43 protein-coding genes and 1 tRNA gene (1 of these 44 cut by a window edge) are annotated in these 45,258 nt (G+C 62.2%); 21 read left to right on the top strand and 23 right to left on the bottom strand.

Features of this window, described 5'->3' with window-relative positions; all coding sequences use genetic code 11:
• The first annotated feature begins 141 nt into the window (after positions 1 to 141).
• Positions 142 to 345 (top strand): hypothetical protein, encoded by a 204-nt coding sequence (locus ACP7BV_RS17575; RefSeq protein ID WP_426105643.1) that lies wholly within the window; start codon positions 142 to 144, stop codon positions 343 to 345.
• 539 nt (positions 346 to 884) lie between these two features.
• Here the strand turns inward: ACP7BV_RS17575 and ACP7BV_RS17570 are convergent.
• The 11 genes from ACP7BV_RS17570 to ispB all read right to left on the bottom strand — a co-directional run bounded on the left by ACP7BV_RS17570 (position 885) and on the right by ispB (position 12,272).
• Positions 885 to 1,400 (bottom strand): hypothetical protein, encoded by a 516-nt coding sequence (locus ACP7BV_RS17570; protein WP_426105641.1) that lies wholly within the window; start codon positions 1,398 to 1,400, stop codon positions 885 to 887.
• Positions 1,397 to 2,023 (bottom strand): hypothetical protein, encoded by a 627-nt coding sequence (locus ACP7BV_RS17565; RefSeq protein ID WP_426105639.1) that lies wholly within the window; start codon positions 2,021 to 2,023, stop codon positions 1,397 to 1,399. The genes ACP7BV_RS17570 and ACP7BV_RS17565 overlap by 4 nt, the downstream gene beginning before the upstream one ends.
• A complete protein-coding gene (locus ACP7BV_RS17560) occupies positions 2,020 to 2,604 on the bottom strand; it encodes a PAAR domain-containing protein (RefSeq protein WP_426105638.1) in 585 nt (194 codons plus the stop codon). Before ACP7BV_RS17560 ends, ACP7BV_RS17565 begins: the two co-directional genes overlap by 4 nt.
• Before the next feature lie 270 nt (positions 2,605 to 2,874).
• A tRNA-Pro gene (locus ACP7BV_RS17555) sits at positions 2,875 to 2,951 on the bottom strand.
• 232 nt (positions 2,952 to 3,183) lie between these two features.
• Positions 3,184 to 3,327: a hypothetical protein gene (locus ACP7BV_RS17550; protein ID WP_426105637.1), complete on the bottom strand. Its 144-nt coding sequence runs from the start codon at positions 3,325 to 3,327 to the stop codon at positions 3,184 to 3,186.
• A gap of 6 nt (positions 3,328 to 3,333) precedes the next feature.
• On the bottom strand, positions 3,334 to 4,413 hold the full coding sequence (locus tag ACP7BV_RS17545) for an MBOAT family O-acyltransferase (RefSeq protein WP_426105635.1): 1,080 nt from the start codon (positions 4,411 to 4,413) through the stop codon (positions 3,334 to 3,336).
• Between the two features lie 32 nt (positions 4,414 to 4,445).
• A complete protein-coding gene (locus ACP7BV_RS17540; protein ID WP_426105634.1) occupies positions 4,446 to 5,330 on the bottom strand; it encodes a hypothetical protein in 885 nt (294 codons plus the stop codon).
• Between the two features lie 25 nt (positions 5,331 to 5,355).
• Complete coding sequence (locus ACP7BV_RS17535; RefSeq protein WP_426105632.1) at positions 5,356 to 7,134, bottom strand: AMP-binding protein; 1,779 nt, start codon at positions 7,132 to 7,134, stop codon at positions 5,356 to 5,358.
• Between the two features lie 13 nt (positions 7,135 to 7,147).
• Positions 7,148 to 9,964, bottom strand: a complete 2,817-nt coding sequence (locus ACP7BV_RS17530; RefSeq protein ID WP_426105631.1) for an AMP-binding protein — start codon at positions 9,962 to 9,964, stop codon at positions 7,148 to 7,150.
• 328 nt (positions 9,965 to 10,292) lie between these two features.
• Positions 10,293 to 11,204 carry a hypothetical protein gene (locus ACP7BV_RS17525; protein WP_426105629.1) on the bottom strand — a complete coding sequence of 304 codons (912 nt, stop codon included), beginning with the start codon at positions 11,202 to 11,204 and terminating at the stop codon, positions 10,293 to 10,295.
• Positions 11,205 to 11,282: 78 nt separating this feature from the next.
• Positions 11,283 to 12,272, bottom strand: a complete 990-nt coding sequence (gene ispB, locus ACP7BV_RS17520; RefSeq protein ID WP_426105628.1) for an octaprenyl diphosphate synthase — start codon at positions 12,270 to 12,272, stop codon at positions 11,283 to 11,285.
• Positions 12,273 to 12,471: 199 nt separating this feature from the next.
• On the opposite strand from ispB, the gene ACP7BV_RS17515 reads away from it, so the two are divergent.
• From ACP7BV_RS17515 to ACP7BV_RS17475, 9 genes are all read left to right on the top strand, one after another.
• Positions 12,472 to 13,257: a substrate-binding periplasmic protein gene (locus ACP7BV_RS17515; protein WP_426105627.1), complete on the top strand. Its 786-nt coding sequence runs from the start codon at positions 12,472 to 12,474 to the stop codon at positions 13,255 to 13,257.
• A gap of 134 nt (positions 13,258 to 13,391) precedes the next feature.
• Positions 13,392 to 13,703 carry a 50S ribosomal protein L21 gene (gene rplU / locus ACP7BV_RS17510; RefSeq protein WP_038500602.1) on the top strand — a complete coding sequence of 104 codons (312 nt, stop codon included), beginning with the start codon at positions 13,392 to 13,394 and terminating at the stop codon, positions 13,701 to 13,703.
• A 52-nt stretch (positions 13,704 to 13,755) separates the two neighbouring features.
• Entirely contained in the window at positions 13,756 to 14,043 is a 288-nt protein-coding gene (gene rpmA, locus ACP7BV_RS17505) for a 50S ribosomal protein L27 (protein ID WP_426105625.1), read from the top strand.
• Between the two features lie 114 nt (positions 14,044 to 14,157).
• Positions 14,158 to 15,267: a GTPase ObgE gene (gene obgE / locus ACP7BV_RS17500; RefSeq protein WP_426105623.1), complete on the top strand. Its 1,110-nt coding sequence runs from the start codon at positions 14,158 to 14,160 to the stop codon at positions 15,265 to 15,267.
• Positions 15,268 to 15,681, top strand: a complete 414-nt coding sequence (locus ACP7BV_RS17495; RefSeq protein ID WP_426105622.1) for a DUF4345 family protein — start codon at positions 15,268 to 15,270, stop codon at positions 15,679 to 15,681.
• Positions 15,678 to 16,796: a glutamate 5-kinase gene (gene proB / locus ACP7BV_RS17490; protein ID WP_426105621.1), complete on the top strand. Its 1,119-nt coding sequence runs from the start codon at positions 15,678 to 15,680 to the stop codon at positions 16,794 to 16,796. Before ACP7BV_RS17495 ends, proB begins: the two co-directional genes overlap by 4 nt.
• Before the next feature lie 5 nt (positions 16,797 to 16,801).
• Positions 16,802 to 17,884 carry a DUF4272 domain-containing protein gene (locus tag ACP7BV_RS17485; RefSeq protein ID WP_426105620.1) on the top strand — a complete coding sequence of 361 codons (1,083 nt, stop codon included), beginning with the start codon at positions 16,802 to 16,804 and terminating at the stop codon, positions 17,882 to 17,884.
• A 119-nt stretch (positions 17,885 to 18,003) separates the two neighbouring features.
• A complete protein-coding gene (locus ACP7BV_RS17480; protein ID WP_426105619.1) occupies positions 18,004 to 18,702 on the top strand; it encodes a nuclear transport factor 2 family protein in 699 nt (232 codons plus the stop codon).
• Positions 18,703 to 19,081: 379 nt separating this feature from the next.
• On the top strand, positions 19,082 to 19,777 hold the full coding sequence (locus ACP7BV_RS17475) for a hypothetical protein (RefSeq protein WP_426105618.1): 696 nt from the start codon (positions 19,082 to 19,084) through the stop codon (positions 19,775 to 19,777).
• A gap of 23 nt (positions 19,778 to 19,800) precedes the next feature.
• Here the strand turns inward: ACP7BV_RS17475 and nth are convergent, their stop codons facing one another.
• The 7 genes from nth to ACP7BV_RS17440 all read right to left on the bottom strand — a co-directional run bounded on the left by nth (position 19,801) and on the right by ACP7BV_RS17440 (position 27,331).
• Complete coding sequence (gene nth, locus ACP7BV_RS17470; protein WP_426105616.1) at positions 19,801 to 20,448, bottom strand: endonuclease III; 648 nt, start codon at positions 20,446 to 20,448, stop codon at positions 19,801 to 19,803.
• A complete protein-coding gene (gene rsxB, locus ACP7BV_RS17465) occupies positions 20,445 to 21,110 on the bottom strand; it encodes an electron transport complex subunit RsxB (protein ID WP_426105615.1) in 666 nt (221 codons plus the stop codon). The genes nth and rsxB overlap by 4 nt, the downstream gene beginning before the upstream one ends.
• Positions 21,111 to 21,317: 207 nt before the next feature.
• On the bottom strand, positions 21,318 to 22,553 hold the full coding sequence (locus ACP7BV_RS17460; protein ID WP_426105614.1) for a polyhydroxyalkanoate depolymerase: 1,236 nt from the start codon (positions 22,551 to 22,553) through the stop codon (positions 21,318 to 21,320).
• Positions 22,554 to 22,810: 257 nt separating this feature from the next.
• Positions 22,811 to 23,902 (bottom strand): NAD(P)/FAD-dependent oxidoreductase, encoded by a 1,092-nt coding sequence (locus ACP7BV_RS17455; protein ID WP_426105612.1) that lies wholly within the window; start codon positions 23,900 to 23,902, stop codon positions 22,811 to 22,813.
• 87 nt (positions 23,903 to 23,989) lie between these two features.
• On the bottom strand, positions 23,990 to 24,313 hold the full coding sequence (fdxA, locus tag ACP7BV_RS17450) for a ferredoxin FdxA (protein WP_426105610.1): 324 nt from the start codon (positions 24,311 to 24,313) through the stop codon (positions 23,990 to 23,992).
• 212 nt (positions 24,314 to 24,525) lie between these two features.
• The gene (locus tag ACP7BV_RS17445) at positions 24,526 to 25,980 is read right to left on the bottom strand and encodes a hypothetical protein (protein WP_426105609.1); all 1,455 of its coding nucleotides are present in this window, start codon (positions 25,978 to 25,980) and stop codon (positions 24,526 to 24,528) included.
• 97 nt (positions 25,981 to 26,077) lie between these two features.
• The gene (locus ACP7BV_RS17440; RefSeq protein ID WP_426105608.1) at positions 26,078 to 27,331 is read right to left on the bottom strand and encodes a putative Na+/H+ antiporter; all 1,254 of its coding nucleotides are present in this window, start codon (positions 27,329 to 27,331) and stop codon (positions 26,078 to 26,080) included.
• Positions 27,332 to 27,424: 93 nt separating this feature from the next.
• Here ACP7BV_RS17440 and ACP7BV_RS17435 point away from each other — a divergent pair, with 93 nt between their 5' ends.
• Complete coding sequence (locus ACP7BV_RS17435) at positions 27,425 to 27,706, top strand: polyhydroxyalkanoic acid system family protein (RefSeq protein WP_426105606.1); 282 nt, start codon at positions 27,425 to 27,427, stop codon at positions 27,704 to 27,706.
• 115 nt (positions 27,707 to 27,821) lie between these two features.
• Here ACP7BV_RS17435 and ACP7BV_RS17430 read toward each other — a convergent pair whose 3' ends face one another.
• The gene (locus ACP7BV_RS17430) at positions 27,822 to 28,076 is read right to left on the bottom strand and encodes an acyl-CoA-binding protein (RefSeq protein WP_426105605.1); all 255 of its coding nucleotides are present in this window, start codon (positions 28,074 to 28,076) and stop codon (positions 27,822 to 27,824) included.
• Between the two features lie 145 nt (positions 28,077 to 28,221).
• On the opposite strand from ACP7BV_RS17430, the gene ACP7BV_RS17425 reads away from it, so the two are divergent.
• On the top strand, positions 28,222 to 29,694 hold the full coding sequence (locus tag ACP7BV_RS17425; protein WP_426105604.1) for a wax ester/triacylglycerol synthase family O-acyltransferase: 1,473 nt from the start codon (positions 28,222 to 28,224) through the stop codon (positions 29,692 to 29,694).
• 126 nt (positions 29,695 to 29,820) lie between these two features.
• Here ACP7BV_RS17425 and ACP7BV_RS17420 read toward each other — a convergent pair whose 3' ends face one another.
• Both ACP7BV_RS17420 and ACP7BV_RS17415 read right to left on the bottom strand, forming a co-directional pair.
• Entirely contained in the window at positions 29,821 to 30,054 is a 234-nt protein-coding gene (locus tag ACP7BV_RS17420) for a hypothetical protein (protein WP_426105603.1), read from the bottom strand.
• A gap of 2 nt (positions 30,055 to 30,056) precedes the next feature.
• The gene (locus ACP7BV_RS17415; protein WP_426105602.1) at positions 30,057 to 30,413 is read right to left on the bottom strand and encodes an FKBP-type peptidyl-prolyl cis-trans isomerase; all 357 of its coding nucleotides are present in this window, start codon (positions 30,411 to 30,413) and stop codon (positions 30,057 to 30,059) included.
• 125 nt (positions 30,414 to 30,538) lie between these two features.
• On the opposite strand from ACP7BV_RS17415, the gene ACP7BV_RS17410 reads away from it, so the two are divergent.
• From ACP7BV_RS17410 to ACP7BV_RS17395, 4 genes are all read left to right on the top strand, one after another.
• Positions 30,539 to 31,357: an EI24 domain-containing protein gene (locus ACP7BV_RS17410; RefSeq protein WP_426105600.1), complete on the top strand. Its 819-nt coding sequence runs from the start codon at positions 30,539 to 30,541 to the stop codon at positions 31,355 to 31,357.
• Positions 31,358 to 31,417: 60 nt separating this feature from the next.
• Positions 31,418 to 32,209, top strand: coding sequence for a competence/damage-inducible protein A (locus tag ACP7BV_RS17405; RefSeq protein WP_426105599.1), 792 nt, complete (start codon positions 31,418 to 31,420; stop codon positions 32,207 to 32,209).
• A 479-nt stretch (positions 32,210 to 32,688) separates the two neighbouring features.
• A complete protein-coding gene (locus ACP7BV_RS17400) occupies positions 32,689 to 35,772 on the top strand; it encodes a transglycosylase domain-containing protein (protein WP_426105648.1) in 3,084 nt (1,027 codons plus the stop codon).
• A gap of 185 nt (positions 35,773 to 35,957) precedes the next feature.
• Positions 35,958 to 37,277: a TAXI family TRAP transporter solute-binding subunit gene (locus ACP7BV_RS17395; protein WP_426105647.1), complete on the top strand. Its 1,320-nt coding sequence runs from the start codon at positions 35,958 to 35,960 to the stop codon at positions 37,275 to 37,277.
• A 99-nt stretch (positions 37,278 to 37,376) separates the two neighbouring features.
• On the opposite strand, the gene ACP7BV_RS17390 is transcribed toward ACP7BV_RS17395, so the two are convergent.
• Positions 37,377 to 37,835, bottom strand: coding sequence for a rhodanese-like domain-containing protein (locus ACP7BV_RS17390; protein WP_426105598.1), 459 nt, complete (start codon positions 37,833 to 37,835; stop codon positions 37,377 to 37,379).
• A 314-nt stretch (positions 37,836 to 38,149) separates the two neighbouring features.
• On the opposite strand from ACP7BV_RS17390, the gene glnA reads away from it, so the two are divergent.
• The 5 genes from glnA to corA all read left to right on the top strand — a co-directional run bounded on the left by glnA (position 38,150) and on the right by corA (position 44,076).
• On the top strand, positions 38,150 to 39,565 hold the full coding sequence (gene glnA, locus ACP7BV_RS17385; protein WP_426105597.1) for a type I glutamate--ammonia ligase: 1,416 nt from the start codon (positions 38,150 to 38,152) through the stop codon (positions 39,563 to 39,565).
• Between the two features lie 191 nt (positions 39,566 to 39,756).
• Positions 39,757 to 40,272 carry a DUF4124 domain-containing protein gene (locus ACP7BV_RS17380; protein WP_426105596.1) on the top strand — a complete coding sequence of 172 codons (516 nt, stop codon included), beginning with the start codon at positions 39,757 to 39,759 and terminating at the stop codon, positions 40,270 to 40,272.
• Entirely contained in the window at positions 40,269 to 41,378 is a 1,110-nt protein-coding gene (glnL, locus tag ACP7BV_RS17375; protein WP_426105595.1) for a nitrogen regulation protein NR(II), read from the top strand. Before ACP7BV_RS17380 ends, glnL begins: the two co-directional genes overlap by 4 nt.
• Before the next feature lie 80 nt (positions 41,379 to 41,458).
• Positions 41,459 to 42,946 (top strand): nitrogen regulation protein NR(I), encoded by a 1,488-nt coding sequence (ntrC, locus tag ACP7BV_RS17370; RefSeq protein WP_426105593.1) that lies wholly within the window; start codon positions 41,459 to 41,461, stop codon positions 42,944 to 42,946.
• A gap of 164 nt (positions 42,947 to 43,110) precedes the next feature.
• Positions 43,111 to 44,076 carry a magnesium/cobalt transporter CorA gene (corA, locus tag ACP7BV_RS17365; RefSeq protein WP_426105592.1) on the top strand — a complete coding sequence of 322 codons (966 nt, stop codon included), beginning with the start codon at positions 43,111 to 43,113 and terminating at the stop codon, positions 44,074 to 44,076.
• Between the two features lie 74 nt (positions 44,077 to 44,150).
• Here corA and ACP7BV_RS17360 read toward each other — a convergent pair whose 3' ends face one another.
• On the bottom strand, positions 44,151 to 45,258 hold the 3' portion of the coding sequence (locus ACP7BV_RS17360; protein ID WP_426105591.1) for an NAD(P)/FAD-dependent oxidoreductase. Its footprint extends 536 nt past the window's final position; the window shows 1,108 of its 1,644 coding nt (coding positions 537–1,644); its start codon lies off the right edge, out of view; the stop codon is at positions 44,151 to 44,153.

The following is a 45,258-nucleotide window of genomic DNA, read 5'->3' as shown; positions in this document are numbered from 1 at the left end:
AAATTCCACCACAACAACCAAGATCAGGACATAATTTTTTCAAAAAACACACCCGACAAGTAGTCTGACACAGGGGGGACGCTAGACGAAATCAAGGTTGCCGACAGCGGCGGCACGCGCGTTGCACCGAAGGTGTCGGACATGATTAGCCGCTACATTATTCTGGAAGGCATGGTCTCCTACGCTTGCCAGAACGGCGTCAAGGGCGCTTTCACGGACCGTTACCCCTTCTACCCTTTGGACGTCAAGGGCCAGATCCCGGCTGCGGCGTGCACGGACGTCGCCCGTCGCATGGCGGACTTTCAAGCGCGCATGCTTGCCAACAGCAGCCGTAACCTGAAGTGAACCGGCCCCGGAGGCTGCGCCGCTTTACTTGATGCCGGACCAGCGGCCAGAGTGTCTTCGCACACTCTGAACAACCGTTTTCTTTCCTGGAATGTGGAGCCGGCGCACACTCAACAGCGGTAACGCTATTCTGACGCCTTGCCGCGATTCCCCGAGCGCCTGTTGGGCCGTGCGAAACGCTCCACTTGGTCGGGGTGAGAGGATTCGAACCTCCGGCCTCTGCGTCCCGAATAATGAGTACGAATTTCTAAGCCCTGTACCAAAGCGATTCTTCGCATGTTTTTCCGTGCAGTACTACACTCGGTACTACATTACTGACGAGTGAAAAAGCAACGAAAACCCCGTGTGCGGGCAGTGTCTATCTACAACCTCGCTGACAAGAGGGGGCAGTAGATAGCTGAACTGTTGCTTAAACCGACTTTCTATGAAGAGCGTCCGGAACGCAGCGGTCCACGAGGCGTGATTCACGCCCCAGCGGGCGTGGTCCTGTCGCGCCGGCAACGGCCTCGCGTGCTGTATACAACACCAGAGGACACTGCTTACTTTTCGTTCACCGTTATATTGCCCGACGTATAGAACGCAGACTTGGCGCGGGCACTGCGCTCGATCAGGTACAGCCCGCGCACGTTCTGGAAACTGCCGCTCTTTCCCAAGCCGTCGAAGTTGAAGGTAGCGCAAATGTATGACTTGTTGCCTTCGCGCGCCTCGCCCCATATTGCTTCATAGGGATTGAACACTGCAGGCGCCTTGCGCTTGTCAAGGCGAGTGACTCGTGCCAGCGGTGTTTCCTTCCCATTGAAAACCAACCCGAACGCGCGCGTTTTTGTCACCTCCCAGGTCCCGACCGTATCTGGTCCGTGACGGAGCGTGATATCGGTTTTTCCCGCTTCTTCATCCTCGGTTACCTGGAACGCGTCTGCCGGTATCGGCGTGTAATGCACCTTGGGCGAATCGCTTGTAGTGCGAAGGCAGGCGTCCACTACGGCAGGGCTCGGCTTAGCGTCTGCCTGCGCGCAGAGGGCGCCCAGAAGTAGTCCAGCAAGCAGTATCTTCACTTGTATTCCTTCGCGCCGGTGGCTTCCATATATGCCGGGTTGTGCTTCCAGAAAATCGTACCGCCATACGCGGCGGTGGAAATATAGATGTGGTCGTACCTGGCCACTTCCACGGTTTCCGAACTGATCACCTTTCCCTTCTTTTTCTTTACAACGGTCTTGGTGATGATGACCAGCTTCGTCGATTCCTCAATTTCATAGATGTTATGCGATGGATCGGAAAACTGGATCCCATGTTTCACTTTGAAATGATTTTTGTAATTGGACTTGATATCGGCACCGTCCCAAAAATAGCCGCCGTTGGACCAGTCCTTGCCATCGTTCGCGAGCGCCTGTTTGGCCGCGTTAAGCGCGGCCGTCATGCCTGCGTCCTTGGCGATGGCCGCCTCGCTGGCTTTCGTGAATTTCTTGTAGCGCGCGTTGCCGTCCTTGACCACGAACGAAAAAGTTTTGTCGGACGTAACGAACGTGTTCATGTCCAAATACCCGCGCGCCTTTCGCTGGCGCACCAGCACATTCGCGATGGCGCCGATTTCTTCGGCCACATCCTTGGGCGAGGCTTCACCATAGGACATGGCAGCCAGAATACGCACTTCCTTACTAATCTTGTCGGTGTCACTCATGCCCGCGATCCGCCATCCCTGTTAAGCCACGTGACAAGGCGGCTCGGTTCGATCCCCCTGATCGTGACGGTTTCTCCATTTGTGTAGGCGCCCGCTTTGGTATGCAGCACATCGGCCATGCGCAGGTCGTAACGGTAGGCATCGACTGGCTTGCCGTCTTCGCCGACAAGGCTGTAAAAATACTCGATTTCGATTTCGTCATCATTTTCACTGCTGGTCTGCGCGCCATTGCCGGAGGGTGCAGCGTGCGTTGCTGCCGTTGCCATTGCCTCTGCCGCGCCGGTGCTGGCCTTGGCCGCGCTGCCCGAACCCGAGCTCCATTCGACAATGTCGGTGGACTGGCCGGCCAACAGTACTGCACCGCAGGCCGTCTTCATGCCGGCCACCGCCACGCCTTTACCGTAAAACGTGGTGGTCAGCACGCCTTCTATGATCGGATAGGTTCCCTTGCACTTGGGGCAATGGGTCTGGTGGCCGATGAATGCAATCGGCTTGCCCATGCAGATATCAGTTGGCGATCCCTCCAACACGGTGCCGCCGTGGCTCGTCTTGTCGCCCATTCGAATGATTTCGCCTGCCATGCGTATCCCTTTTTAACCAGACCTGCCCGCCAGCCTCCTCATGATTATGATGCTCTTATGAGTAAAGTGCAATAAAAGCAAAATGGCTGACATGGCAATGGTGGTGCCAGCACTGCGGGCGGTGGTCGGGCAAGCAGTACGGGGCGGGGCGCTGCGGAAGCGGTTTGACGAACTCTCTCCCCCAGTGGGCAATGCCGCGACGGAAGTAAGTGGCTGGTGGCCAGGGCTCGCGCGAGGCGATGCGTTCGATCGGCGGCCAATCCCTACACTTGGTCGGGGTGAGAGGATTCGAACCTCCGGCCTCTGCGTCCCGAACGCAGCGCTCTACCAGGCTGAGCCAAACCCCGCCGACAGAATCATTACAGCAGAATTTTTCGCACCCTTCAACGGTCGCGCATCACGGAGCTTGGATCTGCTCAACGCTGCGCCGAATTTTCTACGAAGGGGGCCACAGTGAAATTTTCGGCGAAAAGCACGCTATTGGACGCCCGCTTTTTACCGGCCAACCTGCCCGATACCGCGGCGCTCAACGACGGGGCAAACAGGACACGCGAAAGATGGACGACGGTGTGTCAACCGCTATATTTGCCCGTAGCGAAACCCCAAACCGACCGCGGGCGCCAGCCAGAGTGCGAGCAGCAAGGCGCCATACCACAGCACCATCACCAGATTGGCAAGCGGCGCGGGCAGCCACCGTAGAAGCATTGCGTAAATGCGCATCATGTTCCTTTAAAGTCCCGCCAGGATGCGGATTTGCCCGAAAGCGTCAGCCAGCGAGTCGGTGGAGGTGAAGGCAAAGCTGACGATCACAAATTGCAGCGTTAACCACCAGCACGTAATGCGCCATGCCTTGTAATCGCGTAACTTTGCCGCGAAAGGGGCGTGCTTGGACCACAGGTGGGCGATGCCCAGGCCGAGCCCGTGAAAGGCGCCCCACAGCAGGTAGCGCGGCGACAGTTCGTGCCACAGGCCGAGCACCATCATGCCGCACAGGCTCGCCAGCAAATATTGATGGCTGCGCGCAAACACCGGCCGGAACACGAAATCGCGGCACCATTCGGACACCGTGATATGCCAGCGCCGCCAAAAGTCGGGCAGGCTGCGCGCCGCGAACGGGAAGCGGAAGTTTTCCGGCACCCGTATGCCCAGCAAGGCTGCAAACCCGATCGCGATATCGCAATAGCCGGAAAATTGCCAGTACAGGTCCAGGCCATAGGCCACCAGCCCCAGGTAAGTTTCGCACCAGGGGTCGCCGGTGAATCCTTGCAGAGCGTTGAGATTGCGGGCCAGCAGGTAGTTGGCGAGCAAAACCACCTTGCAATAGCCATACAGCATGCGTTCCAATGCGCGCGATGCGTCCTGGCTGGCCCATCGCGCGCGCATCAATTCGAGTCTGAAAGCGTCAAAACGCTGCACCGGGCCGACCGCGATCGTGGCCGGGAAGAGCAGGTAGGCCAGCGAACTTGGCATGCGCCCCTGGCTGGATGCGCCCTCGCCGTGCTCGGCAAGCATATGCCAGGCCTTCAGACTGACGAATGCGAACCCCAGGTAGGCAGCCATCCCGTGCCAAGCCTTGGCATACTGATATAGTCCGAACCCGAGCAGCAAGCCGGCCAGGCCGATGTTTTTGACCAGGGCGGCGCGCTGCCAGCGCGGGCCGCACAGCACGGCCAGCCACGCGACCAGCGCGCTCCAGGCGAGCAGGCTGGACCAGCCGTCGTGTGCCACCAGCGCCGCGCCGGCAGCACTCAGTACAGCGGGCCGCCAAGCAGCCGCTACACTCCAGTACAGCAAGATGGTACCCGCCATGAAGAGCAATCCAAAGCTGGTCAGCCAGACCATCAGGGTGCATCTTTCATGCTGGTAGCCAGTTCGTCCAGCCACCAGCGGCCGAACAAGCGACTGCCGGCGGCACTCAGGTGTGCGCCGTCGCAATACAAATCGGTTTGCCGGTGCGAGGGTGCCGTGTGATAGCTCAGCGCGGGGCCGGGCGGCAGGGCTTGGCGAAGGCGGGCAAACCAGTGTTCTTTTACGCTGGCCGTGCTCTGCTCCAGATCTGCATGGCGCGGAATGTCCAGAATCATGATACGGACGCCACGCCGCGCCAGGCGCAGCAGGCCGGCGACCAATGCTGGGTCGATCTGCGCCTGGGCGTAGGCGAGCTGCGAGCCGCGGAAATACTGGGCGCGCTGTAGCGGGCTAAGCGGCGCAGGCTGCGGCGCGCATGGCAGCGCATAATGCTGCGCTGCCATTGGCAACGCCTCTTGCTGCTGCACCGGTTGCGGCGGCAATACTCCGGGAACCAGTTTGGCCAAGCCGGCTTTGAGCGTTCCCTTGATTTCGATCGTCACCTCGTCGTTGCGTGTCCTGCCCGGATCCAGAAAAAACAAATTTTTTTCGATCACCAGAATGTCCGGCGGTGCGTGTTCGATTTCCGTCAAACTTGGCCCCAGTGCGCCAAGGCCAACATCTGTCTTGATCAGGCGCATCCAGTGCAACCCTCTTTGCTTGTATTGCTGGTCGAATTGCCCCGGCGGTGTGGCTGCCCATAGCAGCGAGGAGCCCAGCCCCAATACCCGGATTTCCCCGGCCGCGCGTGGCGCCGTTAACAGCTGCCTTGCCAAGGCGGCGCTCGCCAATGGATCGTGCGGGACGTTTAGCGAGGCGTGACGCAGGAACGCGATGGCGATAATGCCCAGCGCCAGCGCGCCGGCGGCGACCCACACGTACAAAGGAGGGGCCTGTCGCATCTCAGGCGCGCAGCCGCTTGACCAGCGCCACGGTCGCATCCATGCTTTCCATGCGCACCACATCGGACGGCTGCAGGCGGATGTCGAACATGCTTTCCAGGCCAATGACAAAATTGATGTGCGCCAGCGAATCCCAGCCGGGCGTATTGGACGGTCCCGAATCGGGCCGCAGCTGACCCGGCGCCAGGTTGAACAAGCCGGCGGCCAGCGCGAAAATTTGCGCCTGCAGGTCGCCGCCCGCGTCCGGCCGGCTTTCCTGGTGCAGCGCCTGCTGAAGCTGCCCCAGCATCACCTTGCCCGACGGCGTGCGCGGCAACTGGCTGACGAACTGTATTTTTTTCGGCAATTCATGCACGCCCAGGTGCAGCGCGCAATGGGCCAGCAGCTGCACGCTGTCGGCATGCATGCCGGGGCGCAAGACGACGCACGCGACCGGAATTTCGCCCCACAGCGCATCGGGCACACCAAGCGCGGCCGCTTCGATCACTGCCGGATGCAGCATCAGCACGCTGTTGATCGCTTCCGGCGACAAGTTGTAGCCACCGCAAATGATCAAGTCCTTGATCCGTCCCACGATCCAGTAAATACCGTCGGCGTCGCGCCGGGCCTGGTCGCCCGTGTGCAGCCAGCCGTCAATCAGCACTTTCGCGCTCGCTTGCGGATCGTCCAGATAGCCCTGCATCAGATTGGCGCCTTGCAGGCACAGTTCGCCATCCTCGTCACTGCCCGCTTCGCTGCCATCGCTGCGCAGGATCTTCGCGGCCATGTCACGCGGCATGCCCACGCTGCCGATCTTGTGGCTGGCCTCATCCGGGCCCGCGTACAGGCCGCAGCTCCCCGTTTCGCTCAATCCATAGGTGTTGATCAGCTTGACCTTGAAGGTGTCGCTAAAGCCATTCCAGACGGCGCTGCTCAGGGGCGCGCTGCAGGAAATGGCGAAGCGAAAATGCTCGGTCGCAAAATTTTCCGCCAGATGGCTGCCGTAGTGCTGCAGCAGCGCCAGCGCGGTTGGCGCCGCCACCAGGTGGCTGACCCGATCACGGTACAGGGCGATCAGGATGCGTTCAATTGCCGGGATGGAAAACGGCGCCGGGCGCACCAGCGTGATGCCGCGCCGGTAGCACAGCAGCAAGCCTTGCACCAGGCCGTCGGCATGCGACAGCGGCATCAGGTTCATCAGGCGGGCATCATCGTGCAGCGCGTACTGGCGCTCGATCGTATCGAGGTGGCTGTGCAGGGCCGCCCAGCTCATCTCGACCCCCTTCGGGCGCGCCGTGCTGCCGGACGTGAACACGACATAGGCGCTGCCATGCTGTTGCGGCGGCGGCAACACCGGTTCCTTGGGCCCGGCCAGCAAGCCAGGCCAACTGTCCAGGTCGGCCGGTGCGCGCCGTCCCAGCAGCTTGTTGAGCAGCATGCCCTTGCCGGCGCCGGCGGTCACGCGCAGTTGCTTTGCGGGCAGAGGCTGGCCGGCCCAGCGTTCGATCAGGGCGGCGTCGGCGATCATGCCGTCGATGGCGTGCGCGGCCAGGATGGCACCTACTTGCAGGGCCGGCGTGCCGGGATCGAGCAACAGCGGCAGCGCCCCCGCGCGCATGCAGCCGAGCAGCAGCGGCGCCGCATGGTGGTCGTCGGCCACCGCGAACAGGACCCGCTTGCCACCCAGTTCGCGCGCCAGCAAGTGGGCGGCAACCTGGGCAATTGCCTGTTCCAGCGCGGCGTAGGTCAGCGGGTGGGGGCCGCACAGAAATTGCAAGGCTGTCGGGCGTGGTTGAAACATGAGATTCCTGTTGTTAAAGAAGTGCTGCCAAGCCGCGCCGGTCCAGTTTTCCTGCGGCCGTTTGTGGCAACGCCGCGACCTGGACCACGACGCGCGGCAGGTAGGTGCCGGCGCTGCGGCTGCGGCACCAGTTGGCAAAGTCGGGCAGGTCGAACCCGGCGTCGGTGACGAGCAGGCTGACCAGCCCGTGCGGCCCCTGCACCAGCGCGGCGTCGCGCACGTGCGGGTGGCCGGCCAGCAGGCGCTCGAGCGGGGCCGGGTGGACCACTTCGCCAAATTCGTTTTTCAGCTGGTCGTCGCGCCTCCCCAGCAGCGTGATCCGGCCTTGGCCATCGTGGCTGGCGATGTCGCCCGTGTAAAACCAGCCGCCGCGCAGGGCGCTGCCGGCCTGGTCGCCCCAATAGGCGCTCAGTAACTGATTGCTGTGCACCCGTAATTGCCCGGCGATGCCAGGGGCGACCGGTTGATCGTCGTAGTCGCAAATTTGCAGCAGCGCGCCAGCGGGTCGGCCGCGCGCCGCTGCACCGCCGTCGTGCTCGAACACGAGGCACAGGCCGCCGGTTTCGGTGAGCCCGAAATAATCGACGATCTGCACCCGCATGCGCGCGCAGACCGCAGCGTGCAGCGCCGACGGCAAGGTGGCGCCGGTCGTGACGATCTGGCGCAGCGCGCTTGGATGGCAAGTCAGGTGCGGCGCCAGCCGGTCCAGCAGCGCCAGCCAGGCCGGGCCGGCAGCGAGCAGCGTGACGCCGTGTTCGGCGGCTGCCTGCAAGGTCGCGCCCGGATGGGCGCGCTGGGCCGCGCTCGGCAGGTAGACGGTGGCGCCTGCAAACAGGGCCGCCAGCGCCGGGTTGCGCAAGCCGCTCATGGTGTGCTGCTCGCCCAGGGACAGCAGGACGTCCTTGTCGTGCCAGCCAAATTCGGTAGCGGCCAGTTGGCCACTAAGCAGCAGCGCCCGCTGGCTCAGCACTACCCCTTTCGGCCGGCCCGTGCTGCCGGACGTGAACAGAATGACGGCAGGAGCGTCCGGGGCAACGGCCGGGGTGGCGGCGGCCGGCAGGTCCAGCCAGTCGGGCAGCAAGTGAGCCAGTTGCGGCTCGCCGGGCAGCGCGTCGCCGGCGTCGCCGGCACAATCGTCGAGCAGCAGTATCGGAGCGGCGGACAAGGCGGCAGCGGCGGCGCGCGGACGGTCCAGTATCACCAAGGCCGGCGCGATGCGTTGCAGCAGTTCGGTCAGCTCGGTCGGGTTCTCGGCCAGTTCTTTGCGCAGCGGCACCAGCACGCTGCCATTGCGCCAGATTGCCCAGGTCAGCAGAATGGCTTCCGGATGCGGCGCGCTCAGCATGGCCACCCGATCGCCCGCTTTGACGCCGAGCGCGAGCAAGCCGCGCTGCAGCGCCGGCACCAGCAGCTGGACCTCGTCCCAGCCGAACGCGCTGTCGTCAGCACCGGAAACGAGCAACGGCTTGTCGCCGTACAAGTCCGGCAGCAAGCGCCACAGATATTCAAAATTGCTTTCGCGCGGCAGGGGCCGCACGATCTGGTCGCTGTAGTACGACTGCAGCTGATGCATCGCGCCGCTCAGCGGCGCCACTTGCAGCATTTCCTGGGTCACCATGCGCCCGACCAGCAGCGCCACGGTCTCGAACGGCATAGCGAGGCGCTGCGCGGTTTCTTCCAGCGTCAGCAGCTGGCTCAACTGGAACAGGATGCGCAGTTGCGTAGCGTCGAGCCGCTGCATCCCCAGTGCGGCCAGGCGCTGGGCGTAGCAGGGGTGGCGCAGCAACAACTCTTCTGTCAGGCCGCCGAACGCATGCGGATCGGGCGCCGCGCTGCCATCAAGGCTATCGACGCGCAGCAAGGGATTGAAGACCGCCCGCGCGTGCGGCAGGCACAGATCCAGATTGGCGCTGCGCAGCGGCGCGCCGTCGAAGGCGGGCGGCACCAGCGCCACCAGCGCGTTGTAGTGGGGCGTCTCGGGGTCCGAGCGCAGACGCTCGCCGCCGGCAAACAGCACCGCTTCGGCCATCACCACCACGCTGCGCCCGGCCCGTGCGGCGGCCTGCTCAAAGCGTTGCTGGTAGCTGCGGCCAGGCACGATATTGCCGCCGCGTTCGAAAAAAGGTGTCGGCTCGCTGTTCGACAAATGCACATGAGGGAACACGATCACGCCGTCCGCGCGCGTCACGCGCAAGACTTCGCCGGCGAACATCGACGCCGCATAGCGGTGCAGCGAGTCCAGGCCGTGCACCAGCGCAAATGCGTGATCGAGGAAAGGCAAGCCGCCGCCCGGCGCGACGAAGATGACGTCGTGATTGGGCGCGCGGCGCGCGGCCGGCAGCCAGTGGGCATAGCCCGCATAGCCCAGCACGTCAAAATTGCCCTCCCAAATGGAAACGATGTGTTGCTCTGGAAACGCCGCCGCCAGCATTTCGCCGCTCCATCCGGTGCGGCCCCAGGTGTCGAGGATCGCGTCGCCGGGCTTCAAGCGCGGACGAATCAGGTCGAGCAGGGCGTAAAAGGCGCGCGTCGACTCGTTAAACGGCTGGAACGCGGCGTAGCGGTCGGGCAGGCGCCGCGTGTGGCGCTGGTGCACGAAGGACCGGTAGGCGGCCGACGCACCGAGTTGTTCCTTGGCTGATTCCGGGAGCGTGCCTGGCGCCGTGCAAGTGAACAAGGCGAAGCCTTCTGTCACGGGGACCTGGAGCGCACAATGCGGGCACGACAGCACGCCCGACATCAGGCGGCTGCCGGAATGCTGCGCCGATCCCGTGTGCAGGGCAACCCGGCAGGCAGGACAGGCAAGTAGCTCTAGCGTGGATTTCAACATGAAGGTGGGGAGCGGCGCGGCGTATGCCGATCGGTAATTGTGCCAAGGAGGTTGTGCATGATACGGCCTAATTTATTTCTGTCCAGTCGCGTGGTCCCGGTGAGGGCGGCTGGATCCAGGGCTTGGGTGGTCCGCGTTCGGTGGCCGTCCGTCACAAGCTTCGATGGCTGAGGAAAGCGCAAGTTGCTTATGCGCCGGAATGGCGGAAACCATGCTTGTTTGGAAGCGGACTAATGTCCGGTTGTGCCTTGACCGCGTGAACCGCCTGTGTATCGCTGCGCGGTCAGCCGCCACAGCCGCCTGTTTTGAGGCGCTGCAGCTAGCGGCACTATGACGGCTGCTCGTAGGTCGCCAGCTTCGCATCGACGAAGTCCGACATCAGGGCGCAATAGGCGGCGCATTCACCCTCCGGCATGCCGGCGAAATGCAGCGCCCGAATGCCGAGCAGCTCCGGGGATAAACATAATGCCAGGAACTGCGCCGAATAGCGCCGCTGCGCCGCGCGAAAGACGGCGGTGCTCTGTTCCATTACCTCGTTCAAACTGGCACCCTGCTCGTCGCTCCGGTAATCGTAGTCGCCGTTCTCCATGACGGCTATGAACATTGCGCGAAAGACCAGGAAGCTTTCCTGCGAGAGCGTAAGCTCGCGATCGCCATCCTCAATGGCCTGGGCCAGGGTATGGATTTGCGCGCCATCGATTTGCGCCACGTGGCCTGGAAGTTCCCCCGCGTAGCGCCGCAGCGCGGGCGCATCGCGGCTGTGCACTGCCAGATAAAAATCGCGCAATTGCGGATGGGGCGCCATGCGCTCAAGATGATCCCGGTGAATCAGGCGCCGCAGTCGCGCCTTCGCCAATTCCCAGGCATCGATCGCGGCGCGTTCTTGCCCGGTCCAGGCGTTGTCGGCCATCAGCCGGTGTGCATCCCACGCTTTCATCAGGCGCGGCCACATCACCACGCTCATAAAGCCGGCAAGGCCGTCAATTGGCACGCGCAGGATCGAATACGGCCCCCTGTCGTGTTCTATCCGCTGCCAAAACACAATGCCGTTCCCCGAGACCGTGACGATACCGTTCCTGCCATAGTCATCGTCGCCAACGGCATCCTTACCTGCCACGACCTGCAAGGGGCCAATGTCGTGGAGCCCGCGCGCACCATAGTCGCGCGCGATAATGGTGCGCAGTGCCGCAGCGATGGCGTCAACTTTGTCCGTAGTGAGCATCAGGTGAAACCCGGTCATCGCGATTGCGGCCGTGCTTCAATGAAGTTTGGAATCGTCGCCAGCGCGGCCGAGATTGGGCGGCGCGAAGGGTGTCTGTTAATGGTTGCGGTCGACCGCAAACGTGCACAGCTGCAGCAAGCTTTGTTTGTATACGCTGTCCGGCAAGCCGGCGATGGCGTCCGAGGCCCGCTTGGCGGCCACTTCGGCCGCGCGCCGCGTAAAGTCGAGCGCGCCGCTGCTGGTAATGGCCGCCAGGATGGCGTCGAAATGCTGCTCGTCGCCCTGCTCGATGCAGTCGCGCACCAGCTCGCGCTGTTCCGGCGTGCCGTTTTCCATTAGGTAGATCAGGGGCAACGTCGGCTTGCCTTCGCGCAGGTCGTCGCCCACGTTCTTGCCGATTTCAGTGGCGTCGCCCGCATAGTCGAGCACGTCGTCGATCAACTGGAACGCCGTACCCAGCGAACGGCCATATTCGCCAGCGGCCAAAATGTCGGCGTCGCTGGCGCCGGAAATGAGCGCGCCCAGTTCAGCGGCCGCTTCGAACAGCTTGGCCGTCTTGGAGCGGATCACCTGCAAATAACTTTCCTGGCTGACGTCCGGATCGTGCATGTTCAGTAACTGCAGCACTTCGCCTTCGGCGATCACGTTGGTGGCGTCCGACAGAATTTGCATAACGCGCATATTGTTCAAACCCACCATCATCTGGAAGGCGCGCGAATATAAAAAGTCGCCCACCAGCACCGAGGCGGCATTGCCGAACAGCGCGTTGGCCGTCTGGCGCCCGCGCCGCATCGACGATTCGTCCACGACGTCGTCGTGCAGCAGCGTGGCGGTGTGGATGAATTCAACCACCGCCGCCAGCTCATGGTGCGCCGTGCCTTGGTAGCCATACGCGTTGGCCACCAGCAGCACCAAGACCGGACGAATCCGCTTGCCGCCGGCACTGATGATGTACTCGGCGATCTGGTTCACAAGGCTGACCTCGGAATGCAGGCGCTCGCGGATCACCGTGTTGACCGCAGCCATGTCGGCGGCGATCGAGTGGGCGATATTATTTTGTGGGGCGGTAAGGATGGCGGCGGACAAGGCGAACCTGCAATAGACGTTGGGTGCGGGGATTATACGACATGGCCCGCGACGCCGCCGTGTTTGCAACTTGCAAGGCGTATAAACGTTGCAATCGCGACAATCCGGCCATGCAACAAAAGCGCCCTTGGGGCCGGATGGGCGCTCGTGCCGGCCGATTGTCCTATATGCTGGCAGGATGCATAGTGCAATGGTGCGGATGAGGCGACGATGCAAGGAGTTGGGCCTGGTCCTGGCGGCGCTGGCCCTTGCGTGGCCCGCCGTGGCGCAGGCGCAATCTTGCAGCCGCTCGATCAGCATGGCTACCGGGCGCTGGGAACCGTATGCGTATTACGATGCCGCCATGCATTTCACCGGAATCGATGCCGACATGGTGCGCGCCATCTTCAAGGAGGCTGACTGCCAGTTGATCGAGCTGGACTACAAGCCCGCCACGCGCAACATGACCCTGTTCGAACAAGGTGACATCGACCTGATGTCGGGCGCCTCGCGCACGCCAGAGCGGCTGAAACTGGCCCATTTCAGTCAACCCTACCGGGACGAGACGATCGGCCTGTTTGCGCTGGCCCGGCAGGCCGAGCGCTTTCGCGCCATTCGCAGCTTTCCCGACTTTTTGGCCGCGCCCGTATCGCTGGTGGCGCCGCGCGCCGGCTGGTACGGCCCGGTGTTCGAGCGCGAGGCCGCTGCCTTGCGCGGCGCCGGGCGCCTGTCGCGCTTTGGCGACTTTGCGCAGGGCATCCACATGCTCGCTGCCGGTCGCGTCAGTTTCATGCTGGGCGACGCTGCCGCAGCCGAGCACGCCGCTGTGCGCGCGGGCGTCCAGGTCCAGCCGCTCCCGTTCTGGGTGGTGCAGGCCCCCGTGCATTTGATGTTCAACCGTGCCACCGTGCCCCAGGCCTACGTCGAGCGGATTGACGCCGCCATTGTCTGCCTGCAGCGGCGCGGCGTGCTCGAGCGCATCCGCCGCTCTTACGGCGGCCAGTGAGTCAAGTTGTCGACATACCACGAACCAGCGGCGCTGTGCTTACCTTTTGACGAAAAAAAACAATCCATGTATAATCTGCGGTTCCCCCGGCTTAGGCCAGGGAAATCTTTTAACATTTGATGAGGTTTCATATCATGTATGCGGTCATAAAAACCGGTGGCAAGCAGTATAAAGTTGTCGCTGGCGAAAAACTTAAAGTAGAACAGATACCGGCAGACATTGGTTCCGAAATCACCATCGATCAAGTACTCGCAGTAGGAGCGGGCGACACCATTAAGTTTGGTGCGCCATTGGTCGAAGGTGCAACGGTACTGGTCACTGTTGTGGCACACGGTCGTCACGATAAAGTGAAGATTTTCAAGATGCGTCGTCGTAAGCACTACCAGAAACACCAAGGCCATCGTCAGAATTTCACCGAAATCCAAATCGTATCGATTAACGGCTAATTGCCGTTGCCCGACGTATCTCGTCCGGTTAACCAGCTATCAGGAGTAACAAATGGCACACAAAAAAGGCGGCGGCACAACGCGCAACGGCCGCGACTCAGAATCAAAGCGCCTTGGCGTTAAGGTCTACGGCGGCCAGGCGATCAATGCCGGCGGCATCATCATCCGTCAGCGCGGCACTCCGGTGCGCGCAGGCGAAAACGTCGGCCTGGGCAAGGATCACACCTTGTTCGCGCTGGTCGACGGCAAGGTCAAGTTCGTTGTCAAGGGTGCCGGTTCGAAGCAATTCGTCACCGTGATCCCGAACGAAGCGCCAGCAGCAGTGGTAGCAGCAGCGTAAGTTGGCAGTTCAGTTGTAAAGCGCGCCGTCATGGCGCGCATTTGTAAGGCGCGAGCCTTCAATCGAAAGGCTCTCCCCAAGGTAGAGCCTTTTTAGTTTTATGGCGGCAAAAATATGAAGTTTATCGACGAAGCAAAAATCGAAGTCATCGCCGGCGACGGCGGCAATGGCTGCGCCTCGTTCTGTCGCGAGAAGTTCCGCCCATTTGGCGGACCGGACGGTGGCGATGGCGGCAAGGGCGCGTCCATCTGGGCAGTTGCAGACCGCAACATCAATACGCTGGTGGATTTCCGCTACTCCAAAATGCACAAGGGCAAAGACGGCGAACCTGGCCGCGGCGCTGATTGCTATGGCAAGGGCGCGGACGACATTTTCATGCGCATGCCGGTGGGAACGCTGATCGTCGATAACAACAACGGCGAGATCATCGCCGACCTGACCGAACACGGCCAGACCGAACTGCTGGCCAAGGGCGGCGAGGGCGGCTGGGGCAACATCCACTTCAAGTCCTCGACCAACCGCGCACCGCGCCAAAAGGGCGAGGGCAAGGAAGGCGAGCGGCGCGAACTGCGTTTGGAGCTCAAAGTGCTCGCCGACGTTGGCCTGTTGGGCATGCCCAACGCCGGCAAGTCGACATTTATTACGGCCGTGTCGAACGCCAAGCCGAAGATCGCCGACTACCCGTTCACCACGCTGCACCCGAACCTGGGCGTGGTGCGCGTTTCGCACGAAAAAAGCTTTGTGATCGCCGACATTCCCGGCCTGATCGAAGGCGCCTCCGAAGGCGCGGGCCTCGGGCACCAGTTCCTGCGCCACCTGCAGCGCACCGGCCTGCTGCTGCACATCGTCGACATGGCGCCGTTCGAGACCAACGTCGATCCGGTCAAGGAAGCCAAGGCGCTCATCAAGGAGCTGGAAAAGTACGACGAGTCGCTGGTCGACAAGCCGCGCTGGTTCGTGCTCAACAAGCTCGACGTGGTGCCGGAAGAAGACCGCAAAAAGCTGGTCAAGGATTTCGTCAAGCGCATGGCCTGGAAGGGTCCCGTGTTCGAGATCTCGGCGCTGAACCACCAGGGTTGTCCTGAACTGGTCAACGCGATTTACCAGCACCTCGAGGCCAAGAAGCAAAGCGAACACCGCGCCGAAGAAACGCAGATGACCGAAGAAGCACGCGGCATTGCGTCGATCGATCCGGACGATCCGCGCTTCAAGATCCTCGATTAAGTGTTGTTTGTTTCAAAGTCCAGGACCGTAGAGCGCGCCACGCTGCTCAAGGTCGTTGCGCTCGTCTGTTCGCTGGCCGCCCTGTGGGCTCTGCTGGACCCGGACCGCATCGCGACGGGCCTGGGCATGTTACTCGTTGGCGTAAACGGCTACAGCCAGTTTTACGCCATGTACGTCGGCGTCAGGCTCGCTACCGCGGCCCTGGCGCTGTTGGCGGCAAGGCACGGCGACCAGCCACTGCTCGGCGATATCACAGCTTTGTTCGTCCTGGCGCAGCCGGTCGGCCGCTTCATCGCGGCCTTTGCCATCGGTCTGCCACAGGGATTTTTACTCGTCCTTTGCGGGCTCGAAGTGCTGTGCGGCGTCGCGCTGCTCGCCTTGCGCCCGCCCACGCCGACTCCGACCCGCCGATGAAATCCGTCATACAAACAGCCAACCGCATCATCATCAAAGTAGGCTCCTCGCTCGTCACCAACGACGGGCGCGGGCTCGATCACGGCGCCATCGCGCGCTGGGCATGCCAGATCGCCGCGCTGCGCGCGCTCGGCAAGGAAGTGGTGCTGGTCAGCTCCGGCGCGATTGCCGAAGGCATGCTGCGCCTGGGCTTTGAAAAACGCCCCACGGACATCCACGAACTGCAGGCCTGCGCCGCAGTCGGGCAGATGGGGCTGGCGCAAATTTACGAGTCGAGCTTTCGCGCGCATGGCCTGGGCACGGCGCAAGTGCTGCTCACGCACGCCGACCTGGCCGACCGCGAACGCTACCTGAACGCGCGCTCGACGCTGACCACGCTGCTGCGCCTGAAAGTGGTCCCCATCATCAACGAGAACGATACCGTCGTCACCGATGAAATCAAGTTCGGTGACAATGACACGCTCGGCGCGCTGGTGGCCAACCTGATTGAGGCCGATGCCCTGATCATCCTGACCGACCAGCACGGCCTGTTTTCGGCCGACCCGCGCAAGGATCCGAACGCGGTGCTGATCGCCCAGGGCAAGGCGGGCGACCCGGCGCTCGAAGCGATGGCCGGCGGCGCCGGCAGCAGCATCGGGCGCGGCGGTATGCTGACCAAGATCCTGGCGGCGCGCCGCGCGGCCGGTTCCGGCGCGCACACCATCATCGCCTGGGGCCGCGACAGCGATGTGCTCACGCGCCTGGCCGCCGGCGAAGCGATCGGCACCCAGCTCCTTGCGCAAACCGGGCGCCTGACGGCACGCAAGCAGTGGATGTCGGATCACCTGCATACCGCCGGCAAGGTGGTGCTTGATGCGGGCGCCGTGGCCAAGCTCACGCGCGAAGGCAAGTCGCTGCTGCCGATCGGCGTGATCGAAGTGAAGGGTGAATTCGGGCGCGGCGCCGTCATCACCTGCCTGGCCGAAGACGGCAGCGCCATTGCGCGCGGCATCAGCAACTACACCAGCACGGAGGCGCGCCGCATCATGCGCCGGCCTTCGTCCGAGATCGAAGCATTGCTCGGTTTCCTGGAGGGTCCTGAGCTGATCCATCGTGATAATCTGGTCCTGGTGTGAGCAACATGATCGAGCGATTCAAGGCGCTGTTCGCGCGCAAGGGCAGCTCGCCGGCGCCAGTCCCGGCGCCGGTGGGCGAGACGATCCTGTTCAATGCATACTGCACGCGGCTCGAGATCGCGCAGCCTGTTTTTGCGCACACGCTGCACGAGCGCTTCGATTTGTCCGATCCGGCGCTGCTGGCCGACCTGAACGATTTTTGCGGCTATGTATTGAGCCGCGGCGACGGCGAGATGTCACGCGACAAATACCACGTGATTTTGCACCTGCAGCGGGTGCAGCATCACCTGAGCATCAGCGTGAGCGTTGATGGTCTGGCGGCGTTTTATGCATGGGCCGCGCAAGCCAATGCGCTGCTGATCGGGCCGGACGGCAGCGTCACCGACCCGCAAGGGCGCGTGCTGGTCGGCGTGGACGACGGCAAGGCCGATCCGCAGGCTCGGCTGCCGTATCCCGAGCAGGCGCTGGCGCGCAAGGACGCCACCGTTGCCATGCTCGCCGCGCGCGGCGTTGACGTGCCCGTCACGCTGCCGCCCCTTGTGTGCGAAGCCGAACTGGCATTGCGCAGCCGGGACGAGACAGTCGAGCGTGCGCGCGCCTTGCTGCTCGTTGCGCTGCGCGCCGAGTCGGTCGCCTCTGGCGAGGCGATGCCGGTCGAGACGCTGCTTGCCAAAATGCCCCTGGCGGACGACGCGCTCTCGCCCCAGGAGCAGGCCTTCCTGGACCAGGAAGCGCCAGCGCAGGCCGATTGCGCCCAGTTCATCTGGCGTTACGAAAGCCTGTACCTGCTGGAATGGGCGCTTGGCCTGGTCGCTGAGCTGCCATATCCAACTGCGCCGGCCGATCCCGCCAACGTGGTGGCAACGCTGATCGAGATGCGCGGGCCGCGCCTGCGCCCGGCCGCCGAGATCCTCGATGCGCTCGACCTGCATTACCGCCTGCACTGGCATATCCGCCAGTCGCGCCTGAAAAACGGCGTTGCCCCCGCCGGACTCGATGCGGACGTCGTCATGGAACGGCACCGCGCGCTCAACTGGCTGGTGCGCTTCCAGCACGCACCCTGGGACCAGGTCGACACGCCGACCTGACCGTTCGTCGCCGCCAATTGCCGTTCAAGCTGTCCGCACTGCCGCCAGTCCCTTCGCCCGTGCCATTGCGCCGCGCCTCGTGTATTGTCCCGTTTCGATCAATCCACCCCGGGCCCCACATGAAAAAGCACGCTAGCGCTGCCGTCCTGTCCCTGCTTGTCTTGCCGTGCGCGGCCTTCGCCCAGCAGTCGAACGCGTGGGAAGTCGACGTGCGCCAGTTCGACACCCAGTACTGGAAGGCATTCAACGAGTGCGAGATTGAAAAGCTGACCGCCATGAACACCGACGACCTCGAGTTTTACCATGATGTGGGCGGCATCTCGAAGGGAAAGGCCATCTTTTCCGAATCGGTCGGGAAGAACATTTGCGGGCGCCCCGGCGTGCGCGTGCGGCGTGAAGCGGTCCCCGAGAGCATGCGTTTTTTTCCGATGCGCGACGGCGCCAGGCTGTACGGCGCGGTCGTCTCGGGCGAGCACCGCTTTTACGAAATACCCAAGGGCGGCAAGGAAGTGCTGACCGGCCAGGCGCGGTTCACCCACATGCTGTTGCTGGAGGGCGGCCAATGGAAAGTGTCGCGCGTGCTCAGTTTTGACCATGGGCCTGCGCGCCAGGAGTCGCCGCGCCAGGAGTCGCTGCGGGCCGAAGCGAGCATCAGCGCGGCGCAACTGGACCAGCTGGCCTGGCACTATGTCGAAAAAGACGGCGCCTTCATGGACGTTCGGCGCGACGGAAAGCGCCTGTCGGTTGCCAGCGGGCCGTCGGTGTTCGTGCTCAAGGCAGCGGACAAGAACGAATTTTTGTCAGCGATCGCTCGCTGACGATGACGTTCGGGCGCGACCCGGCCGGCCGCGGGCGCTCGCTTACGGTGCGCGAGGAAGGCAAGGTCGTGGCCGAGGCAGTGCGCCGCTAAGCTCACCAAAGCGCAGCCGTCGCGCTTCCAGGAGGTAGCGACGCTGCGTCCAAAAATGCCTGCGATGCGGATAGTGACGCGGACGCACAAGGAGATGTGAAACCGTTTGTGTGCTTGCGATAAGTTCCATTATTAAATCATGGCATGGTTCAGTGTCTACGCCGCAGAACCTCTCCCTTTGATTCAACCGCATACGCCGCTTGCCAGCGCCCGTACGCTGGATAGCGGTATCACGTGTCCGGGACGACGACGCAGTTTGACGCCTCACTGAATCTAAGGAGAATGAAATGATGAATTCCATGAACACCATGCTAATGCCCTTCTCGTCCGGCAGCCGCGCTTGCGATTGCAAGAGTCCGAAGGTTCACAAGGTTCCACGCATGCCAGTCATGATCGATCAGCAAAACGCCGACCCAACCGATGTGCGTGACCTGACCGGCACAGCGTTGCACACGGTCGTCGATCATGACGCGATTGACGGCAAGATGTTGAATTTATTTACGAGCAAAATCCAGGCGGAAGAGTTTGCTCGATCCACACCGCAGAGAAAACCATCCGCGTATGCGCTCAGCCGCCGTGAGCAACAGCGAAGCAAGCTAGCAGCGACGAGCGCTGAAGCGGTGAAAACAGCGAAATCAGCAGAAACAGCAGTTCCACCCGACGGCGGCTACATGGAACTGTATGAACATATCGATTTTGACGGGTGCAGCTGGCGGCTGTTAGAGCAGGACAACCATACAGTGGGAGACTATAGCAATCTATGGGCTTGCGGATTTCTGTGGTGGGGTTGGAAGAACGCGAACGACGTCGTCTCGAGCATGGATATTACGGTCAGCGCCCGTTTTGTTGTCTTCTTTGATGCGCCCAATCTGGATTACGGCGATTTCACCAATACGCTCTGGGTACCAGGCAATTCCTGGGTGCCAAATCTGGTGCCTCACGGCTGGAACGACCGGATCACGTCGCACATGCTCTGGTATTGAGTGGCCGCCGGCAAGGCGATCGACTATACGCCGTCTGGTGCCGGCGTCTTGTCCTTGTACTCGCACAGGTCGGCGATGATGCAGTTCCAGCACAGCGGCTTGCGCGCAATGCAGGTGTAGCGGCCGTGTAGGATCAGCCAGTGATGCGCGTCCAGCAAAAACGCTTTGGGCACGAACTTCATCAGCTTGTTTTCAACTTCGATCACGTCTTTGCCGGGCGCGATCCGGGTCCGGTTCGAGACGCGGAAGATGTGCGTATCGACCGCCATCGCCAGTTCGCCAAAGGCGGTATTGAGCACCACGTTGGCCGTCTTGCGGCCCACGCCGGGCAGTGATTCGAGCGCCTCGCGCGTGCGCGGCACTTCGCCGCCGTACTGCTCGACCAGAATCTGACAAGTGGCCATCACGTTCTTGGCCTTGGTCGGGTACAGGCCGATGGTCTGGATGAACGACTTGAGTTCGTCGATGCCCAGTGCCAAAATAGCCGCCGGCGTATTGGCCACCGGGTACAGCTTGCGTGTGGCCTTGTTGACGCCCACATCGGTGGCTTGCGCCGACAGCAGCACGGCAATTAACAGTTCGAACGGCGTGCTGTATTCGAGTTCGGTTTTTGGATTCGGGTTCGCTGCGCGCAGGCGCTCGAAGATGGCTTGCCGTTTTGCGGGATTCATTGGCCTGCCGCTTTCTGGCGCGCGCGTTCCATGGCCGCTGCGATGATGGCGCGCTTGCGTTCTTTTTCGGCCAGTTGTTCCGGCGTGTTCGCTTCCGAGGCGGTGACTTCCTTCATCTTGGCGACGGCTTTGGCGGCCAGGCGCGCATCGTTTTCGTCGCGTTCGCGCTGCAGGCGCAGCGTGCGGAAGTCATGCCGCGCGCGGGCCGCGTCGGCCTGCGGCTGGGTCCAGGCGTCCCAGCCGGTGCGCTCGCCCGTGACCGGCATCATCGAGATGCAGTCGACCGGGCAGGGCGCCACGCACAGGTCGCAGCCGGTGCACAGGCTGGGCAAAATCGTGTGCATTTGCTTGGCCGCGCCCAGGATGGCGTCCACCGGGCAGGCCTGGATGCACAGCGTGCAGCCGATGCACAGCGCTTCGTCGATAAAGGCGACCGGACGCGGGCGTTCAATGCCGTTGACCGGGTTGATCGGAATGGTCGTTCTGCCCAGCAGGCCAGCCAGGCTGGCCACGCCTTCCAGGCCGCCCGGGGGGCACTGGTTGATGTCGGCCGTGCCGTCGGCAATCGCTTGCGCATAGGGGCGGCAGCCCGCGTACCCGCACTTGGTGCACTGGGTTTGCGGGAGGAGGTCTTCGACCTGGTCGGCGAGGGTTTTGGTCACGGCGCGCGAGTGGGTAGCAAAGCGTCATTATAGTCGTCTGGGCGCCGGCGTACATGTAGGGCCGATAAGCGACGGCGCAATCCGCCACGCGCCGCCGTCGGCCCATGGCAGATTGCGCTATCGCTTATCCGCCCTACGGTTTTGCCCATGCGTATGGGCGAAAAAAATGCCGCGTCGCGGCGGCATTTTCTTTCAAGCGAATGACGATCAGCCATGTTCCTTGATGAAGGCGCCAATTTTTGGGCAAATCACATCGCGCCAGCGGCGGCCGGAAAAAATGCCGTAGTGGCCGCAGCCAGGCGCCACAAAATCCTGCTGCATGTTGGCTGGAATGCCCGAACACAAATCATGCGCCGCCTGGGTCTGGCCGGCGCCCGAAATATCATCGAGTTCGCCTTCGACCGTAAACAGCGCGACCGTGGTGATGTCTTGCGGACGCACCAGGTTGCCGCCCACGACCCAGGTGCCCATCGGCAGGCTGAATTCCTGGAACACGGTCTTGATGGTGTCGAGGTAGTACTCGGCCGGCATGTCGAGCACGGCGTTGTACTCGTCGTAGAAGCGGCGATGGCCTTCCGCAGGATCGTCGTCGCCCGTCACCAGGTGCATGTAGAACTCGCGGTGGCTTTGCGCGTGCCGCCCCGGATTCATGGCAATGAAACCGGCGTGCTGCAAAAAGCCCGGATAGACGCGCCGTCCGTAGGCCGGATAGTTCGACGGCACCGCGTAGATGACGGTGTTTTCGAACCACGAAAACGGCTTTTCAATGGCCAGGTCGTTGACTGCGGTCGGCGACTTGCGCGGGTCGATCGGGCCGCCCATCATCGTCATCGTCTTGGGCAGTTGCGGATCCTTGGCCGTGGCCATCAGCGAGATCGCGGCCAGTACCGGCACCGTCGGCTGGCACACGGAAATGACATGCAGATCGGGTGCCAGCAGGCGAATGAAATCCTGCACGTAGTAGATATAGTCGTCCAGGTGGAAAGCGCCTTCTGACAGCGGCACCATGCGCGCATCGGTCCAGTCGGTGATGTACACGTCATGGTCGGTCAGCAGCGAGCGCACCGTGTCGCGCAGCAGCGTCGAGTGGTGGCCCGACAGCGGCGCCACCAACAGCACTTTTGGTTGCTGCAGCTTGGCATACTGCTTGTCGGTCAAGTCTTTTTTAAAGTGCAGCAGCCGGCAAAAAGCGCGTTCGACAACCACTTGTTCCAGGATGCCGACGGTGTCGCCGTTGATCGTGGTGTCGCGGATGTCAAAGGCTGGCTTTTCGTAATCCTTGCCCAGGCGGTACATCAGTTCGTATCCGGCGGCGATGCGCTGCGCAAAGGGCGTGTGTGCCAGCGGCGAGACCGGATTCGTGAATAATTTGGATGAAGCGTCAGCCCACTGCATCAGCGGCGTTAGGAATGAGCGTTGCATCTCGTGCAGTTGGTAAAGCATACATATTCCTTCAAGATAATCGACACGTCTGCAATCGTTTGCAGGGTACGCAGATTAATTATAGGCTATTTGGGCGGCGGGTTTGCAATTCTGGGTGCTTGAGAGAAATTGAACATTCTGTAAATTTCGCGTAAGCAAACCGTGATCGATATCCAGTTTTAACACAAAATGGTGCAGTGCGTTTATGAGCTACCTAACGCAAATTGAAAATGCCCCGGCTGGACGGGGCATTGTTGCGTGCGAGTTACTGAACGATATCAGTCAAATACGGGACTCTCGACACCGAGGATCTTGTGCAGTTTTGGCGACGTGGTGGTGTACTGCATGTGGATCTTTTTATCCGGGAAGATGTACGGCGCCGCGCCGAAAGCGGCCAGCGCCGCCTCGTGAAAGCCCGACAGAATCAGTTTCTTCTTGCCCGGATAGGTGTTGATGTCGCCCACGGCAAAAATGCCCGGCACGTTGGTCTCGAACTTTTCCGTGTTCTGCACCTTGAGCTGGCGCCGCTCGATATCGAGGCCCCAGTCGGCGATCGGGCCCAGTTTCGGCGACAGGCCAAAGAACACCAGCAGCATGTCGAGCGGCACGCGGCGCGTGACGCCGTCCGCACCGGTGACTTTTACTTCCGTCAACTTGTCATCCTTGGTATCGAAACCGGTGACTTGGCCGATGATCAATTGCATTTCGTAAGCGTCGCACATTGCCTTCATCTTGGCGACCGAGGCCGGCGCGGCGCGGAAATCTTCGCGGCGGTGCAGCAAAACAACAGATTCGGCCTTGCCGACGAAATTGAGGGCCCAGTCGAGGGCCGAATCGCCGCCGCCGCAGATGATCAGGTTCTTGCCCTCGAACTGGGACGGATCCTTGACGCGGTAATGCAGCTGCGAGCCTTCGAATACGTCGATGCCGTCGACCTTGATGGTGCGCGCCTGGAACGAACCGACGCCGGCGGCAATGAAGATGGTCTTGGTGATGAAGCGCGTGCCGGCCGAGGTTTCGACATTGAAGCGGCTGTCTTCGCGGCGCTGCACGAGCGTCACTTCCTGGTTCAGGTGGAAGGTCGGCTCGAACGGCTCGATCTGCTTGAGCAGGTTGTCGGTCAATTCCTGGCCGGTGCATACGGGCACGGCGGGGATGTCGTAGATCGGCTTGTCAGGATACAGTTCCACGCACTGGCCGCCAACGGCCGGCAGCGAGTCGATGATGTGGGCCTTGATCTCGAGCAGGCCGAGTTCGAACACCTGGAACAGGCCGACGGGGCCTGCGCCAATGATCACGGCATCGGTATCGATGGCGCCGGCAAAAGAACTGTTGGCAGCGATGCTGCCCGCTTCGTGGGTGGTTGACATGCGCACTTCCTGTAGGTGTTAAACGGTAATACGGGCACGGTTGCCCCAAGCGCCCGCAGGCGCGCCGGGCGGCGGCGCCGGGAGAATCTAGCGGACCAGCTGGCCGAGCTTGTCCTTGACGTCTTTCCACTGCTCGGCGTCAGGCAAGGCCGCCTTGGTCTTGGTGATCGACGGCCAGTTGCGCGCCAGTTCAACGTTGATCTTGATGAAAGCTTGCTGGTCGGCCGGCACATCTTCCTCGGCGAAGATGGCGTTGACGGGGCATTCGGCCACGCAGACGGCGCAATCGATGCACTCGTCCGGGTCGATGGTCAGGAAATTTGGGCCTTCCCGGAAACAATCGACCGGGCATACATCGACGCAATCGGTGTAACGACAGCTGATGCACGATTCGGTGACAACGTGGGTCATAACAGTCCTATCAAATGAGGGGTGCTGCGCGTCGACGTGCGTACCGCCGCCGTCTGCTAAAGCAAAGCACTGTATTTTAAGGCAATTCGCCTGTTCCCACAAATTAGGCTTAGACACAATACACATAAGCAAATGCGCGCGCCCCCACCGATGTTGTCGATACTTTAACGGCAAAAGCCGCACAAGTGCGGCTTTTGCAGCGTGGGCATGCTCTATAGGCCGGGGTCGTCCGGGGCCGGTTCGGGCAGCAGCGGCGGCGCGCTCGCGCCGCGCCCGTGCGTGGCGCACCACTGCGCCAGCGCGTCCAGTTCGGCCGCCAGCAGCCGTTCAACGTCATGGTATTCGGCCAGGTTCATGGTCCCGCAGCAGGCGCTCCTGTCCTGCACTGCGTCCGGCGCGTCCTGCACCGCCGGCAACAGGTCGGTCCCGGCCACATGGTCTTCGGTCAGCGGCACGGGCGAGCGCACCACCTCGCGCAGCACGAAGCGGTTGCGGATCGCATTGCGGTAGTCGACCGGCTTGCCATCCTCGGCCACGGTGCGCAGCATGGCGTTGACCACGTCCGCATAGGTGGCGGCGTGATCGGGCGCGGCGATCAATGCGCGCAGCAGCGCCGAGCGCAGGTAGGCGGCCACCTCGTGCAGGACCGCGGCGCAGTCGCGCAGGGCCGGATTGCGCTCAAAGGCGAACAGGTCGGCCAGGATGTCGTAGACGGCCCCGGTGAACACTTGCGAAATGGCATGCACTTCGTTGCCGGCCTGCGACAGCGTGATGTCGTTGTCGGCGTTGCGCAAACCGTTCGAGCGGCCAAGCGCCAGGCCGAACTCCTCGGCGATATCGGCGAGGAAGGTTTTGTCATGCAGGCGCGCCTTGGTCTGGGCCACGATTGCCTCGCACTGGTCAAGCTGGGACAGGCACAGGAAAATGGCGGTTAGGTCGCCAAAAGCTTCGTGCAGGCCGCCGGTCTGGGGCGGATTGTCGGCCAGCAGCCACTCGGGCTTCAAGCCGTCGAGCACGGCGTGGCCGGTTTCGTGCGAGACGATGTCGAACGAGCGGCAGGTAAATACCCGTTCGGCCTGGCCGCCGGGAATGAAGTCGCCAAATTTCAGGCAGCATTGCGAGCGGCTGTAGAACGCGTTCATCACGTTGGGCAGCCCATACGGAAAAATGTCAATCGGCGCCACGTCGGCGCTGCTGTTCCATTGCCACGGCAGCGGCGTGTCGTCGCTGCCGTCGGCCAGCGCGCGCTGGTACATGGTAAGCGTCTGGCGCACCACGGCGTAGGTGTGCACGGCATCAAACTGGGGCGTGTCGGGCATCGTGACAAAGTCGCCGAACGCATTCGGGCTGACCGGCGTGATGCCCGGCTGGCCGAACATGATGCGCGCGTCGCGCGGGCCGTCGAGCACCAGGCCGGGCAAAAACACTTTGCGGGTGCCGATTTCGCTGACCGACGGGTCCTGCTTCCACATCAGCACGCGCGCCCCGATGCCGAACGGGGAGGGCGGCTCCGCGCCCAGGCCCACGCGCGGGCGACCGGGTTCGAGGATCAGCGCTGCGGCCTTGCGGTGCTGGCGATATTGCGCGCTGGGGGTGGGGATATAGCTGACCGGCGCAGCAGTGCGCTCCGGATGCTCGGCATCGACCAGGGTGACGCGACTTTCCATACAACCTCCGCTAGTGTTCGGCCGAATCCTACGGCCCTAGCGGAAATAGTGCAGCCCCAGGCAGGCTCATCCTTTGATCCTGATCAATAGATTGTCGTTATAGAAAGAAAAGCGCGGCCATCGCCACCAAGGTCGGCGGCAGCGCCCCGGCCAGCAGGCCGGCCACGCCGATCGACTCGTCGGCAAAGCCGTCGCGCAGCAGCGAGACGCCGGCCGGGTTGGGGGCGTTGGCGATCACGGTCAGCCCGCCGCCGGCCACGGCGCCGGCCACCAGCATGTATTTGGCCTCATCGCTCATGCCCGCGATGAGCGAACCGAGGTAGGTCAGCGCGGCATTGTCGGTCACCGCCGTCAAGGCGGTGGCGCCAAGGAACAGGGCGCCCGGTTCCAGGCTTGAGACGATCGGCTGCAGCCACCATTGCTGCATTCCGCCCAGCACCACTAGCCCGGCCAGGAAAAAGCCCACCAGCAAACCTTGCTTGAGGATCAGCGGATTCTGATACTGCTCGTAGGCGGTGGTAAAGCCCAAAAAAAACATGAACAGGCCCATGAAAATGACCGGGTGATGTGCGAACCCCACCACGGCCGCGAGGAACAGCAGGTGAATGGCCGAGACCAGCAGCGGGATGGGCGCGGCGGGGGCCGCGTGCGGGTCGTCGGCCCCGACGTGGCGGCGCAGCAGGATGGTGACGGCGGTGGCGTTGATGACGACCGCCAGCGCCGCCTTCCAGCCGAAAGTGGCAGCCATGAAGGCGCTGTCCCAGTGCCAGGCGGCGGCCACCATCAACACCGGCGGCGCGGCAAACGAGGTCAGCGTGCCGCCGATTGAAATGTTCACGAACAGCACGCCGAGCGCGGCGTACTTGATCCACTCCGGCATGCCGCGATCCTGGCGAAAGATTTGCGGCCCCAGCATCAGGGCGGCCAGCGTCATGGCGGCCGGTTCCGTGATCAGGGAGCCCAGCAGCGGGACCATTGCCAGGCACAGCCAGACCCGCACCAGCGGCGTGCGCAGCGGCACCAGGCTGGCGAGAGCGGCAATGGCCGCGCGTATGCTTTCGAGCACCGGCTTGGATGCGGCCACGACCATGATGACGAATACGAACAGCGGCTCGGTGTAGGTGCGGCTTTCGGCATAGGCGATGGCTTGCTCGCCACCCGAGACAAAGGCGATGGCGATGATGAGGATGAAGGCCCACAGCCCGAACACCACCTCGACCTCGCCGAAAAAATGCCACAGGCCCGCGTGGCGCGGGAAGCGGTCGGCCAGGCGCTCGAACGACTTGGTGGCGAAGGTATGCGCCAGGGCGAGTGCGAACAGGATGGCGGCGATCAGCTGGAGGTCGGTCATGGGCGCTGGTGATGGACGGTGATTGACGTGATCGCATTATAGAGTGCGGGGCGCCGGTGGTATCATTGCCGAAATTGACACGGGAAGATTTACATGGCAGACATCAGCATCGTACAAGAACACAAACTGACGCACAAAAAAGCACGCGAGGCGGCGCAGAAGGTAGCCGACGTGATCGCCGACGAATACGGCCTGGAATGCGAATGGGAAGGCGACGTGCTGCGGTTCGAGCGCAGCGGCGTGCAGGGGCAATTGACGCTGGAAAAGAAGAAGGCCGAGATGTTTATCCGGCTGGGTTTTTTGATGAGCGCATTCGCGCCGACCATTCAGGCCAAGGTGGAAGAGAACATGAAAAAGGTGTTCGGGGCGGCGTAGAAGCGCAACGGCACGTAGGCACGTAGGGCGGAAAAGCGCAGCGCATTGCGCCACGCGCCGCCAACGGCTCACGGCGCAATGCGCTGACGCTTTTGCGCCCTACCGATAGAAAAATTTAGCCCTTCAAATCCTCGATCAGGTCGATGTACTGCTGCATCGCTTCATCCTTGCTGGTGCCCTTGAGCGCCTCCCATGCATCGAACTTGGCACGCCCGACCATGTCGGTAAAGCCGGGGCGCTTGCCTTCTGCGTCGCCCGTTGCCGCCTGCTTGTAGAGCGCATAAATCTTCAGCAGCGTCATGTTGTCCGGACGCTCAGACAGATTCTTCGAATCGAGCTGGGCCTGGTCGAACTGTTCTTGCAAACTCATAAAGTCTCCTGGTGGCTAGTGATATTGATGTAATACTGGCGGCTGGAAAATTGTCGCTAGAGTAATGTGCCTACAATCTTATCGCAACAATAAACATATTGCGCTACATAATAGAACTACCGCTGTTTATTAGAGGAGATGCTCCATGTTGTCGAAAGCTCTGTCCGCATTTAGCCGCAAAAAGATGTCTACTGTCGATACCGCCTGGCTAAGGATGGATTCTGATGGCAACCTGATGATGATCGTGGGCGTGTCCATGCTCAGCAAACCGGTCAGCGTGGAAGGCCTCAAGCACGCGCTCGCGTTGCGCTTTCTGGTCTATAGCCGCTTTCGCAGCCGGGTCGTGACGGACCTGTCGGGCTCCTGGTGGCTGGAGCAGGAAGTGGACCTGGATAACCATGTAGTGCACACCGCGCTGGCCTCGAACAAGGACAAGTCGAGCAACAAGCCGGCCCTGCAGCAACTGGTGGGCAAGCTCTCGCAGCAGCCGCTCGACCCGGAAAAGCCGCTGTGGCAGATGCACCTGGTCGACAATTGCCTCGGCGAAGACGGCAAGCTGCGCCAGGCCTTGATCATCCGCATCCACCACTGCATCGCCGACGGCGTGGCGCTGGTGGGCGTGTTTATGTCGATGTTCGACGAATCGAAGGACGAGCCCGAGCACCAAGTGCCAACGCCGCGCGCGGCGGCCGCCTCGTCGGCCGCGGCCGAAGAAAATCCGTGGGAGCAGATCATGCTGCCGGTGACGGCCGCCTCGATCAAGGCGATCGATTTGTCGTCGAACGTGTTGCTCAAAACGCTGGGCATGGTGACCGACATGGACAAGCTGCCCGGGCAGATTTCCGCGCTCGGGCACACCGCCGGCCAGTTGGCGATCGACGCCATCAAGCTAACCACGATGGAAGAAGACAGCCGCACGCGATTGAAGGGCAAACCCAACGGCATCAAGCACGTGTCGTGGAGCGAGCCGCTGCCGCTGGCGGAAGTGAAAGCCATCGGCAAGGCCTTTGGCTGCTCGATCAATGACGTGCTGATGGCCAGCGTGGCCGGGGCCCTGCGCGCTTACCTGCGCGAGAAGGGCGACAGCATCGAGCATGATTGCGACGTGCGCGTGATGGTGCCGGTGAACTTGCGCAAGCCGAGCCGGCGCCAAAAGCTGGGCAACGCCTTCGGGCTGGTGCCGCTGGTGCTGCCGGTCGGCCTGGAAGACCCGGTCGCGCGCCTGTTCGAGGTGCGCCACCGGATGAATGAACTCAAGGGCAGCTATACGGCGCTGGTGGCCATGTCGGTGCTCGGTGTGCTGGGCGCGACGCCCAAGCAGGTACAAAACGAAATCCAGAATTATTTTACGCGCAAGGCGACGGCCGTGATGAGCAACGTGCCCGGCCCGCAGCAGCCGCTGTACCTGGCCGGCAGCCAGCTTGACCAGTGCATGTTCTGGGTGCCGCAGTCGGGCGACATTGGCATTGGCGTATCGATTTTGAGCTACAACGGCGGCGTGCAGTTCGGCATCGTCACCGACGACGCGCTGGTCAAGGACCCCGACAACATCATCCACCGCTTCGCCCCCGAATTCGAAAAACTCGTCATGCTGGCATTGATGGGTGAGTGGGAATAAAACGCTTATCCAGCCTGGTAAACCACCCCCGGGGTCAGTTCCCCCATTACGACACAACCTCGTCTGTAATGCAGCTTACAGACGAGGCCGTGTCGTAATGGGGGAACTAACCCCGGGGGCGATGTTTTACCTGGGTTGCGCGGCGTTCGCTTCTTTTTCTGCATGTTTTTCTGCTTCACTGTCGCGAAACGGGTAGGTGGCCACGGCCACCGCTCCCTTGCCGACCATGACGCCGCCCTTGACCGCCGCCGAGCCGAGCGCGACGCCGGTGCCGACGACCGCCCCGGTCACCGCGATGACCGTGCAGCCGCCCAGCGCTGCCAGCGCTATCGCCAGCAGCGCGGCGCGGGCGGCGTGCATGCTTATACCGCCAGCAGTTCGACGTCGAAAATCAAGGTCGCGTTCGGTGGAATCGCGCCGCCCGCGCCGCGCGCGCCGTAGCCCAGCGCCGCCGGGATCGTCAGCGTGCGCGCGCCGCCAACCTTCATGCCTTGCACGCCTTCATCCCAGCCCTTGATGACCTGGCCGGCGCCCAGCGAAAACTGGAATGGGTCGTTGCGGTCTTTGCTCGAGTCGAATTTGGCGCCCTTGGTGCCGTCGTCGTTGCGCAGCCAGCCGGTGTAATGCACGGTCACGTGCTGGCCCGCTGCAGCTTGGGCGCCGTCGCCGACGGTGGTGTCTTCGTATTGCAGGCCGGAGTCGTTAGTGATGATGGACATGATATTCCTTGCGTGTTGGATGATTGGCGATTGTAGACGATGGCGTTCCAAAGCGCTATTCACGCCTCGCGCGCGCGAATTTCGATTATGCTTCGGTCTCATTGTCTTTTTTGAACGATTTTTCCATGAGCCAGCCTACGCTTCGCCCCGTCGTCACCGCCTACCGCCGCGCCTTGAGTTCGCAATTCAGTTTCAAGATCCTGCGCATGTCGTTCGTGCCGCTGCTGCTGTCGCTGGTGATCGGTTTTACGATCCTGTATTTCGCGGCCAATCCCCTGATGGACGTGATCCAGTCGATTTTCTCGCGCTACAACCTGAACGACTATACGGGCGCCAGCATGTTCAAGATGATCGTGGTGCCGCTGATCCTGATGGTGCTGCTGCTGCCGCTCACGCTCGTCATCGTCACCCTGATCATGAACGTGGCGGCCATGCCGGCCATCGTCAAGCACGTGGCCGCGCGCCAGTATGCCGGCCTGGAAGAAAAAAAGGGTGGCACCATGACCGGCGGCCTGTGGCTTAATCTGGTCACCATGCTCAAGTTCGTGCCAATCTGGCTGGTCACGCTGCCGCTGTATATTTTTCCGCCGCTGGCCATTGCGGTGCAAGTGATCCTGTTCGGGCGCCTGAACGCGCGCGTGATGGCCTACGATGCGCTGGCCGACCATGCCAGCGCCGAGGAGTTTGCCGCCATCGTCAAGCTGCATGCGCGCGACCTGACCACCATCGGCGTCATCTCCGGCGCCTGTGGCGCCATTCCCGGCCTGGTGTGGCTGGGCGGCGCCATCACGCTGATGTTCCCGGTCCTGGCGCCGCTGTCGATCTGGCTGTTCATCATGGTGTTCATTTTCACGGCGCTGTGGTTCCAGTACTACTGCATGCAGGCGCTGGAAGAACTGCGCGCGGCGCGGCGCGGCAAGGACGCGGTAGCGGTCCATGACTGAGCCGGCAGTTTTCGGCCCACATCGCCGGCAACTGAATCACCTCAACTGAAGGAAACGCGCATGGCAATCGGTTTGATCATCATCGGCGACGAAATCATGTCGGGCAAGCGCCAGGATGCGCACTTTTCGGCCGTGCTCAAGCTGCTCGCCGAGCGCGGCCTGCAGCTGGCCTGGGCCGAATATCTGGGCGACGATCCGCAGCGCTTGAGCGCTACCTTCGAGCGCACCATGGCTACTGGCGACATTGTCTTTTCATGCGGCGGGATTGGCTCGACGCCCGACGACCATACGCGCCAGTGCGCCGCGCGCGCGCTCGGCCGCCCTTTGGTGCTGCATCCGGAAGGGCGCCGCAATATCGAAGAGCGCATCATCGAGATGTCCGAAAAAGCGGGCGTTGTGCCGGCGCTCGATTCGCCGGAAAACCAGCAGCGCCTGCAAATGGCCGTGTTCGCGCAGGGCGCCACGCTGATCCCGAATCCCTTCAACAAGATCGCCGGCTTCACGCTCGGTACCCACCATTTCGTGCCGGGCTTTCCCGTGATGGCCACACCGATGATCGCCTGGGTGCTCGACAATCTGTATGCGCACCTGTTCAACCAGGCGCCGCGCAGCGAGCGCTCGGTGATCGTGTTCGCCAAGGCCGAGTCGGCGCTGGTGCCGCTGATGGAATATATCGAGGCCACCTGGCCGCAGGTCAAGGCGTTCAGCCTGCCAAGCGTGGGCGATGCCGACACGCGCGCGCACATCGAACTGGGGGTGAAGGGCGAGCCGGCGCAAACGGCGGCCGCGTTCGCGCACCTGCGCGCCGCGCTCGACCAGATGCAGGCCGAATACCGCGATGTCGGAACGTGAAGAGTTTATGACAACGGCGTTACCGCATTTCGGCGCGTGCATTTCGCCCGGTATACTCAGCCGTTGTTTTTTTGCGAAAAACAAACCACTGCGCCAACATTTCTTGAACACTGCTGCGTGCCGGTCGTCCCGATGTGGTGGAATGGTAGTCCTGCGTACACTGGAAGTAAGATGACATTCCAGTGACATTTTAAGTAAAACAAAGCGACAAGATTGACCACTCGATCCTACCGACAGGCCTGTAGCAGATGGCAAGGGTGGTGCGGTGATTGCAGGTACGATTGATTCAGACCGGTTGAGCCATCATGGAAAGTAATCGTCGAATTCGACGACCCCGCATTGTGGTGCACGCGGTGCGCAAATTGCGCGCCCGGTCTGCATCGATGACTGCCAACGGCGAGCCCGGCCAGGCCGAGCTCCCGACCCCGCATCCCCACCTGTCGCTGGTGCCCGAGGGACCGCAATTGGAAGGTGAAGGCATGCTGGAACAGACACACATCCCCGAGGTCGCGACGACGCCGACCCCGCCCGCGCCGCCTAAAAGGCGCAGCCGCATCAAGCCGGCGCTGATTCTGCTGCTGTTGATGCTGCTCTCGATCGCCTCGGTCTGGGCCTGGCGCGAATCGCGCACCTCGTCGATGCAGGCCAAGGTGTTCGCCAAGATGGCGAAAAAAATCAGCTACAAGGTCGAGAAGGGACCGAGCAATGCGATCCGCTTCCCGCACGACAGCCCGTACGACGAGCGGCTCGGCTACGCCAATTTGCCCGACTACCTGGGCAAACTGAAAACGCGCGATTATGAAATTGCCGCCCAGGCCCGCATCTCGCCCAAGATGGTGGAGCTGGCCGACCGCGGCCTGTTCGCCACTTACCGCGAAAAGACCAAGGTCGGCCTGACCATCCTCGACTGCAAGAGCCAGCCGCTGTTTACCAGCCTGTTCCCGGAGCGTTACTACGCCGGCTTTACCGACGCGCCCACGCTGCTGGTGCAAAGCCTGCTGTTCATTGAAAACCGCGAACTGCTCGACACCACCTACCCCAAGCGCAATCCGGCGGTGGAGTGGGACCGCTTCTCAAAGGCGGTGTTCGACAAGGTGCTGCAAATGTTCATCCCGGGCGACGACAAGCGCTCGGCCGGCGGCAGCACGCTGGCCACCCAGATCGAAAAATACCGCCACTCGCCGGACGGGCGTACCAGCTCGCTGTCCGAAAAGTTCATCCAGATGGGATCGGCCACGCTGCGCGCCTACCAGTACGGCGAAGACACCACGCTGGCGCGGCGCCAGATCGTCATCGATTACTTGAATACCGTGCCGCTGTCGGCCAAGCCCGGTTACGGCGAAGTGAACGGCATCGGCGACGGCATGTGGGTCTGGTACGGGCGCGATTTCGCCACCGTCAACAAAACCCTCAAGGGCAGGATCGACAGCCCGGACGCGGCCCTCACCTACAAGCAGGCGCTCTCGCTGATGATCGCCCAGCGCCGCCCCGCCCACTACCTTGGCGCCGGCGACAAGGACCTGGAAGAACTGACCAACACGCACCTGCGGGTGCTGGCCCAGGCCGGCGTGATCCCGCCCGCGCTGCGCGACGCCGCGCTCAAGGTCAAGCTGGCGCCGTCCACCGGTTCGGGCGTCACGCCCCCGGCGGCCAATACCTTTGTCTCGCGCAAGGCCACCAACGCCGTGCGCACCCACCTGGGCAACCTGCTGGGCGACGGCCGCCTGTACAACGTCGACCGGCTCGACCTGTCGGTAATCAGCACGCTGGACTCGGACGCGCAGCAGGCCGTGACAGCCACGCTGCGCGAATTGCGCGACGCCGTCTCGGCCGAAGCTGCCGGCCTGACCGGCAAGGGCATGCTCGGCAATGGGGACCCGGCCGCGGTGGTCTACAGCTTTACGCTGATGGAGCGCGGCGAGAACGTCAACTACCTGCGCGTGCAGACCGATAACTACGACCAGCCGCTCGACATCAACGAAGGCGCCAAGCTCGACCTCGGTTCCACGGCCAAGCTGCGCACGCTGGTTACCTATCTTGACATCGTCGACCAGCTGCACCAGCGCTACGGCAACATGGACGCGGCGGGGCTGAGAAAAGTCGTCGTCGATCCCAAGGACATGCTGTCCCAGTGGGCGGTTGCCTACTTCCTGGCGCTGCCCTCGAACGACGAGCGCACGCTGCCGCCAATGCTGCAGGCAGCGCTCGACCGCAAGTATTCGGCCAACCCGGGCGAGAGCTTTTTTACCGGCGGCGGCCTGCACACCTTCGGCAACTTCAACAAGAACGACAACGGCAAAATCATGATGGTGCGCGACGGGCTGAAAACGTCGAACAACCTGGTGTTCGTGCGCCTGATGCGCGACGTGGTGCGCTACTACATGTTCCAGCTGCCCGGTTCGTCCGCGGCGCTGCTGCACGATGCGGACGACCCGCGCCGCGCCGAATACCTGGCCCGCTTCGCCGACCGCGAAGGGCGCGAGTTCATGAACAGGTTTTACGCCAAGTACCGCGGCAAGACGGCGGCCGAAGCCGAGAAGGTCTTGCTGGCCAGCTTGCGCCCGACCCCTTCGCGCCTGGCCACGGTGCACCGCACGATCGCGCCGAATGCGTCGCTGCAGGATTTTGGCGCCTTCATCAAGGCCAACCTGCCGTCGGCCAATGAAGTGCCCGACGAGCGCATTGCCAAGATGTACGACCAGTACTCGGTGGCCACTATGTCGCTGGCCGACCGCGGCTACGTCGCCACCATCCACCCGCTTGAATTGTGGATGGTCGGCTACATGCGCGCGCACGACAAGGCCACCTTTGCCGACATCGTCGCTGCCAGCGTCAAGGAACGCCAGCTAGTTTATTCGTGGCTGTTCAGCACGCACCGCAAGCATGCCCAGGACAGCCGCATCGCCGGCCTGCTGGAAGTCGAAGCGTTCCTCAAGATCCACGCGCAATGGAAGAAGATGGGTTATCCCTTCGATTCGCTGGTCCCGTCCTACGCCACCACGCTGGGCGCGTCGGCCGACCGCCCGGCTGCGCTGGCCGAACTGATGGGCGTGATCGTCAACAACGGCATGCGCAAACCGGTGCAGCGCATCGACTCACTGCATTTCGCTATGGGCACGCCCTACGAAACGCTGGTGCGCCACGCGCAGGCGCCCAAGGGGGAACAGATCCTCAATCCTTTCGTCGCGCGCGCGGCTGCCGACGCGGTCCGCGCGGTAGTCTCGGAAGGCACTGCCAAGCGCGTCAAGAACGCCTTCAAAATGCGCGACGGCTCGATCATCGCCGTGGGCGGCAAGACCGGTACCGGCGACCAGCGCTTTGAAGTCTATGGCGCCGGCGGGCGGCTGATCGAATCGCGCTTCGTGAACCGTTCGGCGACCTTTGTCTTTAATATCGGCGAGCGTTTTTTCGGCAGCATGACGGCCTATGTGCACGGCCCCCAGGCCGGCAAGTACGACTTCACCAGCGCCTTGCCGGTGCAGTTGCTCACGGCGCTCGCGCCTTCGCTGATGCCGCTGATCGAGCCGCCGGTGGAGAGCGGCGCCAAGGAATGCATCCGCTGACCTGACATGTCGTAGGGCGCAAAAGCGCAAGCGCATTGCGCCAAAGGCGAGTGTCAACGCGACGCACGCCTCTGGCGCAATGCGCTTTTGCTTTTGCGTCCTGCTTTTGCACCCTGCTCATGAGCACTTGCATGTTTCGACAAATGTTGGCATTGTCCAGTCCCATGAAACCACTGCAACGCGCCATGTCAAAAATTCGCAAGTTCACCCAGTTCTCGTTTCGGGACCTGGTGGCGGCGGCCGGTCCCACCGTGCTGGTCATCGCGGGCCTGTGCCTGCTGGCCTACTTCCTGGTCGACCCGACGCCGCCGCGCAGCGTCACGCTCGCTACCGGCCAGGAAAACAGCGCCTACGAGGAGCTGGGCAAAAAATACGCGGTCCTGCTGGCCAAGCAGGGCATCAAGGTCACGCTGGTGCGCACCCTCGGCTCGCAGGAAAACCTGCGGCGCTTGGATGACGGCAAGGTCGATATCGCCTTTGTGCAAAGCGGCTCGACCGACCAGCGAGCCGCCTCCAAGACGGGCCTGGTGTCGCTTGGCAGCCTGTTCACCGAGCCAGTGTGGCTGTTTTTGCGCGAGCCGACCAAGGTCACCCAGATCAATCAATTAAAAGGCTTGAAAATCAATGTCGGGCCCGAAGGCACGGGCGTGCCCAAGCTGTTTCGCCAGGTGCTGGAATTGAACGGCGTCGCTCCCACCGACTTGACCCTGGGAGCACTTGAAAACACGCCCGGCACGGTGGAGCTGCTCGAAGGGCGCATCGACGGCCTGGTGTTTTCGTCCGGGCCGGATGCGCTGATGGTGCAGATGCTGCTGCAAACGCCGGGCATCAAGCTGTTCGACTTTGCCCAGGCCGAGGCTTACACGCGGCGCCTGCCGTTCATGTCGCACGTGGTGCTGCCGCGCGGGATCGTGGACGTGGGGCGCGACTTGCCGTCCCAGGATTACCACTTGATCGCGCCCACCGCCACGCTGGTCGCGCGTCACGACTTGCATCCGGCGCTGATCGATTTGTTCGTGCAGGCGGCCAGCCAGATCCACGGCGGCACCGGCTGGTTCCAGCAACAGGGGCAGTTTCCGTCGGAGCGCTATACGGAAATTCCCGTCTCGCGCGAAGCGGCCAAGTTCTACAAGGATGGCCCGCCGCTGCTGCAGCGTTACATGACGTTCTGGCTGGCCAATTTCTTCGACCGCATGTGGGTGGTCGTGGTGGCGCTCGCCGCGCTGCTGCTGCCGCTGTCGAAAATTGTCCCGCCGCTGTACGTGTGGCGCATCCGCTCGCGCGTGTATCGCTGGTACGGGCAGTTGCGCACGGTGGAGCAGGAGCTGGAAGCGGGGCACGGCAAGGAAGAGGTGTGCGCGGGATTGCTCAAGCGACTCGATGAGATTGAAGAGCTGGTGAACCAGATTTCGATTCCGCTGGCCTTTGCCGATGGCTTGTATGGACTGCGCAGCCATATCAATTTTGTGCGCAACCGGGTCAAGAGCGCGATGGCGCCAGCGTAGTCGCAAGCACAATGTAGGGCGGAAAAGCTCCGGGCTCTGAGTTCCCCTCGCATTCCGCCAATGCATGCGTTACGTTACCGCGTGCATTGGCGGAACTGCTCAGGCGCCCATCCACGGCAAACCGGCGTGGCACCATCCGCCCACGGTCTTGCGGTGCCCCTCGCCATCCTTGTCGCCTTCGAAGCCTTCCAGAATGTCATAGCTGTTGGCAAACCCGTGCTGCGTAGCCAGCGTGGCCGCATGGCGCGACCTGACCCCCGAACGGCACAAAAACAGCAGTACATCGTCTTTGCGCGCCACCGCCTCCAGCTGCTGCACAAAATCGGGATTGGGCACGCCGCCCGGCCAGGTGCTCCACTGCACGGCGCCTTGCTGGTTCTCGGGCAGCATTACCCGTCCCACCCAGTCGCGCTCGGCATTGGTACGCACGTCGACCAGCACCACGCGCGTGTCGGCTTGCACCAGCTCATAGGCTTCGTGCGGCGTGACCGCACCCGCGTACCCTGGGCCTGGCGCGCGCGCATGCGCGGCGGCTAAAAGTTGTTCAACGGTACTCATGGCGTTGCTCCAAAGTGAGAAAACATGTTTAATACAAGCAGCCTTGCACCAACAGGACGCATTTTCGCCATTGTTGTGCGACGCGCCCGATTTCGGTGCAGTTTTCGTATTTCGCACCAAAAAAGTGCGGTGTTGGTGATGCGCAATGACGGTGTCATAACGGGAACATGCAATTTTAAGATCAATTGCCAGCAGATTCAACGACGCAATGTGCAAAAGCCCCGCCGCATGTGACTGGCATGGTTTCTGCTATGATCCCCTTGAGTTTTGTCGCAGCTTCGACAAGCCCCTTATTTCAATCAGGAGAGTTACGCATGGCAATGACCGCCGCAGAAGTCTTGAAAATGGTAAAAGACAACGAAGTCAAATTCGTTGATTTCCGCTTCGCCGACACCCGTGGTAAAGAGCAGCACGTGACCGTGCCTGTTTCCCACTTCGACCTCGACAAGTTCGAGTCGGGCCATGCGTTCGACGGTTCGTCGATCGCCGGCTGGAAGGGTATCGAAGCGTCGGACATGATCCTGATGCCAGATCCGAACACGGCCAACATCGATCCGTTCATGGAAGAGACGACCCTGTTCATGCAGTGCGACGTCATCGAGCCTGCCGACGGCAAGGGCTACGACCGCGACCCGCGTTCGATCGCCAAGCGCGCCGAAGCGTACCTGAAGTCGACCGGCATCGGCGACACCGCCTTTTTCGGCCCTGAGCCTGAATTTTTCATTTTTGATTCCGTGCGCTGGAAGATCGACATGTCGGGTTGCTTCGTCAAGATCGACTCCGACGAGTCGTCGTGGGCGACCGACGCCAAGACCGAAGGCGGCAACAGCGGCCACCGTCCTACCGTCAAGGGCGGCTACTTCCCGGTCCCGCCGGTCGATTCGTTCCAGGACATGCGTTCGGAAATGTGCCTGATCCTCGAATCGCTGGGCATCCCGGTTGAAGTGCACCACCACGAAGTGGCCGGCGCCGGCCAGAATGAAATCGGCACCAAGTTCTCGACCCTGGTCGAGCGCGCCGACTGGACCCAGAACTTGAAGTATGTGGTCTGGAACGTGGCCCACAGCTACGGCAAGACCGCCACTTTCATGCCAAAACCTATCGTTGGCGACAACGGTTCGGGCATGCACGTGCACCAGTCGATCTGGAAAGACGGCAAGAACCTGTTCGCCGGCGACGGCTATGCCGGCCTGTCGGACGATGCGCTGTTCTACATCGGCGGCATCATCAAGCATGCCAAGGCATTGAACGCCATCACCAACCCGGGCACCAACTCGTACAAGCGCCTTGTGCCTGGCTACGAAGCACCGGTCAAGCTGGCGTACTCGGCTAAAAACCGTTCGGCCTCGATCCGCATTCCGCACGTTGCCAATCCAAAAGGGCGCCGCATTGAAACGCGTTTCCCCGATCCTCTGGCCAACGTCTACCTGTGCTTCTCCGCGCTGCTGATGGCTGGCCTGGACGGTATCGCCAACAAAATACACCCGGGCGAAGCGGCATCCAAAGACCTGTACCATTTGCCGCCTGAAGAAGACGCGCTGATCCCGACGGTGTGCGCATCGCTCGAAGAAGCACTCGACGCGCTCAACAAGGATCGCGAATTCCTGACCCGCGGCGGCGTGTTCAGCGACAGCATGATCGATGCTTACATCGAACTGAAAATGCAGGACGTGCAGCGCATGCGCATGACCACCCACCCTGTCGAATTTGACATGTACTATTCGCTGTAAGTGCCATTGTCATTGCGCGCATTGTTAAGCTGTTAGCACCTGTAGTCGTGCCGACATCGAAAGTGTAAGCGCATTGTAATTGTGGTGAGAAAAACGCGAGGATCGCTACGGCTTTCCTCGCGTTTTGCATTGGATGTTGTATATTCGGTGAACTTAATTACTGTACGGACAAACGGAAAGCGATGGAGACGATGACGATCAAGCCACAGATCAGGATGCGCAAGCTGGCCGTCGCGCTGGCCCTGCTGTGCGGCGCGTTCGCGCAAGCGCCTGCCCAGGCCCAGAACGGCGTCTATCTTTGCACCAACGCCAACGGCGGCAGAGAATTGACCGATAGCTACAGGCCCGGTTGCAAGACGCTGAACCTGCCCAATTCCATCCCCGCGCCGTCCAGAGCGCGCCAGTCGGGCGCGCCGCGCGCGCTGGCCGCGCCCGTGTCGACGCCCACCGATTTCCCGAAAGTGGACAACGCCCAGCAAAAGGCGCGCGACAATGACCGCCGCGAAATTTTGAACGACGAGCTGCGTGGTGAAGAAAAAAAGCTGGCCGAAGCGCGCAAGGAATTCAACGGCGGAGAACCTGAGCGCCAGGGCAACGAGCGCAACTTCGCCAAGTACCAGGAGCGCGTGGAAATGATGCGCGACAGTATTAGCCGTACCGAGAAAAACATCGAGGCGCTGAAACGCGAAATCGCGAACATCAAATGACGGAGCGACAAGTGCAACCCGGGCAAAACGGGCAGCACGGACCATACAAGAACGGCGAGCTGGCGGGCCTCGATTTGCTGGCCTCGTCGGTGCTGCTGGTCGACGCCGACGGCATGATCACGTTTGCCAACGCGGCCGCTGAAAACTTGCTCGAAAGCTCGCTCAAGGCGCTCCAGCGTCAGCAGCTCAGTATGCTGTTCGTAAATGCCGACGAGCTGCTCAGCCTGTGCGCGCAAGCGCTCGCGCACAAATACGCCGACCTGCGCCAGGACCTCACGCTCGAGCGCAACGGGCGCGCGCCCTTGCATGTGCACAGCATCGTCAGCGCCGCCGGCGACGCCGGCATTGTGGTGGAGCTGCGCGAAAACGTGCAGCAATTAAAGCTTGATCGCGAGGAGCGCATCCTCGATCAGAGCCAGGTCAACAAGGAACTGGTGCGCAACCTCGCGCACGAAATCAAGAACCCGCTGGGTGGCATTCGCGGCGCCGCCCAGTTGCTCGAACTTGAGCTGCCGGCGCTGCACTTGACGGCGCTGCGCGAATACACCCAGGTCATCATCAAGGAAGCGGACCGGCTGCAAACCCTGGTCGACCGCTTGCTGGCGCCGCACCGGCGTCCGCACATCGTGGGCGACGTAAATATCCACGAAGTGTGCGAACGCGTGCGCAGCCTGATGCTGGCCGAGTTTCCCGTGGGCCTCTCCATCAAGCGCGATTACGATGCGTCGATTCCCGAGTTCCGCGGCGACAAGGAACAGTTGATCCAGACCGTGCTCAACATCGCCCACAATGCGGCCCAGGCGCTGGCCGGACAGATTGCCGGCGGCGACGCGGTGCTCATATTTCGCACGCGCGTGGCGCGCCAGGTCACTTTGGCCAAGGTCCGCTACGCCCTGGCATTAGACTTGCATATCATCGACAATGGACCGGGCATTTCGCCCCAGATTCGCGAGCGCATCTTCTATCCCCTGGTATCGGGACGGGAGGGCGGCAGTGGCCTGGGACTGACCCTCGCGCAAACCTTCGTGCAACAGCACATGGGCGTAATCGAGTGCGAAAGCCGGCCTGGATTGACGGATTTCAGGATTCTGTTGCCACTGCCATAAATGGTGGAAAGAGGCGGGCGGCACTTCCTGGGGCCCGGATCCGACCACATCGCAGACCCTATCGCAGGAAGCTTGAATACATGAAACCAATCTGGATAGTCGACGACGACGCCTCCATTCGCTGGGTGCTCGAAAAAGCCCTGGCGCGCGAAAACCTGGCCACCAAAAGTTTTTCGAACGTGCGCGACGTCATGGCCGCGCTCGAACTGGAGACCCCGCAAGTGCTGGTCTCGGACATTCGCATGCCGGGCGAATCGGGCCTGGACTTGCTGCAGACCGTGAAGACCAAGTATCCCGGGCTGCCGGTGATCATCATCACCGCGTTTTCGGATCTTGATTCGGCCGTTGCCGCCTTTCAGGGCGGCGCCTTTGAATACCTGGCCAAGCCCTTTGATATCGACAAGGCGGTCGAGCTGATTCGGCGCGCGCTCGACGAGAGCCTGCGCGAAACCAGCGTCGAAGCCAGCCCCACCGACACCCCCGAAATTCTGGGCCAGGCGCCGGCGATGCAGGAAGTGTTTCGCGCCATCGGGCGCTTGTCGCAATCGAATGTGACGGTGCTCATCACGGGCGAATCGGGCACCGGCAAGGAGCTCGTCGCGCGCGCCTTGCACAAGCACAGCCCGCGCGCGCAGCAGCCTTTCATTGCGCTCAATACGGCGGCCATCCCCAAGGACTTGCTCGAGTCCGAACTGTTCGGCCATGAGCGCGGCGCCTTTACCGGCGCCCAGACCACGCGCCGCGGGCGCTTCGAGCAGGCTGAAAACGGCACGCTGTTTTTGGACGAGATCGGCGACATGCCTTTTGATTTGCAAACGCGTTTGTTGCGCGTACTGTCGGACGGGCACTTTTACCGGGTCGGCGGGCACCAGCCGATGAAGGCCAATGTGCGCGTCATTACCGCCACCCACCAGAATCTGGAACAGCGCGTGCGCGAGGGGCTGTTTCGCGAAGACTTGTTTCACCGCTTGAATGTGATCCGCTTGCGTCTGCCCAGTTTGCGGGAGCGGCGCGAAGATATCCCCATCCTGGTGCGCCACTTTCTGGTGCAAAGCGCCAAGCAACTCGGCGTGGAGACCAAGCGCATGAGCGAGCCGGCGATGGCGTTTCTGGCGTCGCTCGATTTGCCGGGCAATGTGCGCCAGCTTGAAAACCTGTGCAACTGGATCACCGTGATGGCGCCGGGGCAGACGGTGGAAGTGAAAGACATGCCTTTCGAGCTGACCCAGGGGCAGGAGGGCGCCATTGCCGCCAGTGCCGCGCCCCTGGTGCAGGACGCGCTTGCGGCCGGCGGCGCGGGTCTGACCTCGCTGCCTTCGCTGACCTCGCTGGAAAACAGCGGCGGCTGGATCGGGCTGTTGGAACTGCAGGCGGCCGGGATGCTGGCGGCGGGGCAGTCCGACATCATGGATGCGCTGGGGCGGCAGTTCGAGTCGGCGCTGATCAAGACGGCGCTGCGCCATACGCACGGGCGCAAGAACGATGCGGCTGTCAGGCTGGGGATCGGGCGCAACACCATCACCCGCAAGATTGCCGAGCTGGGCATCGACGGCGCCAAGGACGAGTAGAGGCAAAGCGCACGAATGTAGGGCGCATAAGCGATAGCGCAATGCGCCATGCCAGCGTCAACGCGACGCGAGCATGGCGCAATGCGCTGCGCTTTTGCGCCCTACGCTCCCCGGACAATGTAGTAAGCTCTGCTCTCAAGAAAAAAGTCATTTCACGGAGCTGTATGCTGATTAACTGCGTCGCCTACCAAGAGGGCAAAAAACTTTCCGACATCACGGTCGAGGCCATCAGCGATTACATCGAAATGCCCGAAACCTTCGTCTGGGTTGCCTTGCGCGAGCCCGAAAACGGTGAACTGCTCACCATGCAGGAAGAATTTGGCTTGCACGAACTGGCGGTCGAAGACGCCATGCGCGGCAACCAGCGCCCCAAGATCGAGGAATACGGCGAGTCGCTGTTCGTCGTCATCCAGACGGTTGAACTGGCGGGCGACGAACTCAATATCGGCGAGGTCGATATTTTTGTCGCGGCCAACTACGTGCTCTCGTGCCGCAACAACGTCAACCTCGGCTTTCTGGGCGTGCGCGCGCGCGCCGAGCGCGAGCCGCACCTGCTTGCCAAAGGTTCGTCGTTCGTGCTCTACGCGCTGATGGACGCGGTCGTCGACCGCTATTTTCCCGTGGTCGACATGCTCGAATCAGAATTGGAAAAAATCGAAGACCGGATCTTCATCAAGGGGTCGCAGCGCGCCAACATCGAGCGCCTGTATGAGCTTAAACGCAAGGTGCTGCTGCTGCGCCATGCGGTCGCGCCCATGCTGGACGCCGTGGGCAAGCTGCACGGCGGGCGCGTGCCCGCCTTTTGCATGGACACCCAGGAATACTTCCGCGACGTGCACGACCATCTGTATCGCATCAACTCGGCGCTCGACACCATTCGCGAGACGATCAGTACCGCGATCCAGGTCAACCTGTCGATGGTGGCCATCGACGAGGGCGAAGTGAACAAGCGCCTGGCCGCATGGGCCGCGATCTTTGCCGTGTTCACCGCCTTTGCCGGCGTATGGGGGATGAATTTCGAGTACATGCCCGAACTGAAATCGCGCTGGGGTTATCCGCTGGCGATCACGTTCATGTTCAGCCTGTGCGGCTACCTGTACTACCGCTTCAGGAAGTCTGGCTGGTTATAAGCTTTTGGCCGGGAGTATCCGCTTGCAAGCGGCTAGCGTTGCGCCGGAGGATCGCGTGCGATCCTCATTCCTAGCTAACACCGGCTAGCTTTAGAGGAGAGCATTGCCAGCGCCACCGCCTCGGCCACCTTGATGCCATCGACCGCCGCCGACAGGATGCCGCCCGCGTAACCGGCACCTTCGCCGGCCGGGAACAGGCCGCGCGTGTTCAGGCTTTGCAGGTCGCCGTCGTTGCGCTTGATGCGGATCGGCGACGAGGTGCGCGTTTCCACGCCAGTTAGCAGCGCGTCTTCCTGGTAGTAGCCCTTGATCTGCTTGTCAAAGGCGGGAAACGCTTCGCGCATGGCGACAATCGCGTAATCGGGCAGCGCCGTGGCCAGGTCGGTCAGGCGCACTGCGGGCGTGAGCGACGGCACCACGGAGCCAAAGGCGCTCGAGGCGCGCCCCTTGACGAAGTCGCCCATCAGCTGGCCCGGCGCGTCGTAGGTGCCCCCGCCCAGCGCAAAAGCACCTTCCTCCAGGCGCCGCTGCAGTTCGATGCCGGCCAGCGGGTGACCCGGGTAATCGGCAGGCGTAATGCCGACCACGATGGCGCTGTTGGCGTTGCGCTCGTTGCGCGAATACTGGCTCATGCCGTTGGTGACCAGGCGCCCCGGTTCGGACGCGGCCGACACCACGGTGCCGCCCGGGCACATGCAAAAACTGTAGACCGAGCGGCCGTTGCTGGCGTGGTGTACCAGCTTGTAGTCGGCTGCGCCCAATATCTTGTTGCCCGCGCTGGGGCCAAAACGGCAGGCGTCGATCAGCGACTGCGGATGCTCGACCCGAAAGCCGATCGAAAACGGCTTGGCTTCCACATACACGCCGCGCGCATGGAGCATTTCGAAGGTGTCGCGCGCGCTGTGGCCAATCGCCAGCACCACATGGCGGCTGGCGATGTGCTCGCCGCTGGCCAGGGTCACGCCGCGGATCTGGCGCGCGTCCCCCGTGCCTTCGACGTCGATATCGGTGACTTTGCAACTGAAGCGATATTCGCCGCCCAGCGCGATGATGTTCTCGCGCATTTGCTCGACCATCTTGACCAAGCGAAAGGTGCCGATGTGCGGTTTGCTGACGTACATGATCTCTTCCGGCGCGCCGGCTTTGACGAACTCGGTCAGCACCTTGCGTCCGTAATGCTTG

The sequence above is a fragment of the Massilia sp. TSP1-1-2 genome (assembly GCF_049896185.1).
In the GTDB taxonomy this organism is placed as follows: domain Bacteria; phylum Pseudomonadota; class Gammaproteobacteria; order Burkholderiales; family Burkholderiaceae_D; genus Telluria_A.
The sequence above is the reverse complement of the archived record's forward strand: the minus strand, read 5'-3'. Positions and strand labels throughout refer to the sequence as shown.

Bases quoted from the DNA above. Each gene is read 5' to 3' on its own strand.
- ACP7BV_RS17575 (WP_426105643.1), top strand. From the start codon at position 142: ATGATTAGCCGCTACATTATTCTGGAAGGCATGGTCTCCTACGCTTGC.
- ACP7BV_RS17565 (WP_426105639.1), bottom strand. From the start codon at position 2,023: ATGAGTGACACCGACAAGATTAGTAAGGAAGTGCGTATTCTGGCTGCC.
- ACP7BV_RS17560 (WP_426105638.1), bottom strand. From the start codon at position 2,604: ATGGCAGGCGAAATCATTCGAATGGGCGACAAGACGAGCCACGGCGGC.
- ACP7BV_RS17550 (WP_426105637.1), bottom strand. From the start codon at position 3,327: ATGATGCGCATTTACGCAATGCTTCTACGGTGGCTGCCCGCGCCGCTT.
- ACP7BV_RS17545 (WP_426105635.1), bottom strand. From the start codon at position 4,413: ATGGCGGGTACCATCTTGCTGTACTGGAGTGTAGCGGCTGCTTGGCGG.
- ACP7BV_RS17535 (WP_426105632.1), bottom strand. From the start codon at position 7,134: ATGTTTCAACCACGCCCGACAGCCTTGCAATTTCTGTGCGGCCCCCAC.
- ACP7BV_RS17530 (WP_426105631.1), bottom strand. From the start codon at position 9,964: ATGTTGAAATCCACGCTAGAGCTACTTGCCTGTCCTGCCTGCCGGGTT.
- ACP7BV_RS17525 (WP_426105629.1), bottom strand. From the start codon at position 11,204: ATGACCGGGTTTCACCTGATGCTCACTACGGACAAAGTTGACGCCATC.
- ACP7BV_RS17515 (WP_426105627.1), top strand. From the start codon at position 12,472: ATGAGGCGACGATGCAAGGAGTTGGGCCTGGTCCTGGCGGCGCTGGCC.
- rplU (WP_038500602.1), top strand. From the start codon at position 13,392: ATGTATGCGGTCATAAAAACCGGTGGCAAGCAGTATAAAGTTGTCGCT.
- rpmA (WP_426105625.1), top strand. From the start codon at position 13,756: ATGGCACACAAAAAAGGCGGCGGCACAACGCGCAACGGCCGCGACTCA.
- obgE (WP_426105623.1), top strand. From the start codon at position 14,158: ATGAAGTTTATCGACGAAGCAAAAATCGAAGTCATCGCCGGCGACGGC.
- proB (WP_426105621.1), top strand. From the start codon at position 15,678: ATGAAATCCGTCATACAAACAGCCAACCGCATCATCATCAAAGTAGGC.
- ACP7BV_RS17485 (WP_426105620.1), top strand. From the start codon at position 16,802: ATGATCGAGCGATTCAAGGCGCTGTTCGCGCGCAAGGGCAGCTCGCCG.
- ACP7BV_RS17480 (WP_426105619.1), top strand. From the start codon at position 18,004: ATGAAAAAGCACGCTAGCGCTGCCGTCCTGTCCCTGCTTGTCTTGCCG.
- ACP7BV_RS17475 (WP_426105618.1), top strand. From the start codon at position 19,082: ATGATGAATTCCATGAACACCATGCTAATGCCCTTCTCGTCCGGCAGC.
- nth (WP_426105616.1), bottom strand. From the start codon at position 20,448: ATGAATCCCGCAAAACGGCAAGCCATCTTCGAGCGCCTGCGCGCAGCG.
- ACP7BV_RS17460 (WP_426105614.1), bottom strand. From the start codon at position 22,553: ATGCTTTACCAACTGCACGAGATGCAACGCTCATTCCTAACGCCGCTG.
- ACP7BV_RS17455 (WP_426105612.1), bottom strand. From the start codon at position 23,902: ATGTCAACCACCCACGAAGCGGGCAGCATCGCTGCCAACAGTTCTTTT.
- fdxA (WP_426105610.1), bottom strand. From the start codon at position 24,313: ATGACCCACGTTGTCACCGAATCGTGCATCAGCTGTCGTTACACCGAT.
- ACP7BV_RS17445 (WP_426105609.1), bottom strand. From the start codon at position 25,980: ATGGAAAGTCGCGTCACCCTGGTCGATGCCGAGCATCCGGAGCGCACT.
- ACP7BV_RS17440 (WP_426105608.1), bottom strand. From the start codon at position 27,331: ATGACCGACCTCCAGCTGATCGCCGCCATCCTGTTCGCACTCGCCCTG.
- ACP7BV_RS17435 (WP_426105606.1), top strand. From the start codon at position 27,425: ATGGCAGACATCAGCATCGTACAAGAACACAAACTGACGCACAAAAAA.
- ACP7BV_RS17430 (WP_426105605.1), bottom strand. From the start codon at position 28,076: ATGAGTTTGCAAGAACAGTTCGACCAGGCCCAGCTCGATTCGAAGAAT.
- ACP7BV_RS17425 (WP_426105604.1), top strand. From the start codon at position 28,222: ATGTTGTCGAAAGCTCTGTCCGCATTTAGCCGCAAAAAGATGTCTACT.
- ACP7BV_RS17420 (WP_426105603.1), bottom strand. From the start codon at position 30,054: ATGCACGCCGCCCGCGCCGCGCTGCTGGCGATAGCGCTGGCAGCGCTG.
- ACP7BV_RS17415 (WP_426105602.1), bottom strand. From the start codon at position 30,413: ATGTCCATCATCACTAACGACTCCGGCCTGCAATACGAAGACACCACC.
- ACP7BV_RS17410 (WP_426105600.1), top strand. From the start codon at position 30,539: ATGAGCCAGCCTACGCTTCGCCCCGTCGTCACCGCCTACCGCCGCGCC.
- ACP7BV_RS17405 (WP_426105599.1), top strand. From the start codon at position 31,418: ATGGCAATCGGTTTGATCATCATCGGCGACGAAATCATGTCGGGCAAG.
- ACP7BV_RS17400 (WP_426105648.1), top strand. From the start codon at position 32,689: ATGCTGGAACAGACACACATCCCCGAGGTCGCGACGACGCCGACCCCG.
- ACP7BV_RS17395 (WP_426105647.1), top strand. From the start codon at position 35,958: ATGTCAAAAATTCGCAAGTTCACCCAGTTCTCGTTTCGGGACCTGGTG.
- ACP7BV_RS17390 (WP_426105598.1), bottom strand. From the start codon at position 37,835: ATGAGTACCGTTGAACAACTTTTAGCCGCCGCGCATGCGCGCGCGCCA.
- glnA (WP_426105597.1), top strand. From the start codon at position 38,150: ATGGCAATGACCGCCGCAGAAGTCTTGAAAATGGTAAAAGACAACGAA.
- ACP7BV_RS17380 (WP_426105596.1), top strand. From the start codon at position 39,757: ATGACGATCAAGCCACAGATCAGGATGCGCAAGCTGGCCGTCGCGCTG.
- glnL (WP_426105595.1), top strand. From the start codon at position 40,269: ATGACGGAGCGACAAGTGCAACCCGGGCAAAACGGGCAGCACGGACCA.
- ntrC (WP_426105593.1), top strand. From the start codon at position 41,459: ATGAAACCAATCTGGATAGTCGACGACGACGCCTCCATTCGCTGGGTG.
- corA (WP_426105592.1), top strand. From the start codon at position 43,111: ATGCTGATTAACTGCGTCGCCTACCAAGAGGGCAAAAAACTTTCCGAC.